This is a genomic window from uncultured Pseudokineococcus sp., assembly GCF_947499845.1.
In the GTDB taxonomy this organism is placed as follows: domain Bacteria; phylum Actinomycetota; class Actinomycetes; order Actinomycetales; family Quadrisphaeraceae; genus Pseudokineococcus.
This window is the reverse complement of sequence record NZ_CANMPM010000007.1, coordinates 115,344-173,014: the sequence shown is the minus strand read 5'-3', so window position 1 is coordinate 173,014 and position 57,671 is coordinate 115,344. Positions and strand designations below refer to the sequence as shown.

Genomic DNA, 57,671 nt, shown 5'->3' with positions numbered 1-57,671 from the left:
AGCGCTGCGCCCGGCGGTCGGGGACGGCGGCGAGGCGGCCGCCGCCCGGCTCGAGGACGCGCTGCGGCGCCGCTCGGGCGCCGAGCCCCTCGTCCTCCTCGTCGACGACGCCGAGCTCCTCGAGGGCACGGCGCTCGGGCGGGCGCTGGCCCGCGCGGCCGACGCGGCCGGTCGAGCCGGAGCGGGCCCGACGGCGGACCCGGGGGCGGACCCGGGGGCGGACCCGGGGGCGGACCCGACGGCCGACGGCGGAGGCGCTCATGGCGGATGCGGCGACGGCGGGGGCCTTGACGGGACGGACGGCGGCGAGCAGGGCGGCGGCGGACAGGAGGGGGCGCCCGGGCCCGCGCGGGAGCTCCTCCGGCCCGGCGACCTCGTCGTCGTCGCCACCCGCACCGCGGTCGCCGGGGCGCGCGCCGGCGGGCTCCTCGCGGCCGGCCGGCGGACGCGCAGCGGCCTGGTCCTGGGCAGCCCGGGCGCGGCCGACGGCGACCTGCTGGGACTGCCGCCCGGCGCCCGGTGGCCGGCCGCCCCACCCGGTCGCGGCCTCCTCGTGCGGCGCGGGCGCCCCCTCGTCGTCCAGGTGGCCGTGCCCGACGCCGTCGCCGGCGCTCGGGCGGGCGCGCCGGGCGCACCGACCGGTGCCTGAGGTCGCCCGCCCCGGCCCGGTCCGCACGGCCGGGGCGGACGGCGCAGACCCCGGCGCCGGCGCCCTCGTCGCCCGCGCGGGCCCACGGCGCCGGGCGCGCCGCGGCGCCGGGCCGCCGGCGTGTGGTCTGCTGCGGTCGCGGGCGTCCGGAGCCCCGGGCGCCCGGGCGCGCGAGCGCGGCGCGGCAGCCTCCGCTGCTGCCGCGGGCGCAGGAAGCACGCCGCGACAGGAGCGGGCGGCGAGGAGCACCGCGGGCCGTCCGCCGGTGACGACGAGCAGGAGACGACGTGGGCGAGGCACCGCAGGTCGGCGCGCCGCAGGGCGGGCAGACGCCTCCCGGAGGGGCGGCGGAGCCGGGGTCGGACGACCCGGCCCGGCGACCGGAGGCAGCGGGTCGCGTGGTGCGCCCCGCCCGGCCGGAGGACGTCGCGGCCCTCGACGGCCTCGTCCGGCGGCTCGCGCTGGACGAGCGGGAGCCGGACGCCGTCGAGGCCTCCCCGGACGACCTACGGCGCGCCCTCTTCGGCGACGGCGCCGTCGCCGGGTGCCTGGTCGCCGAGGTCGGCGGCGAGGTCGTCGGCATGGCCCTGTGGTGGACGACGTACTCGACGTGGCGCGGACGACCGGGCGTCTGGCTGGAGGACCTCGTGGTGCGCCCGGACGAGCGCGGCCGCGGTCACGGGCGCGCCCTGCTGGAGGCCCTGGCGCTCGAGTGCTCGCGGCGCGGCGGCGCCCGCCTCGAGTGGTCGGTGCTCGACTGGAACGAGCCCGCGCGCGGCTTCTACGCCGCCCTGGGCGCCTCCCCGCTCGAGGACTGGACGACGTGGCGGCTGGACCGGGACGCCCTCGCCGCGCTGGCCGGGCGCGCGGGAGGGCCCGGCGCGACCGGGACGGCCGCCCCGGCGTGAGCGGCCCGGTGCGGTCAGCCCGCCGTCGTCGCCTCAGCAGGCGCAGCCCTGGTCCCCTCGCCCCTGGTCCCCTCACCCTCGGGCGTGGATGATGTCTCTCGAGCAGGTGGGACCGCGCCCCTGCACGAGCAGACGGCGAGGGCGACGTCCATGGCGAGGGCCGAGCACGACGCAGCCGGGGCCGCGCGTCCCCTGGTGCCGTCGGTCGACCTCTCCGGCCCGCCGCCCGTCGACGGGCGGCCCACGACGGGGTGGGCGCCCGGCCCGTCGACGGGCGGGGCGGCTCCGGTGACGCCGCCGGGACGCGTCGACCTCCGGCTGCCGGCCGACCCGGCCTACCTGTCGGTGCTGCGGACCACGGCGGCGGCCCTCGCGGCCCGCCTCGACCTCAGCGTCGACGACGTGGAGGACCTGCGCATCGCCGTGGACGAGGCCGCCTCGCTGCTGCTCCCCCCGGCCGACGCGGGCCGCGCCGAGGAGCGGTCCCGGCGGCCGCCCGGGGAGGACGCGGTGCTGGAGGCCTCCTTCGACGTCTCCCCCGAGCGCCTCGTCGTCGAGGTGCGCGGCCCGGCGCGCCACCTGCCGGAGCGGGGCGCCGTCGCGTGGGCCGTCCTCGAGGCGCTCGTCGGCGAGGTGCGCACCGAGCGCACGCCGCAGGGCAGCGCCATCCGGCTCGTGCACGTGACCGGGGGCCCGGCGTGACGCCGGCCGGACGTCCTCGGCGCCGGGCGCCGGGGACGAGCGCGGCGCTGGCCGCGCGGACGCCCGCCCCCGCGCCGCGGAGCCCCCGGCCCACCGCTGCTCCGGCCCGCGTGCCCGCGCCCGCCCCGCCTCCCCCCATCGAGGCCGCCCCCGTCGACGTGGCCCCCCTCGACGCGGCTCTCCTCGACGGGGCGCCTCTCGAGGCGGCTCCGGCGTCGACCACCCCCCAGCAGGCGGCGGTGGACGCGCTGGTGAGCCTGGACGCCGGGGACCCGGCGCGAGCGCTCGCCCGCGACCGCGTCGTCGCGGCGCACCTGCCCCTCGTCGAGGCGCTGGCCCGCCGCTACACCGGGCGCGGCGAGCCCTACGACGACCTCGTGCAGGTCGGCACCATCGGCCTGCTCACCGCCGTCGACCGCTTCGACCCGGGTCGCGGCGTCCCCCTCGGCGCCTTCGCCGTGCCCCACGTCCTCGGCGAGATCCGCCGGCACTTCCGCGACCGCGGCTGGGCCGTGCGCGTCCCGCGGCGGCTGCAGGAGCACGGTCGTGCGGTCGCGGACGCGCGCGCCGCCCTCGTGCAGTCCCTCGGGCGCGCCCCCACGGTCGCCGAGGTGGCCCGCGCCTGCGGCCTCGACGAGGAGGTCGTGCTGGCCGCGCTGGAGTCGGCGGGCGCCTACGCCACCGTCCCCCTCGACGACGACGCCCCCTCGCAGTGGGCGGCCGAGGACGCCGGGCTCGCGGAGGTCGAGGACCGCGCCGTCCTGCGCCCTCTGCTGGAGGCGCTGCCCGCCCGCGAGCGGCGCATCCTCGCGCTGCGCTTCGTCCGCGGCATGTCGCAGAGCCAGATCGCGGCGGAGGTCGGCATCTCGCAGATGCACGTCTCCCGCCTCCTGGCGCGCACGCTGGCCCAGCTGCGCGACCGCCTCGCCGACTAGGCGCGGCCGACCGCGTCCCCCACGGCCTCGGCGGCTCCCCGCGCGGCCGGGCGCCTCGGGGGCCTGCCCCGGCACCGGGGCAGGGCGGCCTCAGAGCAGGGTGCCGTCCTCCTCCGAGCGCACGGCCGGCAGCGCCCGCGTGACGGCACCGCTGGCGAGGGCCAGGCCGACGACCGCCGCCAGGACCGCCACCCCGAGCGCCGCCCACCAGGTGCTCGAGCCGCTCGTCTCGGCGAGCACCACCTGCACGGCGACGAGCAGCTGGAGGAGCTGCCAGACGAGCGCCGGCGCCCGGCCGCGCCGGCGGCCCCGCGCCATGCCGACCGCGCAGCCGCCGAGGAGGGCCGCCAGGGCGACGGCGAGGACCGCCGTGCCGACGGCGAGGCCGGCCGACGCGGCGAGCCCCTCCCCCGTGCCGACGACGTAGAGGAGGGCGACCGCCACGAGGAGCAACGCCTCGACCCCGAGGCCGACGACCACGAGGCGGACGGCCGGGGCGGCGGCCCCGACCGGCTCGTCGGAGCCACGGGAGCCTCCCCGGTCCTCCGGCCCGCCGGGCCGCTGCTCGTTCGCGCTGGGACCGACCACGCCCCCACGGTAGCCAGCCGGTCCGCGGCGCCCCGGGAGCCTCGGCGATCCCCTCCTACCCGGGAACAGGCCTCCGGTGGCGGCCGTTGCACCCCTCATACACCATGAGCGGACGCCGGAGGACCCCGGTGCGGCCCGCCGTCGGGAGGGCCACCGGTCGCCCCGACCCCGGGCGGCCCGGATCGGGAGACGGACCGACACGCAGGAAGTTCCCAGCGTGTGAACCCTTGAGGAACGGCTTCCCCTCTGTGATCCTCGTCCCAGGACGAGGGGCACCGCTTCGGCGGGGCCCCTTTTCGTGGGACACGCTCGTGAAGACCTTCACAAGCGCGGGAGGTCCGAGCCCGTCCCGCCGCACACGACCACCGCCGCACGACCGACCTGGAGGACCACCCATGGACTGGCGCGACAAGTCCGCCTGCCTCGACGAGGACCCGGAGCTCTTCTTCCCCATCGGGAACACGGGCCCGGCCCTGCTGCAGATCGAGGAGGCCAAGGCGATCTGCAAGCGCTGCCCCGTCGTGGACACCTGCCTGCAGTGGGCCATCGAGAACGGCCAGGACGCCGGCGTCTGGGGCGGCATGTCGGAGGACGAGCGCCGCGCGCTCAAGCGCCGCGCCGCCCGAGCCCGCCGCGCCGGCTGACACGCTCCGCGGCTCCCGCCGCCCTCGGCCCGCCGCCGAGGGCTCCGAGGCCCCCGGTCCCCCTCGGGACCGGGGGCCTCGCCGTGTCCGGGCACGCGCCGCCGCGCCGTCGTGCCGCAGCCCGCCGGTGGAGCAGCGGGCTCAGCGCGCCGACACCTCGCCCAGCCGGCAGCGCACGCGCACCGCCGTGCCCGGGCCGTCGTCGCGGTTCTCCCACCGGATGTCGCCGCGCAGCTCGCCCCGCACGAGCGTCTGGACGATGCGGCTGCCCAGCCCGCCGCCGCCGGGCGCCCTCGCCCCGACGCGGAAGTCGGCGGGCAGGCCCACCCCGTCGTCGCACACCGCGAGGTCGAGGTGGGCGCCGTCGCGCTCGGCGCGGACCTCGACCGTCCCGTCGCGGTCGGCCAGCCCGTGCTCGACGGCGTTGGTGACCAGCTCGGTGATGACGAGCGCCAGCGGCGTCGCGTCGTTGGGGTCCACGAGCCCGAAGGAACCCGTGCGGCGCGCCTTCGCGCGCGCGCCGGGGGTCGCCACCTCGGCGGCGAGGAGGAGCCCGGTGTCGACGAGCGCGTCGAAGTCGACGGACGCGTCGTGGGTCTGGGAGAGCGTGTCGTGGACGAGGGCGATGGTGGACACGCGCCGCATCGCCTCGGCCAGGGCCACCTTCGCGTCCGGGGACTCGATGCGCCGCGACTGCAGGCGCAGCAGCGCCGCGACGGTCTGCAGGTTGTTCTTCACCCGGTGGTGGATCTCCCGGATGGTGGCGTCCTTGGAGATGAGCTCGAGCTCGCGGCCCCGCAGCTCGGTGACGTCGCGGCACAGGACGAGCCCGCCGACGCGGACGCCGTCCTCGACGAGCGGCACCGCGCGCAGCGACAGGGCGGCGCCGCGCGTCTCGACGTCGGCCCGCCACGGCGCCTTGCCGAGCAGCACGATCGGCAGCGACTCGTCCACGGGGCCACTCGTGTCGATGAGCTCGCTCGTCACCTCGGGCAGCAGCCGCCCGGCGAGCTGGCCGATGAGCCCCAGCCGGTGGAAGACGGCCTGCGCGTTGGGGCTCGCGTAGAGGACGACGCCGTCGGCGTCCACGCGCACGAGGCCGTCGCCCACGCGGGGGGAGCCGCGGCGGTGCGTGCTGGGGGTGTCCTGGTTGGGGAAGCGGCCCTCGGCGACCATGCCCATGAGCACGTCGGCGCAGGCCATGTACGTGAGCTCGAGCCGGCTCGGCATCCGCAGGGACACGGCCGTCGTGTGGCGGGACAGGACGGCGACGCGCCGGCCCGCGCGCTGGACCGGCGCCGTGGTCGTCCGGACGGCCGAGTCCTCGTCGTGCTCGGGCTCGCCCTCGCTGACGACCTGCCGCGTGGCCCACGCCTCGTCGACGAGCGGGCGCCGCCCCCGCGGCACCCGGCGGCCCACCTGGTCGTCGTAGTAGGCCGTCGGGCCGGTGGACGGGCGGCAGTGCGCGACGGCGACCCAGTCCTCGCCGCCGGAGGCGGGCACCCACAGGACGAGGTCGGCGAAGGCCAGGTCGGAGACCATCTGCCAGTCGCCGACGAGCAGCCGCAGCCACTCGGCGTCCACGGGCTCGAGGTCCGTGGCGTCGCGCAGCAGGTCGCTCATCGTGGGCACGCGCCGACCCTACGGCGCGCGCCCGACGCCCGGCCGGGTGACGGCCCGGCGGGTGGCGGCCGTCGGTCGCTACAGCGAGCTCGAGCGCACCGCCCCCCGCAGCAGCCGCAGCGCGACCGACAGGGGCGCGATGTCGCCGCGCTCCAGGCGCCGCACCTCGTCGAGCACCCGGCGCGCCCGCTCCAGCGGCCCCGGGTGCGCCGCCTCCCACGCCTCGACGCGCGCGTCGGCGCGCTCGACCGCCGTGCCCGCGGCCGCGGCGCCGGGCGCCCGGGCCTCGTCCTGACCTCGGGCGTCGTCGGCACGCCGCGCGGCGTCGTGGGCCAGGACGGCGTGGACGAGGGTGTCCAGGGCCGCGTAGAGGTCGTCGCGCAGGGCCCCGCGGGCCAGGGTCTGCCAGCGGTCCTCGCGCGGCAGCGAGGCGATCTGACCCAGCAGGTCGTCGACGCCGTAGCGCTCGGAGAGGGCGAAGTGCACCGCTGCGACGTCGTCGACCGGGGCGCCGGTGGCCGACGCCGTCCGGGCGACGTCGAGGAGGTCGTACTCGTCGAGCAGCCCCGCGACGTGGGCCGCCAGCGGCTCGGGGAAGCCGTCCGCGACGAGCGAGGCCGCCTGCCGGTCGAAGCGGGAGCGCTCGCGGCCGCGCAGCAGCTCGCCCACGCGTCCGCGGTAGCGGGCGACGACGGGCTCCGCGGCCGCGACCTCGGCGGCGACGTCGAGCACGCCCGAGCGGTTGTGGACGTACCAGCGCACGGCCCGGTCGAGCAGGCGGCGCAGCTCCTGCGTCGCCCGCGTCTGCGCGGCGGTGGGCACGCGGCCGTCCTGGGCGCGGATCGCGGCGTAGACGCCGGAGGCGTCGAAGACGGCGCGGGCGACGGCGTAGGCCCGGACGACCGACGCCGAGGACGCCCCCGTCTCCTCGGTCGAGCGGAAGGCGAAGGTGATGCCGCCGCGGTTGACGAGGTCGTTGACGAGGCAGGTCGTCACCACCTGGCGCCGCAGCGGGTGCTCCTCGAGCCGCCCGCCGAAGCGCTCGACGAGCGCCGAGGGGAAGTAGTCCCGCAGCATCTGCTGGGCCCACGGCTCGTCGGGGACGTCGGACGCCAGGACCTCGGCGGACAGGGTGGTCTTGGCGAGCGCCAGCAGGACGCTGGACTCCGGCGTGGTGAGGCCCAGGCCGTCGTCGGCGCGGGCGGCGAAGCCCGCGTCGTCGGGCAGCGCCTCCAGCGCCCGGTCGAGGTGCCCGTCGCGCTCGAGGCGCTGCACGAAGCGGTGGTGCACGGGCAGCAGGCTCGGCGCGAGCACCCGCACGTCGCCGAGCAGGGTGTTCTGCTCGTCGTTGTCGGTGAGCACCAGGCGCCCGACGTCCTCGGTCATCTCCATGAGCAGCGCGTCGCGCTCGGCGCGGTCGAGGTCCCCGGCGGCCACGACCTGGTCGAGGAGGACCTTGATGTTCACCTCGTGGTCGGAGCAGTCGACCCCGGCGGAGTTGTCGATCGCGTCAGTGTTGAGCGCGACCCCGTGCAGGGCCGCCTCGACGCGGCCGCGCTGGGTGAGGCCGAGGTTGCCGCCCTCGCCGACGACGGCGCACCGCAGGTCGGCGCCGTTGACGCGGATGGCGTCGTTGGCCTTGTCCCCCGCGTCGGCGTGCGTCTCGGTCGACGCCTTGACGTAGGTGCCGATGCCGCCGTTCCAGAGCAGGTCGACCGGCGCCTGGAGCACGGCGCGGATGAGCTCGGGCGGCGTCATCGCCGTCGTCGACGCCGGCAGCCCGAGCACCGCCCGCACCTGCGGGGTGATCGGGACGGACTTGGCCGTGCGCGGCACGACCGCGCCGCCCTCGGACAGCAGCGAGCGGTCGTAGTCGTCCCAGGACGAGCGCGGCAGCCGGAAGAGCCGGGCGCGCTCGGCCCACGACCGGTCGGGGTCGGGGTCGGGGTCGAGGAAGACGTGCCGGTGGTCGAAGGCCGCCACGAGGCGGGCCCGCGTCGACAGGAGCATCCCGTTGCCGAAGACGTCGCCGCTCATGTCGCCGACGCCGACGCAGGTGAAGGGCTCCGCCTGCACGTCGTGGCCGAGCTCGCGGAAGTGGCGCCGGACGCTCACCCACGCCCCGCGCGCCGTGATGCCCATGGCCTTGTGGTCGTAGCCGACCGACCCGCCGGAGGCGAAGGCGTCGCCGAGCCAGAAGCCGTGCTCGGCCGCGACGGCGTTGGCGAGGTCGGAGAACGTGGCCGTGCCCTTGTCGGCGGCCACGACGAGGTAGGGGTCGTCGGCGTCGTGGCGCACGACCCTCTCGGGCGGGCGGACGGCGCGACGGCCCCCCTCGGCCGGCGCCAGGTCGTCGGTGACGTCGAGCATCCCGTGCACGAAGGCGGCGTAGCAGGCCCGGCCCTCGGCGGCCCGCTCGTCGCGCCCCACCTCGGGCGCCGGCGCCCCCGTCGTCGACGAGGCGAGCAGCCGCTTGGCGACGAAGCCGCCCTTGGCGCCCGTCGGCACGATGACGGCGTTCTTCACCACCTGCGCGCGCACGAGGCCGAGCACCTCGGTGCGGAAGTCCTCGCGGCGGTCGCTCCAGCGCAGGCCGCCGCGGGCGACGTCGCCGAAGCGCAGGTGCACGCCCTCGACGCGCGGGGAGCAGACCCAGATCTCGTGCACCGGGCGCGGCTGGGGCAGCTCGGGCACGAGCCGCGGGTCGAGCTTGAAGGCCAGCGCCGCCCGGCCGTCCCGGGCGCCGGGGCGCTCCGGGTCGTCCCCGCCCGTGCTCCCGTCGGCCCCGTGCCCGTCGACCTGCCGCCCGTCGACCTCGGGGCCGTCGACCTCGGGGTCGCGCTGGTAGGCGTTGGTCCGCGTCGTCGCGAGGACGAGCGAGAGCACGGCGCGCAGGGTGCGGTCGGCGTCGAGGCCGTCCACCTCGCCGAGCGCGGCGCGCACGCGCGCGGCGACCCGGGCGGCGGCGACGGCGCGGGCGGGCGTGACGTCGTCGGCGAGCGCGGCCGGGTCCACGCCGGTCTCCTCGAGCTCCTCGGCCGACGGCCCCCCTGCCGAGGTGCCGCCCGCCCCGGCGGGCAGGTCGGGGTCGAAGCGCGCGGCGAAGAGCTCGAGCAGCCCCCGGACGATGCCGGTGTGCGCGAGCAGCGTCCGCTCGACGTAGGTCTGGCTGAAGGGCAGCCCCGCCTGGCGCAGGTACTTGACGTAGGCGCGCAGCACGGAGACCTGGCGCCACGTCAGGCCGGCGGCGAGGACGAGGCGGTCCAGCCCGTCGGACTCCGTGCTGCCCCGCCACGCCTGCCAGAAGGCGTCCTCGAGCAGCTCGCCCGGGCGCCCGGGCGGGGCCTCGCGCGCCCACTCCCCGGCGGTGTAGCGCAGGCCGAAGTCGAGCAGGTGGGCCTCGCGCAGGGGGCCGGCGACGGCGGGGGTCCCCTCGTCGCCGGTGACGCTCCCGCCGTCGCGCGCCCCGGCGCCACCGGGCGCGCGCGGCTCGAGGCGGTAGGGCCGCTCGTCGAGGACCTCGACGCCGAGGTTGGCGAGCACGGGCAGCACGCTCGTCAGCGGCAGCGGCGAGCGGCGCAGGAGCGACAGGCGGTGCTCGTCCGGCCCCGCGTCCGGGGGCGTGCGCAGGTGCAGGACGGTGTCGGCCTCCCCCGCCTCGACGCGCTCGAGCCGGGCGAGGTCGGCGACGGCGTCGGCCGCCGTGAAGTCCTCCTTGTAGGCCTCCGGGAAGGCCGCGCCCCAGCGGCGCAGCCGTCCCCCGGCGGCCTCCTGGCCGACCTCGGCGGCCAGCGCCACGGCCAGGTCGTCCTCCCACGTGCGCACGACGCGGGCGAGGTCGTCGACCAGGCGCGCCTCGTCGACGTCGGCGAGGCCGCCCTCCCCCTCGGGGGCGCGGACGACGAAGTGGATGCGGGAGAGGACCGAGCTCGCGACCCAGACGTAGTACTCGACCTGCTCGGCGCGGAAGGCGCGGCGCAGCAGCTCGGACACCCGCAGGCGCACGGCCGTCGTGTAGCGGTCGCGCGGCATGTAGACGAGCACGGAGACGTACCGGCCCCACGGGTCGGCCCGCAGGAAGGCGCTCGGCGCCCGGCGGTTCTGCAGGCCGAGCACGGCGAGCGCGGTGCTCGCGAGCTCCTCGACGCCCGCGAGGCGCAGCTCCTCGCGCGGGAAGGTGTCGAGGACGGCGAGCAGGTCGCGCCCGGTGTGGCTGTCGGCGGGGACGTCGGCGAGGCGGAGCACCTCGGCGGCGCGGCGGTCGAGCAGCGGCACCGTGAGCAGCGACTGGGTCGAGGACCCGGGCGCGTACAGCCCGATGACGCGCAGCTCGCCCGCCCGCTCCCCCGAGTCGTCGTGGAGGGCCGCCACGACGTGGTCCACGTGGTCGCGCCGGGCCACGCGCGAGCGGACGTCGCCGAGGGCCAGGCGCAGCTCCTCGTCGTCGCGCAGCGGCGCGGCGAGGGCCGGGGGCAGGGCGTCGACGGGCCGGCCGCCCGCCGCACCGGGGGCGTCGGCCCGGTCGGGGCGCAGGAGGCCGAGGCCCCGGGGCTCCGCGCCCGGTCGCAGGACGCGCGCGCCGAGGACGACGAGGTTGCCGTCCGCGACCCAGCGCAGGTAGCGCGCGGCCTCCTGCGCCGCGGCCCCGGCGGGCATGGCGTCGGCGGCGGCCCGCAGCAGCCCGAGCACCTCGCCCGTGTCGGCGGCGGCGGCCCGGACGTCGGCCACGACGCCGCGGACCCCGGCCACGACGGCGTCGAGGCGCTCCTCGTCGACCGGGTCGACCTCGACGTGGATCCACGAGACCGGGTCGGCGCCCTCGCCGGGGCGCAGCACCGGGTGCACGACGGCGCGGACGCCGAGGCCCTGGCGCTCGAGCTCGGCGAGCACGGAGTCGACGAGGTGGGCCACGTCGTCGGTGACGACCTCGACGACCGCGTGGAGGCCGCGCCACTGCGAGCCGGCCGGCAGCGCGCGCACGCGGGTGGTGCCGGGCTCGCGCCCGGCGGCCAGCTCGGCGTGGCTACGGGCGGCGCCCACGAGCTCCTCCGGCGAGCGCTCCGCGAGGTCGGCCAGCGGCGCGCGGCCCCAGTACGCCAGGAGCAGCTCGCGCAGGTCGCCGCCGGCGCCCTCAGGCCCGCCCTCGTCCGAGGGGCCGGGGCCGCCCGAGGAGCCGGCGGCCTGCGCCGCCACGTCCGTGAGGAGCTCCTCGACCCGCCCGTCAACCCCGCCGCGCAGCATGCCCGCGACCCTACCGACGGGCGCCCGGCGCGCCCGGTCGCCACCCGTGGCCCCCCTGCGGGCCCCGCCGGTACCGTCCCGGCATGCGCCTCTCCGCCGACGTCCGCTACCCCGCCAGCGCCGCCGAGGTGGGGCGGATGCTCGCCGACCCGGGCTTCGTCGACGCCCGCGACGAGGCGACGCACCCCCTGTCCCACTCGGCGCGGGTCGAGGGCTCGCCGGAGGGCGCCTTCGTCGTCCGCAGCACCCGCGTGATGCCGACCGACGACGTGCCGCAGGTCGCCCGCCGCTTCGTCGGCGACAGCCTCGAGCTGCACCAGACGGACAGCTGGACGGCGCCGTCCGCCGACGGCGGGCGGACGGGGACGATGACGATCGAGGTCGTCGGGGCGCCCGTCGTCCTGCGCGCAGACCTGCGCCTGGAGGCCGACGGCGACGGCGCGTGCACCGAGCGGATGGCGGGCGACCTCAAGGCCTCGGTGCCCCTCGTCGGCGGGGCGCTGGAGAAGGCCGCCGAGCCGGCCGTGCGCGCGGCCATCCGCAGCGAGGAGGCCGTGGGCCGCCGCTGGCTGGCCGAGCGCGCCGGCTGAGCGACCCGGCGCATCGGGTCCGGCCCGCCGGACCGGTCCCGCGGCGCCTCAGCCCCCGGCGACGAGGTCGCGCAGCTCGGCGGCGTCGTACCAGAGCAGGTCGCCGTCCTCGGCGCCGTCGACGACGAAGGCGGCGTCCTCGTCGCCCGCGCGGGCGGCGGGCAGCGCCTCCGCGGCCGCCCGCACGGCCCCCTCCGCGGCGGCCTCGTCGCAGTGGGCGCTGACCAAGGCGCGCAGCGGCACGGGGGCGCCGAGCTCGACGGCCGAGGGCGGCTCGTCGTCACCGGGCCCGCCGAGGGGCCGCGCGTCGCCGTCGGGGACGTCGGCGGCAAGCACGAGGCGACGCCGCGGCGCCGCGGCGTCGTCGGCGAGGAGCGCGAGGGAGTCGGTGGCCGCGTCGAGCAGGGCCGAGAACTCGAGCTCCTCGTCGTCGCCCTCGACGTACCACTCGCGCAGCGCGGGCGTGGCGGCGCGGGCCCGGCCGGGCGGCACCTCGCCGGCCTCGAGCCAGGCGGCGAGCAGCGGGAGGGTCGCGGGGACGTAGACGCGCACGGGGCCATCTTGCCGCCCCGGGGCGGGCGCGACGGCGACGCGGCGAGGGCGAGCGGCGGAGCGGCTCGACGGCTCAGCGGCTCAGCGGTTCAACGGCTCAGCAGCTCAACGACCGGGCGAGGCGGTGGCGTCGACGAGCTCGGCGAGCGCGTCGGTGACGCACGCGGCGAGGACGTCGAGGTCGGGGACGCCGTCCCGGTCGGCGTTGAGGCCGTAGGAGACGACGCCGTCGTAGCTCGTGACGCCGACGGCCAGGCCCTGCCCCGCCGCGAGCGGGATGACGGGGTACGCGGCCCGCAGGCGCACCGGGCCGACGTAGAGCGGGTGCTGGGGGCCCGGGGCGTTCGTCACGACGAGGTTGAACACGCGGTGGCTCAGCGAGCCGGCGACGCGCACGCCGAGGGAGTGCAGCGTGGGCGGCGCGAAGCCTGCGAGACCGGCGAGCTGGCGAGCGCCGACGCGGCGGCCGCCGGCCCCGTCGCGCATCGCGAAGGAGAGCTGCTGCAGCCGGACGACCGGGTCGGGCTCGCCCACGGGGAGGTCGACGAGGTGGCCGACGACGCTCGTGGCGGGCAGGACGGCGCCCGTGGGCGCCTCCCCCGGCTCCCTCGTCCCCCCGCCGGCGTCCCCGTCGGCGGACCGCACGCTCACCGGCACGAGGGTGCGCACCACGGTCGAGGGGCCCACCGGCAGGCCGCGCGCGAGCATCCAGCCGCGCAGGGCGCCCGCGAGGACGCCGAGGACGACGTCGTGCAGGTCGGTGCGGGTGGACAGGCGCGGCGGCTCGGCGCGACGGCCCGGCCCCTGCTGCTCCGCTGCGGGTCCTCCGGGGCGCGGGGCGGCCCGGCGGCGGGGCCGCGCCTCGAGCGCGCTCCGCACGGCCCGGTAGTCGTCGAGGTCGGTGTCGACGGCGGCGAAGCGGCGCTGCTCGCCGACGACGACGTCGAGGGGGCTGCCCTGCGGACCCGTCGCGGTCGTCGCGGCCCGCGCCAGCCCGCTGGCCGTGCCCGCCGCGCGGTGCAGCGACGCCCGCAGCCCCGCCGCGCCGGAGCGCAGCGCCTCGAGCACCTCCGGCGGTCGCCGCACCGCGTCGACGACGGCGCCCGCCACGAGCTCGACGGGCGTGGGCTCCGGCGCGGGGCGCCACGTCGTCCCCGGGACGGCGCCGCTGCCGGGCGCGTCGTCCCACAGAACGTGGCCGAGGTCGACCGCCGCGACGCCGTCGACCATCGCCTGGTGGGTCTTCGTGATGACGGCGAGGCCGCCGCCCTCCAGGCCCTCGACGAGGTAGACCTCCCACAGCGGGCGCGTGCGGTCCAGGCGCCGGGGCTGGACGCGCGCGACGAGCTCCGCGAGCTGGTCGCGCGAGCCGGGGCGCGGCAGGGCCGTGCGGCGGACGTGGTGGTCCAGGTCGAAGCGCTCGTCGTCGACCCACACGGGGTTGGCGAGGCGGCCCGGCACCGAGCGCAGCCGCTGGCGGTACCGGGGGATGTAGGCGATGCGCGCGCCGACCCAGCGGGCCAGGTCCTCGACGTCGAAGCCCTCCGGCGGCGGCTCGAGCACCATCACCGAGCCGATGTGCATGACGGTGGAGGCGCCCTCGAGGTAGAGGAAGGACGCGTCCAGCGCGCTCAGCCGCTCGGGCACCGCCGCTCCTCTCCGCACCGGCGCGTCGCCGGGACGCCCGACAGCCTGCCCCACCCGGGCGACCGCCGCGGCGCGCCCCGGGGTGGTGCCCCGGGGTGGTGCCCGGCGGCGGTGCTCAGCCCGCGCGAGGCCGCGGGCGGGCGCGACGCACCGCCGCGCGGGCGCGCCGCGCGGCCCCCGCCCTGCCGCCCGCGGCCCGGCGCCCGGCCGCACGTCCGCCGTCCGGGCCCCCGCGGTCCCCGGCGACGGACGCCTCCGGCCGGGCCGCGCGCAGCGCCTCGGCGAGCGCGGCCACGGCGAGGCGGGAGGGCGAGCGCGGCGCCGTCTCCACCAGCGTGCGCCCGGCGAGCAGCGCCGCGTCGTGGGCCGCCCGGTCGTCCGGCACGAGGCTCACGTCGCGGGCGCCCGCGAAGCGCGCGAGGGCGTCGCGGACGCGGCGCTCCGGCGGCGACCCCACCGCGGACGCGCGCACGCGGGTGACGACCACCCGCGGCGTCGGCGCGCCGGGCACCGCCTCGGCGAGGTCGGCCAGCCCGCGGACGAGGCGCTGCAGGCCCACGGCGTCGGCGGCGCCGACGACGAGCACCTCGTCCGCGGCCGCCAGGGCGCTGAGCGCGGCACCGTTGCGCCGGGGTGCGGCCGTGTCGTAGCTGAGCTCCTCGTCGGCCTCGAGCGGGGAGCCGAGGTCGACCACCACCCAGTCCGCCTGCGCGCGCGCCACCTCCCAGACGCGGTCGAGCGACGCGGGCGCGAGCTCGGGCCAGCGCGAGCTGCGGCTCACGCCCCCGAGCAGGTGGAGGCCGGGCGAGACCCGCACGGCCGCCCGCGCCAGCGCCCGCCCGTCCAGCACGCCGGAGGCGGCGGAGCGGCACGCCGCGGCGAGCCCGGGCGACTCGTCGAGCAGCCCGAGGACCTGCGCGACGCTCGCCGCGTGGGTGTCGGCGTCCGCGAGGAGCACCTGCTCGCCCGCGGCGGCCAGCTCGGCCGCGAGGCCCGTCGCCACCGTCGTGCGCCCCGGCGCCCCCGGGGGCCCCCACACGGCGACCAGCCGCCCGGCCCGGCCCTCGCCCTCGGGCGGGGCGACGGCGAGGTCGAGCTCCGCCGCGTCGTCGGGTGCCGCGGGCAGGGCGTCGGCCGGGTCGGACGTGCTCGTCCGGTCGGCGGTCCGCAGCGTGGCCGAGGCGGGGCCGGGGCTGCCGACCGCGCCCGGCTCCGGGCTCGCGCCACCGGCGGCCGCGGTGCCCCTCGGAGCACGGGCGTCCGCCTCGGGGTCGGCGTCGGGGCCCTCGACCGGGCCCGCGCCGTGACGGCCCGCGCCGCCCGCGGCCGCCGCGGAGCCCCCGCCGGCCGCGCGGCGCCGCGCCCCCTCGACGAGCTCCTCGAGGCGCGCCGCGGGCACGTCGGCGGCCGCGACGACGTCCACCCCCAGGGCGCGCAGCCGCGGCTCCTGCTCGCGCAGGGCCGCAGGGGCGGCGAGGCCGACGACGACGAGCCCGCACTCGCGCAGCCGCACCACGGCGGGGCGGTCGAGGCGGTGCAGGTCGGCGGAGACGAGGGCGGCGCCGGCGCGACCGGTGGCCGCCACCGCCAGCAGCTCGGGGAGGTCGGCGCAGCGTCGGAGCACGACGAGGCTGCGGCTGGCGCCGATGGCCGCGACGAGCGGCGCCTCCCACGCCCCGGTGACGGCGACGAGGACGCCGGTCTCAGCCACCGGCGCCGTCCTCCGGCGTCGCGCCGTCCGTCGCTCCGCCGTCCGTGGCCCCGCCGTCCGGAGCCCCGGCACCGGGGCCGCCGTCGGCCGGCGCGTCCTCGGGCGCCGCTCCCCCGCCCGCCGGCGAGCCCGCCGCCGGCTCCTCGGCGGGCCGCGTCGCCCCGTCACCGCCGCCGGACGCCCGGGGGGCCGCGGCCGTCGGGGACGCCTCCGGCGAGGTCGCGGTGGACCCCGCGGGCGAGCGGGTCGCGGGAGCCGCGGCGGTGGGGGCGTCCGTCGGGACGGGCGCGGCGGCCTGCCCGGCGGCGCCCCGGGACGCGACGGGGTCGAGGTCCTCGCCGCCGTCGTCGAGCCCCCCGGGCGACAGCACGAGCTGCACCTCGGCGTCGGCGGCGAGCGCGGCGAGGACGTCGGGGAGCTCCTCGGTGCCCACGAGCACCTGCACGGTCGTCGTGGCGGCCGAGCCGAGGGCGCCGGGACCGGCGTCGACCTCGGCCACGGGGGCGGCGACCACGACCCGTCGCGGCTCGAGCAGCGCCCCGGGCGAGCCCAGGTCCACGGCGGTGACCCACACGTCGACGAGCGCGCCGGGCACGAGCTCGGCGGGCAGCGCGCCCTCGACGGGGACGCCGACGGGCCGCACGTCGAGCACGCCGGGGTCGCCGAGGGCCGCCGCGGGCACCAGCTCACCGGCGCCGACGCCGCGCAGGGCCACGAGCTCCCCGTCCGGCGGGCGGGCGGCCGACAGGTACGCCGCCGCCCCGCCTCCGCCGTCGAGGCGCAGGCGCACGACCTGCAGCTGGTCGGCCCCGACGCGCTCGCCCGGGGTGAGGGCCTCCGCCGCCGCGAAGACCGGGACGGTGCGGTCCGCCGACGCGACGAGCCGGGCGCCGGCGACGACGGCCGCCAGCACGAGCAGGACCCCGACCACCAGCCGCGGGTCCCGCCACGACGGCAGCGCCACCCTCCGGGCGGGTGCGCCCCCGGCCTCCGCCCTCGTGACCGCCGCCACCCGTCCCCCTGCACGTCACGTCGCCCGGCCCCCGCGGCCGCCCACCGGGGCGCCGTCGTGGCGGGCCGGCGAGCGCGACGCGGCGATCGTGCCAGCGCCGACGCCGCGCTCCGCCCCGTCGTCCACAGGGTCACCCGACCGAGCCGCAAGGTCCTCCGACCGCGTGCCAGACTCCGGCCGCGGCGCCCCCTCCGGGGCCCGCCGGCCGCCGCGGAGCAGCCCGCCGGCGCCCCGCCCGACCCGAGGAGGACGCGTGCCCGCCCGATTCCTGCCGCTGGCGGACGTCGCCGAGATACTCTCCATCTCCTCGGCGCAGGCCTACGCCCTCGTGCGCTCCGGCGACCTGCCGGCCATCAAGGTGGGCGGCCGCGGCCAGTGGCGGGTCGAGACCACGGAGCTCGAGTCCTACATCCAGCGGATGTACTCCCAGACGCGCGCCCTGGTCGAGCGCGGCGGGCTGGACGAGGCGGCCGAGGCCACCGCCGCGGAGGGGCTCGAGCGCGGCTGAGCGGGTCTGAGCCGCCCCGTCGGCTCGCGCCGGGCGCTGTCCCTGCGCTCGGCGTCAGGCGCTGCGGACCACGAGCAGCGCCCCGATCGCGACGGCCCGCACCTCGAGGACGGCCCCCGCCCGCCGCGGCTCCCCCGGGGCGTGCAGGGCCAGGTCGACGTGGTCGCCCGCGACCCGGTCGATCGTCCCCGCGAGCTCGGCGCCCGCCACCGCCACGCGCACGGCGGCGCGGTCGCGGGCGAGCGCCCTCAGCGCGGTGCGCAAGGAGGTGCGCCGCAGCACCGCGCCCGCCGGCGGGGCGACACGGCGCGGCAGGCCGGCGACGGACGCCACCGAGGCCAGCGGGACGAGGGCCTGACCGCGGGCCTCCGCCACGACGACCCACTCCGGGGCCGCGTCGTCCACGCGTCCCGCCACGACGGCGCCGTCGCGCAGGTGCAGCGCGACCTCCAGGGGACCCGCGGCCCGCAGGCGGTCGGCGAGCCAGACGTCCGCCTGCTCGGCCCGCGTGCGGTCGGCCACCTCGGCGCGCAGCTCGGCCGCGGCCTCCTGCTCGAGCTGGGCCTCGAGGTCCTCGAACAGCCGCTGCCAGCGCACCACCGCACCGTACCGGCGAGCGCCACCGACGATCGAACGAACCCGAGCCACACTGATGGGTGGTCGTCTACACCAAACAGCACCAAACGATGGTCAACGTCGAGTCGGTCGGGGTAGGACTGCTCCCACCACGCCGGAGGTGCGGGCTCGCCCGACGCCCGCGCACCACCCGGTCGGCCCAGCGGCCGGCCCCTCCGGTCGACGACGTCCTCGAGGAGCTGCCGTGAGCACCACCCGCCCCGACCCCCACGACGCCCGGGGACCGGCGTCCCCCGTGACGTCCGGCCGCACCCCGTCCGGCCGCGGCCGGGCGCTGCTCGTCCTGCTCGCCGCCGCGGCCCTCGCGGTCGCGGGGGTGGCAGCCCTGGCGGCCGCCGTCGCGGGTCCGGGCACGGGGTCGTGGACGGCGACGGGGCAGGTCCCGTGGCCCCTCGCCCCCGCCACCACGGCTCAGGACCTCCTCGTCGCGGCCGCGACCGGCGCGGCCGGCGCGCTGGCGACGGCGTGGGGCCTGGCGGCCGGCGCGGTGGCGACGGCGCGGCTCGCGCCCGGGGCCGGCGCTGCGGACGCCGTGGCCGGCGCCGCGACCCGCCTCCTGCCGGCCGTGCTCCGCGGCGTGCTCGTCGCGGCCCTCGGCGCGGGGCCGCTCCTCGCCGCGGGTCCGGCGAGCGCCGCCCCCGCCGCCGTCGCCCCCGCCGCCGTCGCCCCCGTCACCGCAGCACCCGTCACCGCAGCACCCCTGGCCGCCGCTCCGGTCGCGGCGCCGCCCGTCGCCGCCGAGCCGGCGACGACGCCGACGCTCGACAGCACGACCGCGGCGGCGCCCGGTGCGGCGCCCGCCACGGCGGCCGGCACGGACGGCGCGCCCGACGTCACCTGGAGGCCGACCGCCCCGCCCCGCCCGGTCGCCCCGCACGTCGAGGCGTCCGGCGGCCTCCTCGTGCCGTCGCCGCGGGAGGCCGCCACCGCGGACGAGGCGGGCGTCGTCGTCGTCGTGCGCGGGGACACGCTGTGGGACATCGCCCGTCGGCACCTGCCGCCCGGCGCCGACGACGCCGAGGTGGCTGCCGCGTGGCCCGCCTGGTACGCGGCGAACCGCGCCGTCGTGGGCGACGACCCCGACCGGCTCCTGCCGGGACAGCGCCTCGTGCCGCCCGTGGCGACGACCGGCGGCCTCCGGTGACCGCGCTGCCGGTGGACGTCGCGGCGACGAGGAGCGTCCCCGCTCCGCCGACGCCCCCGCGCCCCCGCACGTCGTCCGTCCGGCGGCGTCACTCCCCTGCCGAGGCGCCCCGGTCGACGGCCGACGACGCCGCCGCACGGACGGGCGAGGCGGCCGGGACGTCGCGCGTGCGGCTCGCCCCCGCGCCGCGGACCGAGCCGGAGCCGCTGCCCGGCACGGGCCCCGACGCCCTCGCCACCCGCCGGGCGTGCACCGCCCCTCCCGCCGGCCAGCAGGTGCTCGTCCTCGCGCCTCCCCGCCGCTGCGCCGGCGCCGCGCCCGACGTCGACCCGCTCGTGGCGCCGCGTCCCAGCGCGGACGACGAGCTGAGCGACCCCGGGCCGACGTGCGCCGCCCTCGCGGGCGCCGTCGTCGAGGTGCTGTCCGGGCACCGCCCGGCGGCCCAGCTCGTCCGCTGGACCACCCTCGAGGTGCACGAGGGGCTCGTGCGGCGGGCGGCCCTGGCCGCCCGGCTGCGCCGCCCGCGCCCGGGGGCGCCCGGCCCGGCGCGGTCCGGCCGGCCCGCCGTCGTCCGTCGCGTCCGGGTGTGCCGCCCCGCGGAGGGGGTCGTCGAGGCCTCGGCGGTCGTCGTCGACGGCGACCGGGTCCGTGCGGTCGCCCTCCGGCTGGAGGGCTGGGACCGCCGGTGGCGGGCGACCGCCGTCGAGGTGGGGTGACCGGCGACCCTCCGGCTCTCCTCGGAGCCGGGGTCGCACGCACGACGACGGCCGGGTCCCCGAAGGGACCCGGCCGTCGTCGCCGCCCGTGCGGCGGGTGCTCAGCCCTGGCGGCGCGCCTGCCGCCGCTGGGCGCGGTTGCCGTCGCCCGAGACGCGGGTGCCGTCGGCGTTCTCGACCTTCTGCTCCACGCCGCCCTCCTCGTCGACCGACCCGGCGCTGTAGGCCAGGCGCTGCGGCGTCGTCGGATCGTCGAGGCCCTTGGCCTTGAGCTGCGGCGCGGCGGCGGCGATGCCGGCGGCCAGGGCGCCGGAGGCGGCCCCGGACGGCGCGGCCTGCTGGGGGGCGGGCGGCGCCACCTGCACCTCGAGGTTGAAGAGGTAGCCGACCGACTCCTCCTTGATGGCGTCCATCATCGCCGTGAAGAGCAGGTAGCCCTCGCGCTGGTACTCCACGAGCGGGTCGCGCTGGGCCATCGACCGCAGCGAGATGCCCTCCTGCAGGTAGTCCATCTCGTAGAGGTGCTCACGCCACTTGCGGTCGAGCACCGACAGGACGACGCGGCGCTCGAGCTGGCGCATCGCCTCCTCGCCGAGCTGCTCCTCGCGGCGCTCGTAGGCGAGCCGCACGTCGCTGAGCACCTCCTCGAGCAGCATCTCCTTCGTGATCCGGTTCCGGCCGCCGGCCTCCTCCTCGAGGTCGGCCACGGTGAGGCTGATCGGGTAGAGGGTGCCGAGCGCCGTGACGAGCTGGTCGAGGTCCCAGTCCTCGGCGAAGCCGTCGGCCGTCGCCGCCGTGATGTAGCCGGTGACGACGTCGGTGGTGAAGTGCGAGACCTGCTCCTGCAGGTCCTCGCCCTCGAGCACCCGCCGCCGCTCGTCGTAGATGACCTGGCGCTGGCGGTTGAGCACGTCGTCGTACTTGAGGACGTTCTTGCGGATCTCGAAGTTGCGGGCCTCCACCTGGCCCTGCGCGCTCTGGATGGCGCGGCTGACGACCTTGCTCTCCAGCGGCATGTCGTCGGGGAAGCCGGTGCGGGCCATGAGCGACTCGGCGGCGCCGGAGTTGAACAGCCGCATGAGGTCGTCGCGCAGCGAGAGGTAGAAGCGCGACTCCCCCGGGTCGCCCTGGCGACCCGAGCGCCCCCGCAGCTGGTTGTCGATGCGCCGCGACTCGTGCCGCTCCGTGCCGAGCACGTAGAGACCGCCGAGCTCGGTCACCTCGTCGTGCCCCGCCTTGACGGCGTCCTCGGCCTCGGCGAGCACCTCGGGCCACAGGGCCTCGTACTCCTCGGGCTTCTCGGCCGGGTCGAGGCCGCGCTCGTGCATGCGGCTGACGGCGAGGAACTCGGCGTTGCCGCCGAGCATGATGTCGGTGCCGCGGCCGGCCATGTTCGTGGCGACCGTGACGGCGCCCTTGCGCCCAGCCATGGCGACGATGGCCGCCTCCCGCGCGTGCTGCTTGGCGTTGAGCACCTCGTGGCGCACGCCCCGCTTCGCCAGCTGGGTGGACAGGCGCTCGCTCTTGCTCACGCTCGTCGTGCCGACGAGGACGGGCTGGCCCTTCTCGTGGCGCTCGGCGATGTCTTCGACGACCGCGTCGAGCTTGGCCTCCTCGGTCTTGAAGACGAGGTCGCTCTGGTCCACGCGCTGCATCGGGCGGTTCGTCGGGATGGGGATGACGCCGAGGGAGTAGGTGCCGTTGAACTCCGCCGCCTCGGTCGTGGCGGTGCCCGTCATCCCGGACAGCTTGTCGTACATGCGGAAGTAGTTCTGCAGCGTGATGGTGGCGAGGGTCTGGTTCTCGGCCTTGACCTCCACGCCCTCCTTGGCCTCGATGGCCTGGTGCATGCCCTCGTTGTAGCGGCGCCCCGCGAGGATGCGGCCGGTGTGCTCGTCGACGATGAGGACCTCGCCGTCGGTGACGACGTAGTCCTTGTCGCGCGTGAACAGCTCCTTCGCCTTCACCGCGTTGTTGAGGTAGCCGACGTACGGGGTGTTCACCGAGTCGTAGAGGTTGGAGATGCCGAGCCGGTCCTCGACCTTCTCGATGCCGCTCTCGAGGACGCCGACGGTGCGCTTCTTCTCGTCGACCTCGTAGTCCACGTCCAGCTTGAGGGTCCGCGCGACCTTCGCGAACTCGGCGTACCAGCGCGTCGCGTCGCCCTGCGCGGGCCCCGAGATGATGAGCGGCGTGCGCGCCTCGTCGATGAGGATCGAGTCGACCTCGTCGACGATCGCGAAGGCGTGGCCGCGCTGGACCATCTCCGCCGTCTGCCAGGCCATGTTGTCGCGCAGGTAGTCGAAGCCGAACTGGGTGTTCGTGCCGTAGGTGATGTCGTTCGCGTACTGCTCTCGCCGCTGCTCCGGGCGCATGCCGTCGGTGATGCAGCCGGAGGTGACCCCGAGGAAGCGGAAGACGCGTCCCATGAGCTCGCTCTGGTAGGACGCGAGGAAGTCGTTCACGGTGATGACGTGGACGCCCTTGCCCGTGAGCGCGTTGAGGTACGCCGGCAGCGTCGCGACGAGCGTCTTGCCCTCGCCCGTCTTCATCTCGGCGATGTTGCCGAGGTGCAGCGCGGCCCCGCCCATGACCTGGACGTCGAAGTGGCGCTGCCCCAGGCTGCGGCGGGAGGCCTCACGGCAGTTGGCGAAGGCCTCGGGCAGGAGGTGGTCGAGCGACTCGCCGTCGGCCACGCGCTCGCGGAAGCGGTCGGTCTCCTCGCGGATCTCCGCGTCGGAGAGCTTCTCGAAGTCCTCCTCGAGGGCGTTGACCTGGTCGGCCAGGCCCTGCAGCCGCCGCACGGCGCGGCCCTCGCCGGCCCTCAGCAGCTTCTCGAGCATCCCCACGTCGCGAACTCCCTCGTCGTCCGCGCGCACGGGCTCCCCCGGAGGGCTCCCGCGGCGCTGGTCAGGTCGGCCGTCATGCTACGCACGCGGCGGTCACCGGCCGTCGCGCCGCGTCGGGCCAGCCCCGGGTCGGACGCGCCTCAGCCCGCGACGAGGTCCTGCTGGTCGGGGTGCCGCTCCAGCCACGCGGCCACGTAGGGGCAGTCGGGGCGCACGCGCAGGCCGCGCTGCCGCAGGTCGTCCATCGCGGCGCCGACGAGCCGCCCCGCGAGGCCCTCGCCCTGCCGGTCCGGGTCCGTTCCCGTGCTCACCAGCGCGACGACGCCGTCATCCACCGGCCGGCCCACGAGCTGCACGAGCTCGCGCCCCTCCTCCAGCAGGACGTAGCCGTCCCCGCGCCGCTCCACCGTCGTCGTCTCGTCCGCCATGCGGCCAGCGTGCCGCGGCGCGCCCGCCCCCGCCCGCGGGAGGCGGAGCGTCGGGAGGAACGTCGTTGCCCGGGGCCGTCGACGGCGGCAGGGTCGGCCCATGACGTCAGCCGCACCGATCGACGCCGTCGCGCCGCGCCCGGTGGCCGCCGCCCTCCCGACCGCGGCGCCCGACCTCGAGGCCGGCGGGGGCGTGCGGCTGCGCGCCTACCGGGAGGACGACGTCGAGGCCGTGCTGGCGATGGCGTCCGAGGCGGAGTTCGCCCGCTGGACCACCGTGCCGGTGCCCTACGGGCGCGAGGACGCCGAGGGCTTCGTCCGCGACGTCGTGCCGGCGGGCTGGGCCACGGGCGAGGCGATGACGTGGGCGCTGGACGTGGACGGCGAGCACGCGGGGAACGTGGCGCTGCGCCGGACGGGCACCGACGGCGTGCTGTCCGTCGGCTACGGCCTCGACGCCCGGCACCGCGGCCGCGGTGCCGTCTCGGCGGCGCTGCGGGTGCTCCTGCCGTGGGCGGCCGAGCACGGGGCCGCCGCCGTCCGGTGGAGCGCCCACGCCGGGAACTGGCCGAGCCGCCGGGCCGCCTGGGCCGCGGGCTTCCGCGTCGAGGGGACCATCCGGCGGGCCGAGGCTCCGTCCCTGCTGATGAAGGCGCGCGGCGAGCTGCGCGACTGCTGGGTCGGCACCTGGGTGGCGGGCGACCCGACCGCGCCGGCCACCCCGTGGCTCGACGTCCCGCGCGTCGACCTCGGCGACGTCGTCCTGCGGCCGTGGCGCGACGAGGACGCGGGCCGCGTCGTCGAGGCCTGCACCGACCCCGTCACGCGGCGCTGGCTGCCGCGGCTGCCGGAGCGCTACGAGCTGCAGGACGCGCGGGACTTCGTCGAGGGGATGCGGCGGGACGCGGCCGAGGCGCACGCCGTGGCCTGGTGCGCCGCCGACGCCCGCGACGACCGGTGCCTGGCGTCCGTGACCCTCTTCGCCCTGGGCCAGGGCGGCCGCCCGGCGGAGATCGGCTACTGGGCGCACCCCGACGCGCGCGGGCGCGGCGTCGTGACGACGGGCGTGCGGGCCGTCGCGCGCCACGCGCTGCTGCCCGCGGAGGTGGGCGGGCTCGGCCTGCCGGCCGTGCTCGTGCGCGCCGAGCCGGGCAACGCCGCGAGCCGCGCCGTCGCGCTGCGCGCCGGCTTCGCCCCGGCCGGCTGGGACCTCGCCGGGGGCGGGGAGCCGGACGACCCGCCGACGCCGCTGGACCGCTTCGTGCTGCGGGCGCAGGACCTGCCCGACGCCTGAGCACCCGACGGAGAAGGGCTAGGAGCTCCGCCCCGGAGCGCCGTTCCGACGGACGAAGGCTACGAACTCCGCCCCGGAGCGCCGTTCCGACGGACGAAGGCTACGAACTCCGCCCCGGAGCGCCGCCCGGACGGACAAAGGCTACGAAGTCCGGTCCGGGTCCCCCCCGCGGAGGGGTGCGGGGACGCCCAGCCGTCCGGGCGAGGAGAAGTGGTCAGGTCGCGCGCAGGGCCTCGAGCAGGGCGGGCGCCAGGTCGCCGGGGCCCGTCACGGCGACGTCGTCGAGGCCGAGCCACGCGGCCATCGACCGCAGCTCCCCCGCGAGCTCCTCGGCGGCGTGCGCGGGCGCCCACGGCTCGGGCCACGCGGCCTGGACGCGCAGGACCCCGTCGGCCCGGTCGGCCTTGAGGTCGACGCGCGCCACGAGCTCGCCGTCGAGGAGGAAGGGCAGCACGTAGTAGCCGTGCACGCGCCGGGCGGCGGGCACGTAGATCTCCAGCCGGAGGCGGACGCCGAAGAGCGCCTCGGTGCGCGAGCGCTCGAAGACGAGCGAGTCGAACGGCGAGAGCAGGGCCCGGCCGGCGACGCGCCGCGGGAAGGCGGCGTCGCGGTGCAGCAGCGCCGGACGCGCCCACCCCCGCACCGTGACGGGCGCGAGGACGCCGTCCTCGACCAGCTCGTCGACGGCGCGGCGCGAGGCGTCGGGGCGCAGGCGGAAGTAGTCGCGCAGGTGCGCCTCGGTGGCGACGCCGAGCGAGCGCCCGGCGATCTCGACGAGGCCGCGGACGGCGTCCGCCTCGTCCGGGTCCGGGGCGCCGGCCACCTCGGGCGGCAGCACCCGCTCGGGCAGGTCGTAGCGCCGCTCGAACTGCGCGGTGCGCCCGGCGGCCGTGAGCTCGCCCGACCAGAAGAGCTGCTCGGCGGCGGCCTTGACGTCGCGCGCCGGCCCCGCGAGCACGGCCTCCGTCGGCGGGACCATCCAGGAACCGGCCGAGCTGCGCGGCGCACCCGGGTGCAGGTGCGCCGTCAGCTGCGCGGCCGTCATGGCCCCGCCCTCGCGCACGGCGCCCAGGACCTCGTCGAGCAGGCGCGGCCGCTCCGCGAGGATGCGCCGGTAGCGGCCCCACGCCTCGTCGGCCGCCCGGGCCATGCGCCAGCGCAGCAGCCGGTGGGTGGCCGGGGGCACGAGGCTCGCCTCGTGGGCCCAGTACTCCACGAGCCGCCGCGGCGGCCGCTCGGCGGCGCGGCGCAGCAGGTCGTCGTCGTAGGGCCCCAGCCGGCTGAACAGCGGGAGCCGGTGGCTGCGCGCGACGACGTTGACCGAGTCCAGCTGGAGCAGGCCGACGCGGTCGAGGACGCGCTGGACGTGCCGCATCGTCGGCGCCCCCGGCGGCCGCCGGTCGGCGAACCCCTGCGCCGCGAGCGCCGTCCGCCGCGCCTGCGCCGCGGTGAGCACCTCCCGCCCCCGCGCGGGGCCGGGACCTGCCGCTCGCCCGTCCGCCACGGCGGACGATGCTGCCACCCCCGGGCGGGCCGGGAGGAGCGGGTGCGGTGCCCCGCGGTCCCGACCGCCGTCCGTCGGGCGGTCAGGGGCTCGGGTCGAGCAGCTTCTCCTTGACGGCGTACATGGCCGCCTCCATCCGCGAGTGCAGCTGGAGCTTCTCGAGCAGGTTCCGCACGTGGTTCTTCACCGTGTTCTCGGAGATCCAGAGCTCGCCGGCGATGTCGCGGTTGGAGCGGCCGCGCGCGACGAGCCGCAGCACCTCGAGCTCGCGGGCGGTCAGCCGCGGTGCGGGCACCGCGGGCACGTCCTCGCGGGCGGCGCCCCTGCGGCTGAGCGCGGCGAACTCGGCCAGCAGGTGGCTCGCCATGGACGGGCTGATGAGCGACTGCCCGCCGTGCACGGCGCGCAGGCTCGCCGCGATCTCCTCGCCCGGCACGTCCTTGAGCAGGTACCCGTTGGCCCCGGCCTGGACGGCGCTGAAGAGGTCGGACTCGTCCTCGCTCATCGTCAGCATGAGGATGCGCGCGCTCGGGGCCACCTCGCGGATGGCGGCGCACGCCTCGATGCCGCTGCGCCGCGGCATCCGCACGTCCATGAGGACGACGTCGGGCAGCAGCTCCTCGGCGCGCGCGATGGCCTCGGTGCCGTCGGCGGCCTCCCCGACGATGACGATGTCGTCGTCGAGCTCGAGGACGCGCTCGAGCCCGCGGCGGTAGAGCACGTGGTCGTCGACGACGAGGACCCGGATGCGCTCCGGCGCACCGGGCCCGACGGGCCCCGCCGCGGCGTCCAGCACCGCTCCGGGGACGGCGACCGCCCCGTCGACGGCGCCCCTCCCGTCGGCACCCACCGTCCCGTCGACGACGCCCCTCCCGTCGGCACTGGCCTGGGCCTCTGCCCGCACCGCTCCGGCGTCCGCGCTCGGCACGTCCATCGCCCTCCCGTCCACCCCGGCGGGTCTCCGCCCGTCCGGGGGCCGGCGCGAGCATGCCAGCGGCTGCCCTCGCCCGTCTCGACCGGCCCCGTCACGATCGGGCCACGCCGCGGGACCGCGAGGGCCACCGGCGCGCCGACCGGGGACCGCTTCCCCGTCCGAGGTGTTCGGAGCCCGTCGCCGACCGGTTGGGCCGGATGTCGCCGGCACGACGCCGGCCCGCCCGAGAGGGCCGGCCGCCGGCCCCGGGCGCTCGCCCGGGGCCGGCGACGCGTCCCTCTAGGCGCTCACCGCCGCGGGGGCCTGCGCCCCGTCGGCGCCGGCGGCCGCCTCCTCGGGCGCCTCCTCGAGCCGGATGACGCCGTAGCTCCAGCCCCGGCGGCGGTAGACCAGGCTGACCGCGCCCGTGCTGCGGCACAGGAAGAGGTAGAAGTCGTGCCCCAGCGCCTCCATCTGGGCGAGGGCCTCGTCCACGCTCATGGGGTGCGCCAGGTGCGTCTTCTCCCGGATCCGCACCGGGGAGGCGCCGACGGCGTCCGCCAGCCCGTGCTCGTCCTCCCCCGGGCCCAGCGCGCCCACCGTCGCGTCGGGCTCGTCCTCCTCACCGGACGCGCCGTCGTCGCCCACCGCGGGCGGGGCGACCGCGAGCGATGGCACGGACGACGCCTCGGGCACCGAGCCGCGGCGCACCGACGGCGGCGTCTGGCGGCCGTGGTGGACCTTGCGGCGGTCACGCAGCCGGCGCAGGCGCTCGAGCAGCTTCTCCTCCGCGAGGTCGAGGGCGCCGTGCGCGTCGTCGGCGCAGGCCTCGGCGCGCACGACCTCCCGGCGGTGGCGCAGCGTCAGCTCCACGCGCTCGCAGCTCTGCGGCTGGCGCGGGTTCATCTCGTGGCTGATCACGACGTCGAGGCGGTCGGCCCGGGGAGCGACCTGCTCGACCTTGGCGAGCTTGTCCTCGAGGTGTCGGCGGAAGCGCTCCGGCACGGTGGTGTGGCGGGTGGTGAGCGTGATCTCCATGGGTCCTCCAGCGATGGGGGGTGGGTCTCGACGCGCCGGCCCGGGAGCTGTCCCGGCGGGCGGTCCTCGGTGCTCAGGCGCCACCTCCCCGCGGCAGGAGGGCGGGGGGCCGGCCACCGCCCCCGGTGACGACCGGGGCGGCGGCGGGCGGGGCGGGGCGGCGCAGACCGGCCCGCGGGAGCGCTCCGCGCAGCCCCGCCCCGGCGCCGTCAGGCACCGGGCGAGGCCGCCGGGCGAGCTCCATGTCCGGACGCTAGCGGCCCCGGGGGCCGTGCGACAGTCCGGCCCACCGACCGGGCGAGGAGGCGTCCGCGCCCGGCGGGTGTGCCCCGCGCCCGGCTGGTGGGCCCGGCGACGCCGGCGCGTCGCCGACGACGGCTCGGACTGCCGCGCAGGCGCTCTCGTCGCGCCGGAGTGCGAGCACGCCCGACCGCCCCGGTGGCCTGCCGTGGTCGGTGCTCACAGCGCGTCATGACGCCGGTCGCCCCCGTCCGGCCGCCCGTCCCGGGAGCCGGTGCGGCCCGACCGGCGGCGCCCCGCCCCCGGCGGCGGCGCGGCGAGGACGACCACCGCCCCCTCGACCCGGCAGCCGGCGAGCGCGAGGACGCGGGCGGCCTCGGCGAGGGTCGAGCCGGTGGTGACGACGTCGTCGACGAGCAGGCACCGCCGCGGCGGGGCCGCGCGGACCACCAGCGCCCCGCGCCGCGCCGCCGTCCGCTGCGCCGCGGTGCGGCCCACCTGGTCGCCCGCCCCCCGCCGCATCGCGAGGACGCGCCGGACGGGCACCTCCCGCCCCCCGCGGGCGAGCGAGGTCGACCACCGCCGGGCGAGGTCGGCGACGAGGTCGTCGCCGCGCGCGCGGACGGCGGCGCGGGTGGACGGCGCCGGGACGAGCGCGAGCGGGCCGCCCGCCGCGCCCGTCGGCCCTCCGTCCACCAGCCCGGCGTCCATCACCCCTGCGTCGGCCGCCGCGTCCAGTGCCGCTGCGCCCGCGCGGCGCAGGGCGTCCGCCAGCAGCGGCGAGAGGTCGTGGCGCCCTCGCTCCTTCCACGCCAGGAGCAGACCGCGAGCGGCGCCGTCGTAGCGCGCCGCGGCGCGCACGGGGGGCGCGGTGGCGACGGGCAGCTCGACGAGGCCCAGCGGGGGCGCGGCGAGGACGGCTCGGCACGGCGCGCACCACGGCACGTCCGGGACGCCGCACCCGGGGCAGGCGACCGGCCAGACGAGGCGGCCCAAGGCCGCCCATGCCGCCCGCGAGGGCCCGGGGGGAGCCGCGTGCCGCGCCGGTGAGCCCACGGGAGGAGGCTGCGGGCCCCACCGGTCCGGTGGCGGGCCGGCGGTGCGGTCGGTGGACGGGCGCCCCGGCGGCGGCCCCTGTGCGCGCGGGCCGGACAGCCGTCGCCGGGCTCAGCCCGGGTAGGACGGGTCGGTCGAGGTCTCCGAGCCCGGCCGCACGACCCAGGCCAGCCCGGCGGGCTGCAGCACCCCGCCCCCGGGGGCGTCGAGGAGCACGCGCCCGGCCGCCTCGGCCGACGTCAGCCGCTCGACGCCCTCGGGCACCTCGACGGCGCGCACGTCCGAGCCGTCGACGGCCACCCGCAGCAGCTGCGGCGGACCGTCGGCGAGGGAGCCGACGGCCACGACCGTCGTCGCGTCCTGCCACCCGGCGTCGGTGACGGACACCAGTCCGGGGACGGGCGGGGCGTCGGGCACGTCGAGGCGCTCCGGCGCGCCCTCGCCGTCGCGCACGACGCCGGCGACGTCGAGGTGGGCCCCGCCGTCACCGTCGGTCGAGGCGACGACGACGCGGGCGCCGTCGCGGGAGACCTGCAGCGCTCGCACGCACCGCCCGTCCAGCCACGGCGCCTCGACCGTGCGCACCTCCCCCGCCGCGTCGACGGCGAGGACCTCGCCCCCGGCCTCGGCCGGCGTCGTCCAGACCCACCCCCGGACGTCGACGCTCGGCGCCACGAGCTCCTCGCCGGCGAGGACGCCGCGCAGCCCCGGCCCCTCCTCCGACTCGTCCGGAACGCCCACGAGCAGGCGCCCGCGCTGCTGCACGAGCACGGCGAAGAGCCCGTCCACCCCCACCGCCGGGTCGCTGGGCAGCAGCGAGGACACGTCGAGCAGCCCGGGCACCAGCTCGGCCCCGTCGCCGTCGAGCCGCGCGATGCGGCCTCCGGACAGGACGACGGGCGGACCGGCGGGGGCCAGCGGGTCGAGGAGCCCGAGCTGGGCGTCCGGCAGCCCGAGGGCGCTGCCGGCCGACGACAGCTGCACCTCGCGCACCCCGGGGACGGGGCTCAGCGTGGCGCGCAGCTGCGCCTCCATGAGCAGGCGCGTGCCCGGGTCGGCGGCCCGCGCCTCGTCGGAGAGGTCCACCACCGCGGTGCCGCCGGGGTCCAGGGGCACGGCGGGCGGGGAGCTCAGCAGCCGCGTCCCCTCGGGGAAGGCGGTGGTGACCGCCCCCGCGAGCCACTCCGAGGGGCCGGCGAGCAGCTCGGAGACGAGGAGGGTCGCGCTCGGCGAGCGCCCGGGGAACCAGCGCAGCTCGGGCACGAGGGCGGTCCGCGTCGGGTCGAGGAAGGTGAGCGGGTAGGCGCGGTAGACCTGCCGGAAGACGTCGTGGCTGACGACGACCTCGTCCGGCGGGTCGCTGAGGCGCCAGACGCCGTCCGCCCGGACGACGTCGAGGTCGACGGAGTAGGACGCCCGCGGCGGCGCCGTCGTCCACCGGCCGCGACGGTCGACCTCCCCGACGAGCGGTGCCGTGACCCGCACGGTCTGCACGGTGCCCTGCGTCACCGTCGACGTCGGGCGCCCCGGGTCGGCGGCGGGCTGCGAGGCCCCGGTGCCGCCGACGACCAGGCCGCTCGCCGCGATGACGACGACCCGCTCGGAGGGGCGCCAGGACCGCGCCGCGCGTGGGGTGAGGAAGAGGCGGGCCGTCGCGGAGTCGTCGTCGAAGGCGGCCGAGGCGCGCAGGAAGCCCTCGACGACCGTCTCGGGCGAGGCCCCCGTCGGCGGGCCCTCGGCGAGGAAGCCCAGGGCCGGGTCGGGCGCCGCCGGGGCGGGGCCGCCCTCGACGGGCCCGCGGCGGGGCAGGTCCACGCAGCCGGTGAGCAGGGCGAGGACGGCGACCAGCAGGAGCGCGAGCGCGACGGGCGGGCGCCGCGTCCCGGGGCGGCGCTCAGCCACGGCCGGCCGGCGGCGGCAGGACCGGCAGGGACGCCGTCGCGATGGTGTCGGCGGCCGCCTCGGTGCCGGCGTCGCCCCACGCGCCGGGCGAGCCGGCGGCGCTGGGGACGAGGACGACGCCGGGCAGGCCCTCGACGAGGACGCTCGGCGCGGTCGGGTCGTCCGGCGGGGCGGCGGGGGCGAGGTCCGCCGGCATGGGCAGCGGCGACATGCCCACCGCGCTTCCGGCCACCCGCGGCAGCAGGAGCCGGAAGGCGGCGCCGAGGCCGAGCTGGCCGACGACCTCGAGGCGGCCGCCGTGGAGGACGGCGTCCTCGGTGGAGATGGCGAGGCCCAGCCCGCTGCCGCCCGTGGTGCGGGCGCGGGCCGGGTCGGCGCGCCAGAAGCGGTCGAAGACCCGCTCGGCGTCCTCGGGCCGCAGGCCGATGCCGTGGTCGCGCACGAGGACGGCGACCGCCGACGGGTCGGCCGCCAGCTCGACCTCCACCGGGCGGCCCTCGGCGTGCTCGACCGCGTTGAGCACGAGGTTGCGGACGACCCGCTCGACCCGCCGCGGCTCGACCTCGGCCGTCACCGGGCCCTCCGGCACGACCACCGACACCTCCACGCCCTGCGCCGAGGCCACCGGCTCGGCGTGCTCGACGACGCGGGCCACCAGCGCCGCGAGGTCGACGACCTCCGGGTCCAGCGCCGCCGCGCCGGCGTCGAAGCGGCTCATCTCCAGCAGGTCCGCCAGCAGGGCCTCGAAGCGGTCCAGCTGCGTCATGAGCAGCTCGGCGGAGCGCGAGGCCGCCGGCTCGAGGTCGCCGCGCGCCTCGTGGAGCACCTCCCCCGCCATCCGCATCGTCGTCAGCGGGGTCCGCAGCTCGTGCGAGACGTCGGAGACGAAGCGCTGCTGCAGACGGGAGAGCTCGGCCAGCTGCGTGATCTGGCGCTGCAGGGACGCGGCCATGTCGTTGAACGTCCGGCCGAGGGCGGCGAGGTCGTCCTCGCCGCGGACGTCGACGCGCTGGTCGAGGTCGCCGGCCGACAGCCGCGCGGCCGCGGCGGCCGCCTCGCGCACGGGGCGCACGACGAGCCGGGTGACGACCGAGACGACGCCGCCGAGCAGCAGCACGAGCAGGAGCCCGCCGACGACGAGGACGCGCTGGACGGCGTCGAGCGTCTCCTGCTCGCGGCCGAGGTCGATGACGAAGTAGAGCTCGTACTGACCCGCGAGCGCCAGGTCGACCCGCTGGCCGACCGCGAGGCCCGGCGTCGTGCCGCCGTCGCTGCTCGGGAGGGCGACCGGCGCGGCCTGCTGCGTCGACTCCGTCTCCACGGCCTCGCGCAGCGCCTCGGGCAGGAGCCCGGGGGTCAGGCCGCTGCTCTGGAGGCCGTTGATGGTGACGGGGGCGTCGCTGCCCGGCACCCGCAGGAGCAGGAAGCCCGCCGAGCCCTCGCCACCGACGTTGCTCAGCTGCTCGCTGTTGTCGAGGACGAACTGCTGCAGCTCCACGCCGGTGGGGACGTCGGCCTGGTCGAGGCGGTCCTGGAAGGCCCGCGCCCCCGCGGCCGCCTCGTCGAAGGCCTGGTCCCGGCGGGCGTCGAAGAGCCGCTCGCTGATGGCGTCGGCGAGGAAGCCCCCGACGACCGCCATCGTCAGCACGCACAGGACGACGGTGAGACCGACCACCCTGACGGTCAGCGAGCGGCGCCACCGCCGCGCCGCCCGGCCCCCCGCCGCCCGCAGGCGGCGCCCCAGGCGCCCCGGCACGGCGTCAGCCGGCGTCCGCGCCGGCCCGACCGGGCTCGTCGGACGGGGCGTCCTGCTGCCCCGCGCCGTCCGGGGCCGAGCCGCCCGAGGCGACAGCGCCGGCGCGGTAGCCGACGCCGCGGACGGTGAGGACGACCTCGGGGTGCTCGGGGTCGTGCTCGATCTTGCTGCGCAGGCGCTGGACGTGGACGTTGACCAGGCGCGTGTCGGCCTGGTGGCGGTAGCCCCAGACCTGCTCGAGCAGCACCTCGCGCGTGAAGACCTGCCACGGCTTGCGGGCCAGCGCCGCGAGGAGGTCGAACTCCAGGGGCGTCAGGGCGATGTGCTGGTCGCCGCGGTTGACGGTGTGCCCGGCGACGTCGATGACGAGGTCGCCGGCGCGCAGCGTCTCGGGCACCTCGTCCTCGCGACGGCGCAGCCGCGCGCGGACGCGGGCGACGAGCTCCTTCGGCTTGAAGGGCTTGGGCACGTAGTCGTCGGCGCCCGACTCGAGCCCGGCGACGACGTCGGAGGTGTCGCTGCGCGCGGTGAGCATGACGATCGGCACGTCGGACTCCGCGCGGATGCGCCGGCAGACCTCGATGCCGTCCACCCCCGGCAGCATGAGGTCGAGCAGCACGAGGTCGGGCTTGGACTCCCGGAAGGCGGCCAGCGCCCCCGAGCCGTCCGCGCAGAAGGACGGCGTGATGCCCTCTCCCCGGAGCACGATGCCGATCATCTCGGCGAGCGCGGTGTCGTCGTCGACCACGAGCACGCGGTTCGTCATGGGACCCATCGTCGCACCGTGGCGCGTCGAGCCGGCGGACGCCCGCGTCGAGGGCGCGCCCGATCGGGCGACCGTCGGTGACAGGCCCGCTCATGACACCCCGAGCGTGACGCCTCCTCCACCGCGGTCCAGGTGGCATGCTGCCCCCGCGCGAGGGCGCGCACGTCCGTCCGCCGACCCCCGTGAGGACCTTCCATGACCGAGCAGACCGCTCAGACCGAGTTCGATGCCACCAGCCCCGACAGTGCCCGCGGCCCCCGCATCAGCGTCGTCGGCACCGGCTACCTCGGTGCCACTCACGCCGCCGCGATGGCCGAGCTCGGCTTCGACGTCATCGGCGTCGACGTCGACCCCGCCAAGGTCGAGGCCCTCTCCGCCGGCAAGGTCCCCTTCTACGAGCCCGGGCTGCCCGAGCTGCTCGTGCGCGGCGTCGAGTCCGGCCGCCTGCGCTTCACCACCGACCTCGCCGAGGCCGCCGCCTTCGCCGACGTCCACTTCGTCTGCGTCGGCACCCCCCAGCGCCCGGGTTCCAACGGCGCCGACCTGCGCTACGTCGAGGCCGCCTTCGAAGGGCTGGCCCAGCACCTGACCCACGACGCGCTGCTCGTCGGCAAGTCGACCGTGCCGGTCGGCACCGGCGCCCGGATGGCCGCGCGCGTCCGCGAGATCGCCCCGGCGGGCCTGCGGGTCGAGCTGGCGTGGAACCCCGAGTTCCTCCGGGAGGGCAAGGCCGTCCACGACACCCTCTCCCCCGACCGCGTCGTCGTCGGCGGCGCCTCGCAGTGGGGCGACGACCTCCTCCGGCAGGTCTACGCCCGCCCCCTGTCCACGGGCACGCCCTTCATCGCCACCGACCTGCCGACCGCCGAGCTCGTCAAGGTCTCCGCCAACGCCTTCCTCGCCACCAAGATCAGTTTCATCAACGCGATCTCGCAGGTGTGCGACAAGGCCGGCGCCGACGTCACCGTCCTGTCCGACGCCCTCGGCCACGACGTCCGCATCGGCCGGCAGTTCCTCAACGCCGGCCTCGGCTTCGGCGGCGGCTGCCTCCCCAAGGACATCCGCGCCCTCATGCACCGCGCCGGCGAGCTCGGCGCCGACTCCCTCGTCGCCCTCATGCAGGACGTCGACGAGATCAACATGTGGCAGCGCCAGCGCGTCATCGACATGGCCGTCCAGGCCTGCGGCGGCAGCGTCCTCAACCGCCGCATCGGCGTCCTCGGCGCCGCCTTCAAGCCCGACACCGACGACGTCCGCGACTCCCCCGCCCTCAACGTCGCCGCCGGCCTGCACCTGCGCGGCGCACAGGTCGTCGTCTACGACCCCGAGGCCGGCGAGACGAGCCGCAGGATGTTCCCCACCCTGACGTACGGCACCTCCACCGAGGAGGCCGTCACCGACGCCGACGTCGTCCTCGTCCTCACGGAGTGGCCGGTCTTCCGCCAGGCCGACCCCACGCAGCTCCTCGCCCTGACCCGGCCCGGCGCCACCGTCATCGACGCCCGCAACTGCCTGCCCGCCGACGCGTGGCGGCAGGCGGGGTGGACCTACCGGGGACTCGGCGCCGCGCGCTGACGGACACCACCGGTCCGCGTCCGTCGCAACGGTGGAGGGCGCGTCCCGCCACCTCGAACTCTGACCGGCTCTCGTCCTCGTCTCTGCAGCGGGCAGAAGTCGCGGTCGCTGTCCATCATGGCGTCCGCCTGCGCCGTCGGGCAGGACGGAGCGGCCACCGGACGACCTCAGTCGCCCTGGTCGAGGCGTGCTGCCCCATGAGTGGGTGACAGTCGACCTCGCTCGTCAGAGCACGGCACCCTCGCGGTTCCGGGCAGCCGTGGGTCGTCGGCGGTGGGAGCTCCGTCGGCGCTCAAGCGGTAGCTGGACCCGGGCTCGTCTCGGTGCGTCGACGAGCGCACCTCGTGCGGCCCTTGCTGCTCCTCGCGGACATAGACCGGGCCGGCCGACTACTGGTACAAGCATTGGCACGAGAATTCGAAGACCCGGCACGTGCGGACGGCGCGGGTGCCGTCGACGGCGCACCGCCTCTGGAGCTACAAGGCACCTACCGCTGGCGGGGCGGGAGCGCGCACCAGTACGTGCGCTTGGACCGCCAGAGGCCCGCGCGGCCAAGGACGGCTGCACGGCGTCCTCGAGCACCTCGTCAGGTGTCGCCTGATCCGACAGCAGTTCCGAAGGTCGATCTGCTCGCCCACCGCTCTCGCCTCAAGCCGGGATGCGGCGCCGCGGCAACTGGTAGACCGACTGCAGCGGTGTGCCCTTGGCGATCGTGCCCAGTCCGAGGGATGCGCCGATAGCCAGCACGACCATGACAGGAAGGGCGAAGAGCTGCACCAGAAGCAGCGCCTCACCCGCCGGCGCCGGTCCCAGGAGCAGCAGGAGCGCTTTCGTCAGTCCGGCGAGCACGACGAAGTGGGTGACGTAGATGATGAGGCTCGCGCGTCCCAGGACCTCGAGCCCCGAGCCTCTCGCCAGGCGCGGGAGGTGGCGGAGGCAGAGGAGCCCAGTGGTCACGGCGAGGACGCTCAGCGCGAGCACGATCCCGGGGACGTCGACGAGGTCGTAAGCCCGGACAGTGACGACGAGAACCGTGAAGACGGTCGTCGCAGCGAGCGCAGACACAGGCGGACTCTTCTCGACGGCACGCACCAGAGCGGGACCGCTGTTGACGCCGACCAAGAAGAAGACGAGGTAGTGGGCCAACCCCTGGTAGCCGATGCTCCCGGTGTCGAGAGGCCCGAAGAACGCCACGGACACTCCTGCGGCGACGAGCAGCTGCCATGGAACGCGTAAGCGCTTCGTCGCGACCTTCGCGAGCACGAGGGCGAGAGCGAGAGCATGCAGGTACCAGAGCCCGGAGGTCGGGTACAGCGGCGACAAGAGCAGCCGGACGACGTCGGTCTCCTCCGGCCTGCTGGCCAGTGGAAGCACGGAGAACCAGAGGAAGCGCACCACCGTCCACACCACGTAGAGCCAGAGCAGCGGACCGAGGCGGTGCCGCCACAGCCGACCCCAGGACTCGTTGAGGACGCCTCTCGCCAGCACACCCGAGACCAAGAAGAAGAGCGGCATCGGGAAGGCCGCCAGCAAGTCCTCGACAAGGCCATAGCCCCAGTGCACGAGGTGCAGGGGTTCGAGCAAGACCAAGACGTGGTGGAAGACGATCATGAAGATCGCAGCCCCACGCGCACTGTCCAACCAGCTGACACGCTGAGTCATGTGCGCCTCCCACCTCGACCGGGCCACGACGACTTCGGTCGCACGCCGTGAGCAAGGCGTCGCCGCCTGGCGCTCGGACCGTACCCGCCGGTCACAGCAGCGCACGTGGCCCTGCCCTCAGGGAGACTCTGGTTCCCCCGAAAGATGCACCGACCACGCCGTCGGTCGTCTGTTGCCGTGAGGTCCTACCACCTCCGCGCCTCGACGCCAAGCACCCCATCGCCTCCCCAGCACCAGGACCGCCACGCCCTTAGGCGGCTGCGGCGACTCCCCTGCCGAGCCGTGGGTGCCGCGGCAGCCGGGGTGTGTCGAGGGTCAGCGCGGGGCGCCCCAGTCCTTGCGGATGGCCTGAAGACGCTCCCAGGGGAAGCCGTCCATGACGGCGTACGAAGGCGTCCCGGAAAGGACGTCCTTCCATGGGTCGGTGCCCGTCCGAGCCTCGAGATAGTTGCCGCTCGCCGCAGTCACCGCGACGGCACCCGAGGTGTCGCTGACTATGAAGCCGTACTTCTGGGCAGCCCGTGCGACGGCCTCCGCGACTGGGTGCAGGCCGAGGGAGTCGACGTCCACAGAGGCGTCGAGCCGGAAGCGGGTGCCCATGGGGATGGCGTCCCAGCTCCTGTCCGCCCCATCACTGCGCTGTGCTGGGTAGCTCCACGACTTCCAGTGCTCGATCTCAGGGATCGTCAGGGCGATGGCATGGTCGATGCGCCCGGCTCGCGACTCGGAGATGCGCACGGCGCCCTGAGACAGGACCAGACCGGAAGCACTCGCCCCCATCCCGTCGTCGAAGTGGCCGTCCGACTTCGAGACGTCGTCGATCCGTCCACCCCAGCAGGCCGACCAGCCGGAGGATGTCCGCTTGGCCTTCCAGAACTCCCAGAGCTGGTCCGTGCTCTCGGAGTAGACGGTGAGCTGTGCGTCACTGCCCGAAGCAGCGACAGCGTCCGCCGGGATGGGCACATTCTCGAAGTGCCCATCCCGCCCGTAGAGGCTCTTCGGCGTGTACCCCTTGCCCTGGCAGTCCGAGAATCGGACGTCTGCGGACCGCTCCGTGTCCGCCGGGACGAGTGAGACGTTGTACTTGTACGCGTTGAAGGCGGCGACGCCGTCGTAGCGGGAGGTCACTTGGTGAGCCAGGTTCTTCACCATGGCGGCGCTCTTGGAGTCCAGAGGTGCCGTGGACACGTCTGACCCGAAGGCGGACGTGCGAGGCGCGACGCTCGACCCCAGCGATGGCGCTTGGCCGAGGCCCGTCGTCTCTGCGCTGGCGGTCGTGATGCCCGACGTCAGGAGCACCGCGAGCAGCACGGAGGCCACAGTTCTGGTCGAGCGTCGACCGGACTTCGTCGAGATCATGGGTGGACGGCTCCTTGCAGTCGGCGATGGACCTCACCCCGATCGGGTGAACCGCGCGGATCTTAGACAGACATGCCTGACTTCGGAGCAACCGGGACGACTTCGGGCGCTATCGCGGACCCGGCTCGCCCCAGTCCTTCGGCAGTGCTTCCAGTTCCCGCCACGGGAACCCCTCCATGACGGCGTAGCTCGGCGTCCCGTCCAGGAGCACTGGCCAGGGGGCCTGGACGCCGGGCGGGACCTGGGCGCTCTCGCCCACCTCCGCGGCTACGGCCACGGCGCCCGCACTGTCCGTCACCATGAACCCGTACCGCTGCGCAGCGCGTGCGACAGCCTCGGCTATCGGGTGGAGGTCCAAGGCGTCGAGGTCGACGTCAGCGTCCAAGCGGAAGCGCTGCCCCATCGGGATAGCCCCCGCGTCGTCGTCCCGGCCGTCCGTGCGGCTGGCCGGCCAGCTGAGCTCATCTCTCGCGACGTCGGGGATGGCCAGGGAGAGGGTGTGCTCGACATTCCCTGAGAGCACCTCTTCCCACCGCAACGCCCCGGCCGAGATGGCCACGCCAGCAGCACCCGCTCCGGAGAAACCGTCGAAGCGCCCGTCACTGCGGCTGACGCCGTCCAGACGACCGCCCCAGCACGCTGACCATCCGCCCGAGTCTCGCTCTGCCTTCCAGAACTCCCACAGCTGGTCGCTCGACGGTGAGTAGATGATGAGGTGCCCGTCGGCCCCGGCAGCGGGTACAGCGTGAGGAGGTATCGGCACGTCGACGAAGTGCTCCATGCCGTCGTAGAGGCCGTCAGGGACGTAACCGCGGTCCTGGCAGTCGTTGAACTGCACGTCCTCACGATCGACCCACCACGGTGCGGTCCAGGAGGACATGCCGAACTGGTGCACGTTGAAAGCCGCGACACCGCCGTACCTGTCCTCGACCTGGTCGACGAGCTCGCTGACGAACTCATCGCTCCGCTGGGACGTCGGGGCAGCCGAGACGTCCTGGCGCCAGACGCTCACCTCGTTGCCTGTCGCCGTCAGCGGATTGGCCAGCGGCTCCGGAGCATCTGCCGGCCCGGCGGTCACGGCCGACGACGGGGCTTCGTCGCTGCGCGAGGTCGTCGGGCTGCAACCTACGAGGCACGCCGCAGCGGCGGCGACGAGCAGGCGCGAGGGCAGGGGCCCCCATCGATCCTCGTCGCGATGCACGGGCAGCACCTCCTCCTAGGTCCGCGCGAAAGCTCAGCCCAAGACGCCTACGTGACGAAGGAGCTCAAGCAGGCGCCTGGCGTTGGACTCCGGCTGGAACTCCTCGACCACTCGGCGCCTTCCCGCGCGACCCAGCTCAGCGCGCTGTTCAGCGTTGGTCATGCCCGTGAGGGCGTCAGCGAGGAGGTCGGCCCGACCCGGGTTGAGCAACCGACCGCTGACGCCCTCCTCCACGAGTTCGGGGATGCCGGCGATGCGCGTCGTGATCACTGGCAGCTCGCTCGCCATGGCCTCCATGAGGACGACGGGGACGCCCTCGGCGAAGCTCGGCAGGCAGAAGACGTCGGCCCACGCGTGGAGGGCCGGCATGTCGTCCTGCCCGACGGGGCCGAGCAGGACGACGCGATCGGCGAGCGGCCCGCGCGCGAGCCGAGTCCGCAGTTGCTCGGCGAGCGGACCGCCGCCGACTACGCGCGCCTCGACGTCGACCCCCCTTGCGACGACCTCCTCGAGCGCCTCGACGAGCACCCCTGGCCCCTTCTCGGGGACGAGACGACCAACGAAGAGGACGCGGAGGGGGCTCGGCGTTCTCCGCCGGCGCTGCTCGGCCAGGCCCGGGTATTGCTCGACGTTCACCCCCATCCGCACGAGGCCCAGTCGGGGCCAGACATCTTGCGCGCTGTGCCGCATGACCTGGCTCCGGCAGAAGTCGCTGATGCAGGCCACCGCGGCGGCCGAGGTGATCTTGGCCGGGAGGTCGTGCCCCGCGACGTCCTCGAACTCGGTCGGTCCGTGCATGCCCAGGGACCAGGACCACGCTTGCGCGGGGTCGGTGCCGCGGCCGAGGTCGACGGCAGCGCGAGCGACGTCAGCGCCGACGTTGGCGAGGTGCACGTGGACGTGCGTAAGCCCGGCACGCCGCATCTCGTGCAGCAGCACGCCTGCTTCGACCAGGTAGAAGATCTGCCACAAGCGGGCTCGGAGGGTGCCCGAACCCCGGGAGAGCGCCCGCCTCACGGCACCGGCGTAGCCGACCGGGGAGCGACGTACGTGACTGGCGTGCGCACGGAGGTAGGCCGCCACCGGGCGTCCCAGGAGAGCCTTCGTGCGTGCGTGTTCCTGCCGGGCACGCTCCGAGAGCAGGTCCGCCCCTACGGCCGAACGGACGGTGAAGGTCTCGACGCGGCACCCCAGCTCGCGCAGAGCCGCGACCTCCCGCTCGACGAAGGCGTGCGAGACAGCGGGATACCGGCTGACGAGCACGGCGAGAGCCGCCACTGGGGCCGGCGATGCCGTCAAGCCGCTCGACCGTCGACGGGCGTGCGCCGGGCGGCGCGGGCGAAGAGCCCCGCGGCGTACGGCAGGTCGTCGACGAGGTAGCGGCGAGCCATTCGTCGCGGCTCCATCGCGAGGCGGTGCACCCACTCGAAGCCGCTGCGCTGGAGGTGCTCGGGGGCACGGGCGACCCGTCCGGCCAGGAAGGTGAGGGCACCGCCGCAGCCGATGAACCAGGCGTCAGGCACCGTCCGGCGCAACCTGCCGATGAGGTGCTCCTGCTTCGGGAAGCCCAGGCCGACGAGGACCAGGTCGGGCTTCGTCCTCTGCAGGTCGTCGACCATGGCCCGCATCTGGGCCTCGTCCCGCTCGAAGCCGAAGGGCGGGCAATGCCACCCCACGACGCGCAGATCATCGTGGCTCTGCTCGAGGGCGGCCGCTGCGGCCTCCGCGACGCCCTCTTCCCCGCCGAGGAGGTAGACCGATCGACCCTCCTCGGCCAGGGCTGCGGGGAGCGACTGCGCCAGCGAGGCGCCGGTGACCCGCTCCGGCAGCGGAGTCCCCATCAGCCGCGACGCCCAGACGATGGGCATGCCGTCGGCGACGACCAGGTCCGCCTGCTCGACGATGGACTGCAGGTCGGGCCGACGCAGCTGCCGGAGGATGTCGACGTTGGGAGTCAGCAGCATGCCGCCGCGCCCCTCGCGGATCCTTCCCACGACATGCTCGACGACCTGGCGCTCGGTGACGGCGTCGAAGTCCACGCCGTCGACCCGCACCGTCCCGCCGTCCCCCGGGCGTCCGTGCTGGGTGTCGCGCATCGCTGAGATGGTCACAGAAGCCCATTGAAGAGCATCGGAGCGTCTCACCCAAACGGAGCGAGCGCATCCGTCGTGACCGGACCGACATTTAACACGCCGTTCACCGGGCCGCTCGCCGGCGCGCGGTCAACGCGTCGAGTCGTCCCGGTGCCAGGAAGCCGGCGTGGTCCTCGCCCTGAGTCGGGCGAGCAGGACCACGACGGTGTAGACGAGCGCCGCCGGCAGCGTCGACGGATCGCGGAGGGCCCGCCGGGCGAGGGCGCCGACGGTTCGCCCCGTGCTGGGGCCGTGGGCCTTCTCCCCGCTGCCGGCGAGCTCGCTGTTGCCCTGGGCCGTGCGCGTGCGGACGGCGAGGAGGCTGCGCATCGTGCGGGGCGTCTCGACGTGGAAGCGGTGGTCCTCGACGACCACGCGCTCGTCGTCGCCGAACGTGCGCTGCACGAAGAGGTCGTCGCTCGTGACGTCGGGGAAGGAGCCGAAGCGCGCGCGGCCGTCGGCGCTGACGCCGTAGAGACCGAGGCCCACCAGCCCCTGGGTCGTGTAAGGGATGCTCGAGTAGGCGGCGAAGAAGGCTCGGACCAGCCAAGGGCGCCCGTCGACGACGAAGTGCACGCGAGGGGCGGCAGCGCGGGGCCCGGGCCCGCGCAGGACGTCGGCCACGGCGCGCAGCGCCGCAGCGCTCACCACCACGTCGGCGTCCAGGTAGATGCGGGGGTAGGCGGCGACGGCTAGGTCACCGGCGTCCAGGGCGAGCCGCTTCGAGCCCTCGGCGAGCTCGACGACACCGACGCCGGCACGGGCGCGGGCGACCTCGGCGGTCCGGTCGGTGCAGCCGTTGGCGACGACGACGACCTGCGCCTCGTCCCGGAGGTCCGGCCAGAAGGCGTCGAGGCACCGACCGACGACGCCCTCCTCCTGGTGCGCGGGGATGACGACCGAGAACCGTGCCCTCACAAGCGCCGCCTGGGTCTCTCGGCTCTCGGGCTGCACGTGAGAATGCTAGTGGTTCGCTGCCCGTAGACGCGCTCCGCGACCAGCCTCGGTAGCGTGAGGCAGCACCCGACGACCCGGATCAGGAGACACACCCGATGCAGCCTCACGCTCGCCCGGTCGACGAGAGCGCCGGCCGCCGGGTGGTCGACGTCACAGTGGTCATCCCGGCCATGAACAGAGCCCATCTCCTCGGTCGTGCGTTGAGGAGCATCGAGGAGCAGACGGTCCAGCCTTCTCGCGTCATCGTGATCGACGACGCCTCCGAGGATGACACCGCAGCGGTCGCTCGCGATGCGGGCGCAGAGGTCATCGAGATGGGCGAGAGGTCGGGGAGTGGACCTGCGCGAAACGCAGGCGTACGCGCGGCGACGACCGAGTGGATCGCCTTCTTGGACAGCGACGACGAGTGGCTGCCCCACCACCTCGAGACGGTGCTCGGCCATGCGCGCGGGCACGTCCTCGCGACGACGGCCGCCATGGCGAGCGGAGGGAAGTGGAAGGGGAGCCCGTATCAGAAAGCTGTCGCCCTGACCCCCGCCTCGATGCTCGTCCCCAGCGATCTCGTCGTCACCAGTTCGACCGTGGTCCGCAGGGATGCACTTCATGAAGCAGGTCTCTTCCGCCCGCTACCCAGGGCCCAAGACATGGATCTGTGGATTCGAGTCCTGGAGGTCGGGACTGGTGTCGCCTGGGGGGAGCCCACCGTCGTCTACCACGAGCACGCCACTCAGGCCGTGCGGGATGTCGACCTCATGCGCGCATCCTTCGAGAACATCCTGTCGGAGTACGCGGCCAGGCCCTGGATGAGCGTCCGCCTCCGCGACTCCGCGTTGAGCCGCGTCATCTGGGACGACATGAGACTCGCTCAGCACCGCCGGGACCGACGAGCCATGGTCCTGAAGGCTCTTTGGTTCGCGCGCAGACCTCATGTCGGGCCAGGGCTGTGGTCCATCCTGCGACAGCGCAAGATCGCTCGAGGTCGAGAGCGCGCCCACGAGGCGGCTACCTGATCCTGACGGCAGGGCAGAGCCCCGCCCGACCACATCGCCGCGGTCCGCTGCTGCGCCCGCGCCGGAGTCCTGTTGGGACTTCGGCGCGGGCGCAGCCGTCAGACCTCGGTGCAGGTCCCGGGCGTCGAGGTGCCAGTGGGCGTACCAGGCACGGTGATGCTCTCGGCGTCGGTCTTCCCGTAGTCCTGCGGCAGGACCTGGATCTTGTCCCACGGGAAGTTCTTGAAGACGGCGTAGCTCGGGGTGCCCCCGAGGATGCTCTTCCAGGGGTCCGAGCCGGTTGCGGCCTGGATGCCGGCACCGCTCTCTGCCATGACGCTGACGGCGCCGGCCTTGTCGGTGACGATGAACCCGTGCTTTTGGGCCGCCTTGGCCACCATCCTGGCAACGGGCGTGAGGTTCAACTTGGAGACGTCCACGCGTGGATCCAGGCGAAGATGCGTGCCCTCGGGGATGGCGCTCGTCGAGGTGCTCCAACCGTCGCTCCTCTGAGCAGGCCAGCTGAAGGTCTTCCAGTGCTTCGGCGCCGGGATGGCGAGGGACATCGCGTGGTCGATGTACCCGCGCTTCACCTCGTTGATCCGGATCGAGCCGGCCGTGAGGGCGAGTCCCGTGGCTGCGGCGCCCATGCCGTCAGGGAAGAATCCGTGGCTCGTCGAGACCTTGTCGATCCTACCGCCCCAGCAGGCGTACCAACCGTCTGACCGCTTCTCGGCCTTCCAGAACTCCCACAGCTGGTCCGAGCTCGGCGAGTAGACGCTCAGCTGCGCGTCGGAGCCCTTCGCCGGGACGGCATTGCTAGGGATGGGCACGTCGACGAAATGCGCTCCGGCCTCGGGCTGGTAGAGCTCCTTGGGTGTGTATGACTTCTTCTGGCAGTTCGAGAACTTCACCGTGACGCGCTTCTGCGTCGCCGGGACGGTGTAGACACTCGTGTTGTACTGGTAGACGTTGAAAGCGGAAACGCCAGAGTAGAGGCTGTCGACCTGCGCCTTAAGATTGGCGGCCATCTCGCCGGAGCGAGGGTCGAGCGGCGCCTGGCTCACATCCTTGCGCCAGACGCTACCGACGGAGAAGACGCCGGCGTCCGGACTGGTGGCCAGCACAGAGGTGATGGAGGTCGTCGAAGCGGCTGCAGCCGTGCCGCCCTTCTGTGCGGCAGCTCCGGGCATGGCACCGAGAGCTACGACCGCACTGGCGGCGACGGCGGCAGCAGCGGCGAGACGGCTGCGCGGATGGCGGTTGGGGCGGCGGCGAGACATGTTGAACCCTTCGCAGAGATCGGGACCGCCGTTACGGGTCCCGCTGCAGAAGGATTCGGTCATGCGCAGAGGCGACTTCGCGCCTGCTGACCCGGACGGGCGACCGCTTCCCCCACTCGCTCTAGGGCGGCTAGTCCATCCCGGGTATATGACTGGCGGACGTTAAAGGTGTATGCGTCGGCCTCGGTCATGTCGCCGCATCTAGACGCGTCATAAGCCTTCTGGTCGCCTGTCACCATCCAATCCCTCACCGCCCACGTCATTCGCTAGTCGCCTTCGAACCACGACAGCGGGATTACCGGCGACGACGGTGTACGGCGGGACATCACGGGTCACCACGCTCCCCGCCCCTACAACGGCTCCACGACCGACGCGTCGCCCCGGGAGGAGGATGCAAGCCGCACCGATCCACACATCGTCATCGATGACTATCGGTCGCTCTGGCATGAATCCCTGCTGGTTCATGGGCTTGGAGACGTCGCTGATGCGGTGACTGCTCGCGAGCAGGATGCATCGCGGGCCCATCATGACGTCGCGCCCGATGTGCACCGGGCCGATGACCAACGCGTCCATACCAATGTCCGACCTATCGCCGAGACGGATGCCTCGTCCGGACCCGAACCAGGCCCCATGCTCGACATTGACGTCGCGGCCGCACGCGTCGAGCATCCGAGCCGCCAGCGCCGCCCGTATCCGTCGACTCACCTGACCCCCTGGACGGGGAGACCAGGGCAGATGTCGGGCACCCGCTAAGTACAGGACGACGCACGCGGACCTCAGAGCACCCATACGTGCCCTCATGACGCCGCTCCACCCGTCTCGGGCGACAGACGACCTGCTGAGTCGCTCCGGACCGTCTCCCTGCGCAGCCGCGGGCGGATGGAAGGGCCGAGTACCAGGCCGGCGACGAGGAAGATGAGGTAGTTGGCCAAGGGGTACGGCACGGGGCTGAGCATCGTGGAGACGAGCCAGGTGACGCCGCCCGCCGTGAGCACCAGCCGCCACTGCTCGAGGTCTGCTCCATCTTTATCCCGTGCCGGCAACTTTCGGGCAGCGGCTCGAACAGGGCCGAGCAGCACTGTCGAGACCCACAGCAGTGCGCCGGGATAGCCGAGCTCCGCCGCGCGAGCCAGGACGACGTTGTGGACCTCGATGTTGGTGTTGGTGACCGGGTACGTGTCGGCCTGGCGCACGTACTCGTAGTTGACGTCGAGGAAGCGAGCCCATCCGACGCCCGTCAGTGGCTCACGCTCGAGTATGCGGAGGGCCGCTGCGTTGACGTTGCGTCGGTCGTCGAGCGATCGAGTCGTCGTCGCGCGTTCGCTGACGGCGTCCTGGAGGCTCGGGACGGCGACCAGGACTGCGACCACGAAAGCCGTGCTGGCGACGACGATGACCGGGAGAAGGCGCCGCAGGGTGCGGTGTTGGAGGCAAGCCAGCACGACGCCCGCTGCCGCTCCGAGCCAGATGGAGCGGGTCAGCGTGAGCAGGATCCCCGCAGCGCACAGGACGCCGGTGGAGGCGGCGATCGTCCGCCACACACCTCGGCGACGTGCGACGAGCATCGCGCTCGCGGCCGCGCAGAAGACGAGCACGAGACCGAGCGCCTCACTCGCCAAGAAGGGCCCTCGAGATCGTGTCGCCTGGATCCCAAGGGAGGGGTCCACGATGAACCGAGGGAAGACCAGCCCGGGCGCCACTCGTTCGAGGACGGCGGTCGTGCCCAGGTAGAGACCGAGCAGGACGAGTGTCTGCAACAGCATGTCTCGCCGCTGAGGCGTGGAGAAGACGACAGGCGCGATGGCGAAGAGGAGGAAGGGGACGACGAGGCGGTCCGCCAGCGCGAAGAGCCCCAGAGGAGTCAGGAGGGTGCCGCTGGTCAGTGCCGACCAGGCGGCGAGGAGCACGAGAGCAGTCATAGCCACATGCGCCGGCACTATGCGGTAGCGGCCTCGCCGCCAAGCCCAGGGGTCGAGCGCGAGCAGGCCCAAGCTCGCTGCGAGGGTCAGGCGATCGGGGCTGATGGGCAGGCCGAGAGCATCGGAGCCCTCACCGGAGAAGATGTTGAGGACCAGGGTGGCGAGGAGCAGCCACAGGTAGAGGGGCCGCTCCGGCCCTCCCCTCGTCACGGACGCCCCGTGGGCGCGGGCTCCGTACTCAGGCGGTCGACGTCGCTGGTGTCGTCGGCTTGCCCGAGGCCACGGAAGGGGTCTTCACCGCTCGTGGCCGTCGAGGGTCGAGGGGTGCGTCGTGCTCGGCGCTCGAGCAGCACAGCCGACAGGAGAGCTGCAAGCACACCGACGACCAGACCGAGCAAGCCGTACCGCTGGACCTGCGACGAGGCGTTGTCGAAGGAGGGGGCGGCCTCCAGCACCGTCACGAGCTGGTAAGCGAGGTCATCGGACGTGACGGCGTCCTCGTACTGCTCTCCGACGGCCATCTGGCGGCGCTCGAGAACGTCCAACTGGGCGGACAGGTCCACCGCCTGGGCACGAACCGGCGCCGTGGAGGGGAGGATGCCTCCCGCAGACTCAGAGGCTCTCTCGGCGTCGTCCAGGGCGGCGCTGACCTCGGCGACCTGCTGTGACAGGTCTGCATATTCGGTCAGGAGCGCGTCGCCGTCACTCGAGCTATTCACGCGATTGGCCTGCTCGAGCAGGTAGTCAGTGATGACGGCCGCACCTCTCGTGGCGACTGCCTCGTTGTCGGCGGTCACTTCGACGCGGATGATGTTCGACTGCGGGATGGGTGACGCCGCCACGTCAGTGACCGCTTCGGAGTCACGACCGAGGACGGGCTCGAGCGCCCCGAGAGCCTGCGAGTTGTCGACGTAACGCGCTGTGCTGGCAGCGAGCTCCTGAGCGGCGAAGGAGTAGCCCGGCACGGATAGAGCAGCCAGGTCATTGCTCCCGACGGCGATTCGCGACTCGGAGGTGTAGGAGTCCGGGAGGAGCACCCCCGTCGCTGCCCCGACCCCAGTGCCTACGAGGACGAGCGCGGTCCCCACGACCCAGTGCCGCCGCAGGGCCGTCAGCGGGCTGACCAGTTCGCGCTCTTCCCCTTCCGCCGGTGCGACGGCGGTCGACCCGCTCGACTGAGCGCTGGACACGTGCTCTCCCCTCGTGGACTGCGGAAACCGCGACAGCGTACGTGCAGTCACCGGTGAGCTAGCCCGTTTCAGAGGGGCCGGACTCTCCGCAGACGCGGGTTGCGGAGAGTGAGTGACCGAGCTCCAGCCTCAGTAGGCCCCACGACCGCGGAGGACGGAGCCCACGGTCTTCCACAGGATCATCGCGTCGGTGGCCGGCGACCAGCTCTCGACGTAGCGCACGTCGAGGCGCTCGGACTCCTCCGCCGACAGGTGCGAGCGGCCACTCACCTGCCACAGGCCCGTGATGCCGGGCTTGACGGCGAAGCGGCGGTGCATGTCCTGGCCGTACCGCTCGACCTCGGACGCCAGCGGCGGGCGCGGCCCGACGAGGGACATCTCGCCCTTGAGCACGTTGAAGAGCTGGGGCAGCTCGTCGAGGGAGTAGCGGCGCAGGACCCGCCCGATCGGGGTGACGCGCGGGTCGCCCTTCATCTTGAACAGGACGCCGTTGCCCTCGTTGCCCGCCATGAGCTCGCCGAGCCGTTCGTCGGCGCGGTCGACCATGCTGCGGAACTTCAGCATGTCGAAGGGCCGGCCGTCCTCCCCCACCCGCTCCTGGCGGAAGAAGACGGGGCCGGGGCCGGACCGGTGCACGAGCAGGGCGAGCACGGCGAGCACCGGGGCGAGGGCGACCACGCCGAGGCCGGCGCCGGCGACGTCGACGACCCGCTTCACCAGCGCGCGGACCCCGCGCAGCTCGGGGCGCTCGAGGTGCAGCAGCGGCAGGCCGGCGACGGGGCGGATGGCCACCCGGGGCCCGGCCACCTCGGCGATGCCGGGGGCGACGACGAGGTCGGCCGTCGTCTCCTCGAGCCGCCAGCCGAGGCGGCGCAGCCGGAGGCTGTCCATCTCCGCGCACGGCAGGACGACGACGGTCTGGATGCCGTCGCGGCGGACGACGTCGACGACGTCGTCGAAGCCGCCGAGGACGGGCGCCGGCAGGTCCTCGACGACGCCGCCGGGGCCCACGAGCGACGCCGACGTCGTGCAGCAGCCCACCACCTGCAGGCCCTGCTGGGGCGCGTGCTGCAGCTGGCCGACCATGTCGCGGATGCCCTCGGCGCGACCGACGACGAGCGTCGTGGCCGTCCGACGACCGACGCGGCGCAGGCGGTGGGTGCGCTTCCGGAGGGCGTAGCGCGCCACGAGGGTGAGCAGGAGCGCCGCGGGCAGCGCCACGACGACGTAGCCGCGCGCCACCTGGAGGTCGAAGGCGTACGCGGTGGTCGAGACGGCCGCGACGACGCTCACGCCCGCGAAGGCGACGCGGCGCACCTCCTCCGGCCCGGTGAAGAGGAAGCGCGTCTCGTAGCCGCGCATGACGGCGACGGCGGCGACCCACAGCACCGGCAGCAGCAGGACCGACCAGGCGGGCTGGTGGGTGATCTCCCACCACCAGGCCCCGGAGCCGAGCGAGCCGAAGCGCACGGCGTAGGCCACGAGCGCCGCGACGAGGGCGGCGGCGCCGTCGACGAGGGGCAGCCGGCGGGCGTAGCGGCCCTCCCAGCCGGCGTCGCGCGGGTCCTGGGTGCGGGGGGCGGGCGACGCCACGGGCGGCGACGCCACGGCGGGCTGGGTCGGCGACGTGGACGGAGCGCCGTCGACGGCCTCCGCGTCGGCGGGGGTCGTGCGAGCGGGCCTCGGCACACGGGCGAGCGCAGCAGCGCTCGGGCGTCCGTCCATGGGGTGCGTCCTCCGTACCAGCGCCCCGGGGGACGCCGTCGACACCTGTCGGTCAGGAGCGGACGCCGCTGTCTCGCCCCCCCAGGCTAGGGGCCGCGGGCCGATCCGTCACGCAGTGACGGCACATCCGGCCGTCCTCACTCCGAGGGGTGAGCACCCTCACGCAGCGTGCAGAACGCGACGAGGTCCCAGGGGTGACGGGGTGACGCGCGCTCGCGGCCCGCCGCCGCCGTCGGCGCCTCGTGCGAAGATCCGCCCACGGGGAGAGGGGACGCGCGCGAGACGCCCGCGGGCCCAGACGACGACGGCGAGGACAGGGGCGCGGCGGGCATGACGGAGCAGCAGGGCTGGGCGCGCCCGGGTGAGCCCGACGGCCGCCACGACGACGCGGCGCCGGCCGGAGCGGCGGGCGGGGGCTGGTCGGTGGGCGCCCCCGGCACCCAGGACGCGTCCGCACCGCCGCCCGCTCCCGCCGGCGGCTGGGGCCCGCCCCCCGGCGCGGGCTCCGCGTGGAGCGCGCCGCAGCGGCCCGGCATCGTGCCGCTGCGCCCCCTCGGTGCGCTGGAGCTGCTCGAGGGCGGCTTCCGCGCCATCAGCGCCAACCCCCGCGTCATGCTCGGCGTCAGCGCCGTCGTCTTCGGCGCCGTCGCGGTCATCTCCCTGCTGCTGACACCGCTCTTCGGCGGCGCGCTGGCCTCCTTCGTCAACGACTCGCTGCCCGCGGAGGCCACCGCCGGCCCGGGCGGCGAGTTCGGCGCCCTGGACTTCGCGGGGGTCGACCCCGTGACCGGCGTCGTCTCGCTCGTGGCGACGACCGTCCTCACGGGGCTCCTCGTCCTGTCGGTCAGCGCGTCGGTCATCGGGCGCACGGTCCCGGCGGGCGAGCTGTGGCGGCGCGTGCGCGGCCGGGTCCTCGCCCTCGTCGGGCTCGCCCTGCTCACGAGCGTCGCCCCCGCCGTCCTCGTCCTGCTCGGAGCGGGCCTCGGCGCCCTCCTGCTCCTCACGGGCAGCACGTCGGCCGGGGTGGTCGGCATCGTCCTGGGGACGCTCCTCGGCGTGGCCGCGGCCGTCTGGCTGACGGTGTCGTGGTCGCTGGCCGCCGTGGCGCTCCTGCTCGAGGGTCGCGGCGTCCTCTCGGCCCTCGGGCGCAGCACCCGGCTGGTGCGCGGCACCTTCTGGCGCGTGCTCGGCGTGCTGCTGCTGACCTTCGTCCTGTCCTCCATCGCGACGAGCGTGCTCGTCGTCCCGGCGGGCCTCGTGGCCGGCGTCATCCAGGTGGCCGCCAGCGGCGGCGCCGCCGACGCCGCGGCCCTGTTCATCACCCTCCTGCTCTCGACCGTCGCCAGCGTCCTCGTCCAGCCCTTCGTCTCCGCCGTGCGGGCGCTGCTCTACACCGACCTGCGCATCCGGCAGGAGGGCCTCGACGTCGAGCTGGCCCGGGCCGCCGCGGAGCCGACGTCCTGAACGGCGCCGTGGACGCCGTGCTGGCGGCCGTCCCGGCCCCCGTGGACCTCGGCCGGGACGAGGCGCAGGACCTGCTCGTCCGCGAGCTGAGCGGCTCGGTGTACACCGAGGCGCGCCCCGGGCTGCTGCAGCGGGCCCTCACCTGGCTGCGCGACCGCGTGCTCGAGCTGCTCCCCGACGACCTGGACGCCGGCCCGGCCGTCGACGCCCTCGTGGTCGCGGCCCTCGTCGTGCTCGTCCTGGTCGCCCTGCGGGTCGGCGCCCAGGTCGCGCGCCGCCGGCGCGTCCCCGAGCCCGCCGCCGCCGAGGTCTTCAGCGGCGCCCGCCGCAGCGCCGAGGACCACCGCGCCCGCGCGGACGCGCTCGCCCGCGAGGGCGACTGGCCGGGGGCGGTCGCCGAGCGCTTCCGCGCCGTCGTGCGGGGGGCCGAGGAGCGGGTGCTGCTCGACGAGCGACCGGGCCGCACGGCCTCCGAGGCCGCCGCCGAGCTGGGGGCCGCCCTGCCGCCCGTCGCCGCCGACCTGCGGGCCGGGGCGCGGGTCTTCGACGACGTCGTCTACGGCTCCGCTCCCGGCAGCGCGGAGGACGACGCCCGCCTGCGCCGCCTCGACGACGCGGTCCGCGCGAGCCGGCCGTCCGTCGCGAGCACCGGGGCGCCGACGTGAGCAGCGCCGCTCCGGTCGCCGCCGGCGCACCGCCCGAGAGCGCCGGGGACCGGCCCCGCGGCCCCCGCCGACCGCGCCGGGGTCCGGTCGCCCTGGCGCTGCTCGCCGTGCTCGTCCTCGTGGCCCTCGTCGTCGGCTCCCGCGGCACGGGCCGCGGGGTGCTCGACCCGACGAGCCCCGAGCCGGACGGCGCCCGCGCCGTCGCGCAGGTGCTCGGCGACCTCGGCGTCGACGTGACCCGCACGACGAGCACCGCCGCCACGCTCGACGCCGTGCGCGCCGCCGGACCGGGTGGCGCCGCCGTGCTCGTCGTCCCCACCGCCCCCCTCGGCACCGCCCAGCTCGAGGACCTCGCGGCCTCGGGCGCCGACCTCCTCCTCGTGCAGCCGACGGCCGACGACCTCGCCGTGCTGGCCCCGTCGCTGCGGCTCGGCGAGGACGTCGAGGCGGCGAGCGCCGTGCCGCCGCAGTGCGACCTGCCGGCCGCCACGGCCGCCGGGCCGGCGACCGGCGGCGGCGCGCTCGTCGAGCTCCGCGACGACGAGGACCCGGACGTCACGCTCTGCTACGGCCTCCCCTTCGGCGGAGCGCCGTACGCCGTCGTCGACGCCCCCGGCGGCGCCGGTGAGGCCGCCGGCGGGCGCGTCGTCGTGCTCGGCCAGCCCGACGTGCTGCGCAACGAGGCCGTCGCCGACGAGGGCAACGCCGCCCTGGCCCTCAGCACCCTGGGCGCCCGCGACGCCCTCGTCTGGTACCTGCCCGACCCGCTGGACCCGGCGCTGTCCGACGAGCCGCTGCCCCTGTCCGCCCTCGTGCCGCCCGGCCTGGTGCGCGCCGCCCAGGTGCTCGGCGTCGCCGCGCTGCTCCTCCTGCTCTGGCGCGGGCGCCGGCTGGGCCGGCTCGTGCCCGAGCGCCTGCCCGTGGTCGTGCGCGCCTCCGAGGCGGTCGAGGGCCGTGGGCGGCTCTACCGCGCCTCGGGCGACCGCGCCCACGCCGCCGCCGTCCTCCGGTCCGCGTGCCTCGGCCGTCTGGCCGGCCGGCTCGGGGTCCCGCCCTCCGCGGGCGCCCCCGCGGTCGTCGCCGCCACCGCCGCGGCGACGGGACGGCCCGCCGCCGAGGTGGACGCCCTGCTCCGCTCCCCCGCCCCGGGCGACGACGAGGGCCTCGTGCGCCTCGCGGACGCCCTCGACGCCCTCGAGAGAGAGGTCCGCCGATCGTGACCGACCCCGCCCTGCCGCCCGACGAGCCGCCCGCGCCCGTCCCCGACGCCGGCCCCGGCACCGCTCCGGACCTCGCCGCCGACGTGCCGACCGAGCAGGACCTGCCCTCGGCCGAGGAGGCCCGCGAGGCGCTGACGGCGGTGCGCGCCGAGGTCGCCAAGGCGGTCGTCGGTCAGGACGTCGCCGTGACCGGGCTCGTCGTCGCCCTCCTCTCCCGAGGCCACGTGCTCCTCGAGGGCGTGCCCGGGACGGCGAAGACGCTCCTCGTGCGCGCGCTGGCGGCCTCGCTGCGGCTCGACACGGCGCGGGTGCAGTTCACCCCCGACCTCATGCCCGGTGACGTCACCGGGTCCCTCGTCTACGACGCCGGGGTCTCCGACCTCGTGTTCCGCGAGGGCCCTGTCTTCACCAACCTCCTGCTGGCCGACGAGATCAACCGGACGCCGCCCAAGACGCAGGCCTCCCTGCTGGAGGCCATGGAGGAGCGCCAGGTCACGGTGGACGGCAGGCCCCGCCCGCTCCCGCGGCCCTTCGTCGTCGCGGCGACGCAGAACCCCGTCGAGCAGGAGGGCACCTACCCCCTGCCCGAGGCGCAGCTCGACCGGTTCCTGCTCAAGCTGCGGCTCCCGCTGCCGCCCCGGGAGGCCGAGCTCGAGGTGCTCCAGCGCCACGCGACCGGCTTCGACCCGCGCGACCTCGCCGCCGCCGGGCTGCGCGCCGTGGCCGGGCCCGAGCACCTGGCCGCCGGCGCCCGGGCCGTCGGCGGGGTGCGCGTGGCCCCCGACGTCCTGGGCTACGTCGTCGACGTCGTCCGGGCCACCCGCGAGGCGCCGTCGCTGTCCCTCGGCGTCTCGCCCCGCGGCGCGACGATGCTCCTCGCGGCGAGCCGGGCGTGGGCGTGGCTGCAGGGGCGCGAGTACGTGACGCCCGACGACGTCAAGGCCCTCGCTCCCGCGACGCTGGGCCACCGCGTCCAGCTGCGCCCCGAGGCCGAGCTCGAGGGCGTGACCGTGGACGCGGTCCTCACCAGCGTCCTCGGCGGCGTCGCCGTCCCGCGCTGAGCCCGGCGTGCACGTCACCGGACGCCTCGTCCTGCTCGTCGCCCTCGGCGCCGTGCCCGTCGGCCTCCTGCCGGGGTGGGCGCCGCCCGTCACGTGGGCCGCGCTCGTCCTCCTGGCCGTGGGCGTCGACCTCGCGCTCGCGGCCTCCCCCCGACGGCTCGGGCTCGAGCGGCGGGTGCCCGCGAGCGTCCGTCTCGGCGAGCCGGCCGAGAGCGCCCTCCTCGTCACCAACCCCGGGCCGCGCCGCCTGCGGGGCGTCGTCCGCGACGCCTGGGGCCCGTCGGCGGGGCCGTCCGGGGACCGGCACCGCGTCGACGTCCCCGCCGGGGAGCGCCGCCGACTGGTGACGCCGCTGGTGCCCACGCGCCGCGGGGACCGCGAGGGCGACCGCGTGACGGTCCGCGCCGTCGGACCCCTGGGGCTCGCGGCCCGGCAGCGCTCGCGCGATGTCCCGGCGTCCCTGCGCGTGCTCCCGCACTTCCGCTCCCGCCGCCATCTGCCGAGCCGCCTCGCCCGCCTGCGCGACCTCGAGGGCCGCTCGGCCGTGCAGGTCCGCGGGCAGGGCACCGAGTTCGACAGCCTGCGCGACTACGTCGAGGGCGACGACGTGCGCTCGATCGACTGGCGCGCCACCGCCCGCCGCCAGGAGCTCGTCGTGCGCACCTGGCGGCCCGAGCGCGACCGGCGGGTGCTCCTGGTTCTCGACACCTCCCGGACCGCAGCGGGCCGCGTCGGCGACGCGCCGCGGCTCGACGCCGCCATGGACGCCGCGCTCCTCCTCGCGGCGCTGGCCTCCCGGGCCGGGGACCGCGTCGACCTCGTCGCCGCCGACCGCCGCGTCCGCGCCCGCGTCGAGCGGACGACGGGCGCGGCCCTGCTCCCCGCCCTCGTCCAGGCGATGGCCCCGCTGGAGGCCCGCCTCGTCGAGGCCGACTGGACGCTCGTGGCCCGCACGGTGCGGACGGCGCTGACCCGACGGGCGCTCGTCGTGCTGCTCACCCCGCTCGAGCCGGCGGCCGTCGAGGAGGGCCTGCTGCCGGTGCTCGGGCAGCTGACGTCACGCCACCAGGTCGTGGTGGCCTCCGTCACCGACCCGCGGGTCGAGGAGCTGCGGGACCGGCGCGCCGACGCCGTCGAGGTCTACGACGCCGCCGCCGCGGAGCGGGTGCTGCTCGAGACCGACCGCCTCGTCGAGCGCCTGGGCCGGGCCGGCGTCCACGTCGTCCGCGGGACGCCGGAGGAGCTGCCCCCTCGCCTGGCTGACGCCTACCTGGCTCTCAAGGCCGCGGGGCGGCTGTAGGTTCACCGGCGCACGCCGCGTCGACCCAGGGAGACCCACCATGGCCGCCGACCACGCCGGCTCGACGGCTCCGGCCCCCGAGGTGTCCGTCATCGTCCCGGTGCACGGCGACCGCGGCGGGCTCCGGTCCACGCTCGAGCACCTCGCCGCCCAGCGGACCCGCCGCACCTTCGAGGTCGTCGTCGCCGACAACGGCGACAACGGCGACGTCGAGGCGCTGGCGGCGTCGATCGAGGGGCTCGACGTCCGGGTCGTTGAGGAGCCCCGGCGCGGCTCCTACGCCGCCCGCAACACCGGGGTGGGCGTCGCCCGCGGCGCCGTCCTCGCCTTCACCGACGCGGACTGCCTGCCGCGGCCGACCTGGCTGGAGGCGGGCCTCGCGCTGCTGGAGCGTGAGGGCCCCGGGGTCTTCGTCGGCGGGGGTGTCGTGGTCGTCCCCTCCCGCCCCTCGCGCCCCTCGCTCGCGGAGCTGTGGCAGATCGGCCACGACCTCCGCCAAGACGCGTACCTCACCCGGCTGCACTGGTCGGCCACGGCCAACCTCTTCGTCCGCCGGGACGACTACGACCGCGTCGGCCCCTTCGACGGGTCGCTGGAGAGCAGCGGGGACAAGGAATGGGGGCAGCGCGCACGAACTCGCGCCGTGCGCGCCGTGTACGGGCCCGAAGCGGTGATCGACCACCCAGCGCGGCCGACGATGAAGGTGCTGCTCGCCAAGCGGCGCAGGATCGTTCGCGGGACGCTCGCGCTGTCGAGGAGCACCGGGGTCCCGGTGTACAGCGCCGGGACGCTCCGCTCGCTGAAGCCGCTGCTGAGGGACACCTGGCGAGAGTCCGCACAGCGAGTCCCCCGCCCCGTCGACCGACCGCGCCTGCTCGGGGTGACCGCCTTCGTGCACCTCTACCAGCGGTGGTACGTCGCACGGCTGAGGGCGCAGGGCCGGTAGCCCGGTCCTCGCCTCCGTGGCGTCCCGCGCTGCGCGCCCGTGCCACCCTCTACGTCGGCGCTCTGCCGAGGATCGCCCGCCACCACCGCTCGTCCGTCACCCCGAGACCGGGGCTCCGAGACCCTGAGAGGGAGTCGCCGTGGGTGCAGCCCGCAAGCGCGCCCGTGCTGAGCGCGAGTCACGCGGGGCCGTGCTGCTCCAGCGTCGCCGCGTCGCCTCCCTGTCCCACCACAGCGCACGGGGCGTCGCTTGGACCCTCTCGGGCCAGTGGGGCTCGCAGGTCGTGCGGCTGCTCGGCATCGTGGTGCTCGCACGACTGCTGACCCCAGACGACTACGGCCTCGTCGCCATGGTCTGGGCGATCACGGGCTTCGTCGCCACGGTCGGTGGCCTCGGGCTCAGCGAAGCGGTCGTGCAGAAGGAGCACGTCTCCCACGCCCAGGCGAGCACCTTGTTCTGGGTCAACGTGGCGGTGGGGGCCCTGCTGACGGGCCTGGTCGCCGCGGCCTCCCCCCTGCTGGCCGGCTTCTACGACCGCCCCGAACTGGTGGGCATCACGCTGGCGCTCTCCGCGACCTTCCTCCTCGGTGGCCTCACGGTCCAGCACCAAGCGCTCATGCTGCGTCAGCTCGATTTCCGGTCCGTCGCCTTCCGCACCTTCCTCGCGACGGTCGTCAACGTCGTCGTCTCCATCGGCGTCGCCCTCGCAGGAGGGGGCTACTGGGCGCTGGTCGCCGGCTCGCTGGCCCAGGCCGCTGCCACCGTCGTGTTCATGTGGCGGGCCGTGCCCTGGCGTCCGGGCCGCCCAGTGCGCGGCAGCGGCACGCGCAGCATGCTCTCGTTCGGCGGCGGCATCTCGACCTTCTCGCTGTTGAACTACGCCTCTCGCAACGTCGACGACATCGTCATCGGTCGCTTCCTGGGTGCGGACCAGCTCGGCCTCTACTCACGGGCCTACGGGCTGCTCATGCTCCCCCTCACCCAGATCCACGGACCGGTCTCGAACGTCGTCCGACCGTCCCTGGCCAGCTTGTGGCCCGAGCCGGAGCGCTACCGCAGGTACTTCCTCTCGGCCTTGAGCGGCCTCGCCTACCTCGTCATGCCTCTGGTCGTCGTCCTGGCCGTCCTGGCCGGCCCGGCGGTGGAGGTCCTCCTCGGGCCGCGGTGGTTGCCCGCCGCCGAGGTCTTCCGCTGGCTCGCGGTCGCCGGGCTCCTGCAGACGGTCGGCTACACGAACGGCTGGCTGTACGCGACGTCCGGCCGCGCCTGGGCCATGGCGCGCTGGGCGCTCATCAGCCGGCCCATCGTCATCGCGTCCTTCTTCGCCGGTCTGCCCTGGGGCATCACCGGCGTCGCCATCGCCTACGCGGCTTCGCAGCTGGTCCTCACCCCCTTGGGGATCGCCCGCGCCGGCCGTGGGACGCCCGTCTCGTTGCGGGACGTCCTCGCCGTGTCCGTCCAGCCAGCTGTC

At 76.1% G+C, this 57,671-nt stretch carries 46 protein-coding genes and 1 pseudogene (2 of these 47 cut by a window edge); 19 read left to right on the top strand and 28 right to left on the bottom strand.

Annotation, left to right across the window (positions count from 1 at the left end; all coding sequences use genetic code 11):
* The 4 genes from Q0789_RS09085 to Q0789_RS09070 all read left to right on the top strand — a co-directional run.
* Positions 1 to 649 carry the 3' portion of an FtsK/SpoIIIE domain-containing protein gene (locus tag Q0789_RS09085; protein WP_298804386.1) on the top strand. Its footprint begins 4,199 nt before the window's first position, so only the last 649 of its 4,848 coding nucleotides appear in the window; the start codon falls outside the window, past its left edge; it ends in the stop codon at positions 647 to 649.
* Between the two features lie 287 nt (positions 650 to 936).
* Complete coding sequence (locus tag Q0789_RS09080) at positions 937 to 1,557, top strand: GNAT family N-acetyltransferase (protein ID WP_298804384.1); 621 nt, start codon at positions 937 to 939, stop codon at positions 1,555 to 1,557.
* Positions 1,558 to 1,707: 150 nt separating this feature from the next.
* The gene (locus tag Q0789_RS09075; protein ID WP_298804382.1) at positions 1,708 to 2,259 is read left to right on the top strand and encodes a hypothetical protein; all 552 of its coding nucleotides are present in this window, start codon (positions 1,708 to 1,710) and stop codon (positions 2,257 to 2,259) included.
* Positions 2,160 to 3,194 (top strand): SigB/SigF/SigG family RNA polymerase sigma factor, encoded by a 1,035-nt coding sequence (locus Q0789_RS09070; RefSeq protein WP_363326126.1) that lies wholly within the window; start codon positions 2,160 to 2,162, stop codon positions 3,192 to 3,194. Before Q0789_RS09075 ends, Q0789_RS09070 begins: the two co-directional genes overlap by 100 nt.
* 90 nt (positions 3,195 to 3,284) lie before the next feature.
* Here the strand turns inward: Q0789_RS09070 and Q0789_RS09065 are convergent, their stop codons facing one another.
* The gene (locus tag Q0789_RS09065; protein ID WP_298804379.1) at positions 3,285 to 3,782 is read right to left on the bottom strand and encodes a hypothetical protein; all 498 of its coding nucleotides are present in this window, start codon (positions 3,780 to 3,782) and stop codon (positions 3,285 to 3,287) included.
* A 395-nt stretch (positions 3,783 to 4,177) separates the two neighbouring features.
* On the opposite strand from Q0789_RS09065, the gene Q0789_RS09060 reads away from it, so the two are divergent.
* Positions 4,178 to 4,426 (top strand): WhiB family transcriptional regulator, encoded by a 249-nt coding sequence (locus Q0789_RS09060; RefSeq protein ID WP_171202901.1) that lies wholly within the window; start codon positions 4,178 to 4,180, stop codon positions 4,424 to 4,426.
* Positions 4,427 to 4,567: 141 nt separating this feature from the next.
* Here Q0789_RS09060 and Q0789_RS09055 read toward each other — a convergent pair whose 3' ends face one another.
* Both Q0789_RS09055 and Q0789_RS09050 read right to left on the bottom strand, forming a co-directional pair.
* A complete protein-coding gene (locus Q0789_RS09055) occupies positions 4,568 to 6,049 on the bottom strand; it encodes a sensor histidine kinase (RefSeq protein WP_298804401.1) in 1,482 nt (493 codons plus the stop codon).
* Between the two features lie 78 nt (positions 6,050 to 6,127).
* Positions 6,128 to 11,290, bottom strand: coding sequence for an NAD-glutamate dehydrogenase (locus Q0789_RS09050; RefSeq protein WP_298804377.1), 5,163 nt, complete (start codon positions 11,288 to 11,290; stop codon positions 6,128 to 6,130).
* An 83-nt stretch (positions 11,291 to 11,373) separates the two neighbouring features.
* Here Q0789_RS09050 and Q0789_RS09045 point away from each other — a divergent pair, with 83 nt between their 5' ends.
* Positions 11,374 to 11,880, top strand: a complete 507-nt coding sequence (locus Q0789_RS09045) for a DUF2505 domain-containing protein (RefSeq protein ID WP_171202899.1) — start codon at positions 11,374 to 11,376, stop codon at positions 11,878 to 11,880.
* A gap of 48 nt (positions 11,881 to 11,928) precedes the next feature.
* Here Q0789_RS09045 and Q0789_RS09040 read toward each other — a convergent pair whose 3' ends face one another.
* The 4 genes from Q0789_RS09040 to Q0789_RS09025 all read right to left on the bottom strand — a co-directional run bounded on the left by Q0789_RS09040 (position 11,929) and on the right by Q0789_RS09025 (position 16,754).
* Complete coding sequence (locus tag Q0789_RS09040; protein WP_298804370.1) at positions 11,929 to 12,432, bottom strand: hypothetical protein; 504 nt, start codon at positions 12,430 to 12,432, stop codon at positions 11,929 to 11,931.
* A gap of 105 nt (positions 12,433 to 12,537) precedes the next feature.
* A complete protein-coding gene (locus Q0789_RS09035) occupies positions 12,538 to 14,079 on the bottom strand; it encodes a wax ester/triacylglycerol synthase family O-acyltransferase (protein WP_298804368.1) in 1,542 nt (513 codons plus the stop codon).
* A 115-nt stretch (positions 14,080 to 14,194) separates the two neighbouring features.
* Entirely contained in the window at positions 14,195 to 15,790 is a 1,596-nt protein-coding gene (locus tag Q0789_RS09030) for a hypothetical protein (protein ID WP_298804366.1), read from the bottom strand.
* Positions 15,783 to 16,754 (bottom strand): hypothetical protein, encoded by a 972-nt coding sequence (locus Q0789_RS09025; protein WP_298804364.1) that lies wholly within the window; start codon positions 16,752 to 16,754, stop codon positions 15,783 to 15,785. Before Q0789_RS09025 ends, Q0789_RS09030 begins: the two co-directional genes overlap by 8 nt.
* A 301-nt stretch (positions 16,755 to 17,055) precedes the next feature.
* On the opposite strand from Q0789_RS09025, the gene Q0789_RS09020 reads away from it, so the two are divergent.
* Positions 17,056 to 17,310, top strand: a complete 255-nt coding sequence (locus Q0789_RS09020; RefSeq protein ID WP_298804362.1) for a helix-turn-helix domain-containing protein — start codon at positions 17,056 to 17,058, stop codon at positions 17,308 to 17,310.
* Positions 17,311 to 17,364: 54 nt separating this feature from the next.
* On the opposite strand, the gene Q0789_RS09015 is transcribed toward Q0789_RS09020, so the two are convergent.
* Positions 17,365 to 17,907 carry a hypothetical protein gene (locus tag Q0789_RS09015; RefSeq protein WP_298804360.1) on the bottom strand — a complete coding sequence of 181 codons (543 nt, stop codon included), beginning with the start codon at positions 17,905 to 17,907 and terminating at the stop codon, positions 17,365 to 17,367.
* Between the two features lie 223 nt (positions 17,908 to 18,130).
* Here Q0789_RS09015 and Q0789_RS09010 point away from each other — a divergent pair, with 223 nt between their 5' ends.
* Positions 18,131 to 19,090, top strand: coding sequence for a LysM peptidoglycan-binding domain-containing protein (locus Q0789_RS09010; protein ID WP_298804358.1), 960 nt, complete (start codon positions 18,131 to 18,133; stop codon positions 19,088 to 19,090).
* Positions 19,091 to 19,257: 167 nt separating this feature from the next.
* Entirely contained in the window at positions 19,258 to 19,806 is a 549-nt protein-coding gene (locus Q0789_RS09005) for an Rv3235 family protein (protein ID WP_298804356.1), read from the top strand.
* Between the two features lie 101 nt (positions 19,807 to 19,907).
* Here Q0789_RS09005 and secA read toward each other — a convergent pair whose 3' ends face one another.
* Together secA and Q0789_RS08995 are read right to left on the bottom strand one after the other, a co-directional pair.
* The gene (secA, locus tag Q0789_RS09000; protein ID WP_363326127.1) at positions 19,908 to 22,649 is read right to left on the bottom strand and encodes a preprotein translocase subunit SecA; all 2,742 of its coding nucleotides are present in this window, start codon (positions 22,647 to 22,649) and stop codon (positions 19,908 to 19,910) included.
* Between the two features lie 146 nt (positions 22,650 to 22,795).
* On the bottom strand, positions 22,796 to 23,083 hold the full coding sequence (locus tag Q0789_RS08995) for a GNAT family N-acetyltransferase (RefSeq protein ID WP_298804352.1): 288 nt from the start codon (positions 23,081 to 23,083) through the stop codon (positions 22,796 to 22,798).
* Positions 23,084 to 23,183: 100 nt separating this feature from the next.
* On the opposite strand from Q0789_RS08995, the gene Q0789_RS08990 reads away from it, so the two are divergent.
* Positions 23,184 to 24,377: a GNAT family N-acetyltransferase gene (locus tag Q0789_RS08990; protein WP_298804350.1), complete on the top strand. Its 1,194-nt coding sequence runs from the start codon at positions 23,184 to 23,186 to the stop codon at positions 24,375 to 24,377.
* Between the two features lie 214 nt (positions 24,378 to 24,591).
* Here the strand turns inward: Q0789_RS08990 and Q0789_RS08985 are convergent, their stop codons facing one another.
* The 7 genes and pseudogenes from Q0789_RS08985 to mtrA form a co-directional block, all read right to left on the bottom strand.
* Positions 24,592 to 25,881, bottom strand: coding sequence for a crosslink repair DNA glycosylase YcaQ family protein (locus Q0789_RS08985; protein ID WP_298804347.1), 1,290 nt, complete (start codon positions 25,879 to 25,881; stop codon positions 24,592 to 24,594).
* Positions 25,882 to 25,963: 82 nt separating this feature from the next.
* Positions 25,964 to 26,815 carry a response regulator transcription factor gene (locus tag Q0789_RS08980; protein ID WP_298804345.1) on the bottom strand — a complete coding sequence of 284 codons (852 nt, stop codon included), beginning with the start codon at positions 26,813 to 26,815 and terminating at the stop codon, positions 25,964 to 25,966.
* 279 nt (positions 26,816 to 27,094) lie between these two features.
* On the bottom strand, positions 27,095 to 27,832 hold the full coding sequence (raiA, locus tag Q0789_RS08975) for a ribosome-associated translation inhibitor RaiA (protein ID WP_298804343.1): 738 nt from the start codon (positions 27,830 to 27,832) through the stop codon (positions 27,095 to 27,097).
* A 459-nt stretch (positions 27,833 to 28,291) separates the two neighbouring features.
* Positions 28,292 to 29,017: a ComF family protein gene (locus Q0789_RS08970; RefSeq protein ID WP_298804341.1), complete on the bottom strand. Its 726-nt coding sequence runs from the start codon at positions 29,015 to 29,017 to the stop codon at positions 28,292 to 28,294.
* Positions 29,018 to 29,239: 222 nt separating this feature from the next.
* Entirely contained in the window at positions 29,240 to 31,030 is a 1,791-nt protein-coding gene (locus Q0789_RS08965) for an LpqB family beta-propeller domain-containing protein (protein ID WP_298804339.1), read from the bottom strand.
* Positions 31,023 to 32,786: an MtrAB system histidine kinase MtrB gene (gene mtrB, locus Q0789_RS08960; protein ID WP_298804337.1), complete on the bottom strand. Its 1,764-nt coding sequence runs from the start codon at positions 32,784 to 32,786 to the stop codon at positions 31,023 to 31,025. The genes Q0789_RS08965 and mtrB overlap by 8 nt, the downstream gene beginning before the upstream one ends.
* A gap of 97 nt (positions 32,787 to 32,883) precedes the next feature.
* Positions 32,884 to 33,552, bottom strand: a pseudogene (mtrA, locus tag Q0789_RS08955) (MtrAB system response regulator MtrA); the annotation flags it as partial.
* 195 nt (positions 33,553 to 33,747) lie between these two features.
* Between mtrA and Q0789_RS08950 the strand changes: the two are divergent.
* Positions 33,748 to 35,127 (top strand): UDP-glucose/GDP-mannose dehydrogenase family protein, encoded by a 1,380-nt coding sequence (locus Q0789_RS08950; RefSeq protein ID WP_298804335.1) that lies wholly within the window; start codon positions 33,748 to 33,750, stop codon positions 35,125 to 35,127.
* Between the two features lie 648 nt (positions 35,128 to 35,775).
* On the opposite strand, the gene Q0789_RS08945 is transcribed toward Q0789_RS08950, so the two are convergent.
* The 6 genes from Q0789_RS08945 to Q0789_RS08920 form a co-directional block, all read right to left on the bottom strand.
* On the bottom strand, positions 35,776 to 36,789 hold the full coding sequence (locus tag Q0789_RS08945) for an acyltransferase family protein (RefSeq protein ID WP_298804333.1): 1,014 nt from the start codon (positions 36,787 to 36,789) through the stop codon (positions 35,776 to 35,778).
* 315 nt (positions 36,790 to 37,104) lie between these two features.
* Entirely contained in the window at positions 37,105 to 38,148 is a 1,044-nt protein-coding gene (locus Q0789_RS08940; protein ID WP_298804331.1) for a hypothetical protein, read from the bottom strand.
* A 109-nt stretch (positions 38,149 to 38,257) separates the two neighbouring features.
* A complete protein-coding gene (locus tag Q0789_RS08935; protein WP_298804330.1) occupies positions 38,258 to 39,349 on the bottom strand; it encodes a hypothetical protein in 1,092 nt (363 codons plus the stop codon).
* 33 nt (positions 39,350 to 39,382) lie between these two features.
* Positions 39,383 to 40,321, bottom strand: coding sequence for a glycosyltransferase family 4 protein (locus Q0789_RS08930; protein WP_298804328.1), 939 nt, complete (start codon positions 40,319 to 40,321; stop codon positions 39,383 to 39,385).
* Between the two features lie 323 nt (positions 40,322 to 40,644).
* Complete coding sequence (locus tag Q0789_RS08925; protein ID WP_298804326.1) at positions 40,645 to 41,445, bottom strand: WecB/TagA/CpsF family glycosyltransferase; 801 nt, start codon at positions 41,443 to 41,445, stop codon at positions 40,645 to 40,647.
* 126 nt (positions 41,446 to 41,571) lie between these two features.
* Positions 41,572 to 42,435, bottom strand: a complete 864-nt coding sequence (locus Q0789_RS08920) for a glycosyltransferase (protein WP_298804323.1) — start codon at positions 42,433 to 42,435, stop codon at positions 41,572 to 41,574.
* 98 nt (positions 42,436 to 42,533) lie between these two features.
* Between Q0789_RS08920 and Q0789_RS08915 the strand changes: the two genes are divergently transcribed.
* The gene (locus tag Q0789_RS08915; protein WP_298804321.1) at positions 42,534 to 43,448 is read left to right on the top strand and encodes a glycosyltransferase family A protein; all 915 of its coding nucleotides are present in this window, start codon (positions 42,534 to 42,536) and stop codon (positions 43,446 to 43,448) included.
* 98 nt (positions 43,449 to 43,546) lie between these two features.
* Here the strand turns inward: Q0789_RS08915 and Q0789_RS08910 are convergent, their stop codons facing one another.
* The 5 genes from Q0789_RS08910 to Q0789_RS08895 all read right to left on the bottom strand — a co-directional run bounded on the left by Q0789_RS08910 (position 43,547) and on the right by Q0789_RS08895 (position 49,412).
* Complete coding sequence (locus Q0789_RS08910) at positions 43,547 to 44,773, bottom strand: hypothetical protein (protein ID WP_298804319.1); 1,227 nt, start codon at positions 44,771 to 44,773, stop codon at positions 43,547 to 43,549.
* Between the two features lie 147 nt (positions 44,774 to 44,920).
* Entirely contained in the window at positions 44,921 to 45,157 is a 237-nt protein-coding gene (locus Q0789_RS16730; protein ID WP_366917697.1) for a DapH/DapD/GlmU-related protein, read from the bottom strand.
* Positions 45,158 to 45,507: 350 nt separating this feature from the next.
* Positions 45,508 to 46,839, bottom strand: a complete 1,332-nt coding sequence (locus tag Q0789_RS08905; protein WP_298804317.1) for an O-antigen ligase — start codon at positions 46,837 to 46,839, stop codon at positions 45,508 to 45,510.
* On the bottom strand, positions 46,836 to 47,819 hold the full coding sequence (locus tag Q0789_RS08900) for a hypothetical protein (protein ID WP_298804316.1): 984 nt from the start codon (positions 47,817 to 47,819) through the stop codon (positions 46,836 to 46,838). Before Q0789_RS08900 ends, Q0789_RS08905 begins: the two co-directional genes overlap by 4 nt.
* Positions 47,820 to 47,948: 129 nt before the next feature.
* On the bottom strand, positions 47,949 to 49,412 hold the full coding sequence (locus tag Q0789_RS08895; RefSeq protein WP_298804315.1) for a sugar transferase: 1,464 nt from the start codon (positions 49,410 to 49,412) through the stop codon (positions 47,949 to 47,951).
* Positions 49,413 to 49,874: 462 nt separating this feature from the next.
* On the opposite strand from Q0789_RS08895, the gene Q0789_RS08890 reads away from it, so the two are divergent.
* From Q0789_RS08890 to Q0789_RS08860, 7 genes are all read left to right on the top strand, one after another.
* Positions 49,875 to 51,008, top strand: coding sequence for a hypothetical protein (locus tag Q0789_RS08890; RefSeq protein WP_298804313.1), 1,134 nt, complete (start codon positions 49,875 to 49,877; stop codon positions 51,006 to 51,008).
* A gap of 8 nt (positions 51,009 to 51,016) precedes the next feature.
* Positions 51,017 to 51,673 (top strand): DUF4129 domain-containing protein, encoded by a 657-nt coding sequence (locus Q0789_RS08885; protein WP_298804311.1) that lies wholly within the window; start codon positions 51,017 to 51,019, stop codon positions 51,671 to 51,673.
* The gene (locus Q0789_RS08880) at positions 51,670 to 52,893 is read left to right on the top strand and encodes a DUF4350 domain-containing protein (protein WP_298804309.1); all 1,224 of its coding nucleotides are present in this window, start codon (positions 51,670 to 51,672) and stop codon (positions 52,891 to 52,893) included. The genes Q0789_RS08885 and Q0789_RS08880 overlap by 4 nt, the downstream gene beginning before the upstream one ends.
* An 83-nt stretch (positions 52,894 to 52,976) precedes the next feature.
* Entirely contained in the window at positions 52,977 to 53,954 is a 978-nt protein-coding gene (locus Q0789_RS08875) for a MoxR family ATPase (protein WP_366917696.1), read from the top strand.
* Positions 53,955 to 53,961: 7 nt separating this feature from the next.
* Entirely contained in the window at positions 53,962 to 55,254 is a 1,293-nt protein-coding gene (locus tag Q0789_RS08870; RefSeq protein ID WP_298804305.1) for a DUF58 domain-containing protein, read from the top strand.
* A 40-nt stretch (positions 55,255 to 55,294) separates the two neighbouring features.
* Positions 55,295 to 56,200 (top strand): glycosyltransferase family 2 protein, encoded by a 906-nt coding sequence (locus Q0789_RS08865; protein ID WP_298804303.1) that lies wholly within the window; start codon positions 55,295 to 55,297, stop codon positions 56,198 to 56,200.
* A gap of 190 nt (positions 56,201 to 56,390) precedes the next feature.
* Positions 56,391 to 57,671: the 5' portion of a lipopolysaccharide biosynthesis protein gene (locus tag Q0789_RS08860; protein WP_298804301.1), read on the top strand. The gene runs 195 nt beyond the window's last position; 1,281 of the gene's 1,476 nt are visible here — the first part of the coding sequence; its start codon is at positions 56,391 to 56,393; the stop codon falls past the right edge of the window.

Excerpts from the sequence above, each read along its gene's own strand:
- Q0789_RS08890 (WP_298804313.1), top strand. The coding sequence starts at position 49,875 with ATGACGGAGCAGCAGGGCTGGGCGCGCCCGGGTGAGCCCGACGGCCGC.
- Q0789_RS08990 (WP_298804350.1), top strand. The coding sequence starts at position 23,184 with ATGACGTCAGCCGCACCGATCGACGCCGTCGCGCCGCGCCCGGTGGCC.
- Q0789_RS09045 (WP_171202899.1), top strand. The coding sequence starts at position 11,374 with ATGCGCCTCTCCGCCGACGTCCGCTACCCCGCCAGCGCCGCCGAGGTG.
- Q0789_RS09060 (WP_171202901.1), top strand. The coding sequence starts at position 4,178 with ATGGACTGGCGCGACAAGTCCGCCTGCCTCGACGAGGACCCGGAGCTC.
- Q0789_RS08910 (WP_298804319.1), bottom strand. The coding sequence starts at position 44,773 with ATGACCGAATCCTTCTGCAGCGGGACCCGTAACGGCGGTCCCGATCTC.
- Q0789_RS16730 (WP_366917697.1), bottom strand. The coding sequence starts at position 45,157 with ATGCCAGAGCGACCGATAGTCATCGATGACGATGTGTGGATCGGTGCG.
- Q0789_RS09050 (WP_298804377.1), bottom strand. The coding sequence starts at position 11,290 with ATGCTGCGCGGCGGGGTTGACGGGCGGGTCGAGGAGCTCCTCACGGAC.
- Q0789_RS08865 (WP_298804303.1), top strand. The coding sequence starts at position 55,295 with ATGGCCGCCGACCACGCCGGCTCGACGGCTCCGGCCCCCGAGGTGTCC.
- Q0789_RS08915 (WP_298804321.1), top strand. The coding sequence starts at position 42,534 with ATGCAGCCTCACGCTCGCCCGGTCGACGAGAGCGCCGGCCGCCGGGTG.
- Q0789_RS09055 (WP_298804401.1), bottom strand. The coding sequence starts at position 6,049 with ATGAGCGACCTGCTGCGCGACGCCACGGACCTCGAGCCCGTGGACGCC.
- Q0789_RS09075 (WP_298804382.1), top strand. The coding sequence starts at position 1,708 with ATGGCGAGGGCCGAGCACGACGCAGCCGGGGCCGCGCGTCCCCTGGTG.
- raiA (WP_298804343.1), bottom strand. The coding sequence starts at position 27,832 with ATGGAGATCACGCTCACCACCCGCCACACCACCGTGCCGGAGCGCTTC.
- Q0789_RS08925 (WP_298804326.1), bottom strand. The coding sequence starts at position 41,445 with ATGCGCGACACCCAGCACGGACGCCCGGGGGACGGCGGGACGGTGCGG.
- Q0789_RS08950 (WP_298804335.1), top strand. The coding sequence starts at position 33,748 with ATGACCGAGCAGACCGCTCAGACCGAGTTCGATGCCACCAGCCCCGAC.
- Q0789_RS08945 (WP_298804333.1), bottom strand. The coding sequence starts at position 36,789 with ATGACTCAGCGTGTCAGCTGGTTGGACAGTGCGCGTGGGGCTGCGATC.
- Q0789_RS08940 (WP_298804331.1), bottom strand. The coding sequence starts at position 38,148 with ATGATCTCGACGAAGTCCGGTCGACGCTCGACCAGAACTGTGGCCTCC.
- Q0789_RS08995 (WP_298804352.1), bottom strand. The coding sequence starts at position 23,083 with ATGGCGGACGAGACGACGACGGTGGAGCGGCGCGGGGACGGCTACGTC.
- Q0789_RS08980 (WP_298804345.1), bottom strand. The coding sequence starts at position 26,815 with ATGGACGTGCCGAGCGCGGACGCCGGAGCGGTGCGGGCAGAGGCCCAG.
- secA (WP_363326127.1), bottom strand. The coding sequence starts at position 22,649 with ATGCTCGAGAAGCTGCTGAGGGCCGGCGAGGGCCGCGCCGTGCGGCGG.